This window comes from Amycolatopsis bullii (genome assembly GCF_014654205.1).
GTDB lineage: Bacteria > Actinomycetota > Actinomycetes > Mycobacteriales > Pseudonocardiaceae > Amycolatopsis > Amycolatopsis plumensis.
Genome location: NZ_BNAW01000031.1, coordinates 1 through 56,248 on the forward strand (window position 1 = coordinate 1; position 56,248 = coordinate 56,248).

Annotated in this window: 52 protein-coding genes and 1 pseudogene; 25 read left to right on the forward strand and 28 right to left on the reverse strand. The window is 71.3% G+C overall.

The window, feature by feature from the left end; genetic code table 11:
- Positions 1–65 precede the first annotated feature (65 nt).
- Positions 66–329, reverse strand: coding sequence for a hypothetical protein (locus IE317_RS28645; protein WP_191314457.1), 264 nt, complete (start codon positions 327–329; stop codon positions 66–68).
- A gap of 239 nt (positions 330–568) precedes the next feature.
- On the opposite strand from IE317_RS28645, the gene IE317_RS28650 reads away from it, so the two are divergent.
- Positions 569–2,920 (forward strand): alpha-L-fucosidase, encoded by a 2,352-nt coding sequence (locus IE317_RS28650; protein WP_191314458.1) that lies wholly within the window; start codon positions 569–571, stop codon positions 2,918–2,920.
- A 71-nt stretch (positions 2,921–2,991) separates the two neighbouring features.
- On the opposite strand, the gene IE317_RS28655 is transcribed toward IE317_RS28650, so the two are convergent.
- From IE317_RS28655 to IE317_RS28665, 3 genes are read right to left on the reverse strand one after another with little or no spacing between them, the layout of a single operon-like run.
- On the reverse strand, positions 2,992–4,176 hold the full coding sequence (locus IE317_RS28655) for a 4-hydroxybenzoate 3-monooxygenase (protein ID WP_191314459.1): 1,185 nt from the start codon (positions 4,174–4,176) through the stop codon (positions 2,992–2,994).
- Between the two features lie 33 nt (positions 4,177–4,209).
- Entirely contained in the window at positions 4,210–5,694 is a 1,485-nt protein-coding gene (locus IE317_RS28660; RefSeq protein WP_191314460.1) for an ArnT family glycosyltransferase, read from the reverse strand.
- 39 nt (positions 5,695–5,733) lie between these two features.
- Entirely contained in the window at positions 5,734–7,062 is a 1,329-nt protein-coding gene (locus IE317_RS28665) for a diaminopimelate decarboxylase (RefSeq protein WP_191314461.1), read from the reverse strand.
- 81 nt (positions 7,063–7,143) lie between these two features.
- Between IE317_RS28665 and IE317_RS28670 the strand changes: the two genes are divergently transcribed.
- Positions 7,144–8,040, forward strand: a complete 897-nt coding sequence (locus tag IE317_RS28670; protein ID WP_191314462.1) for a LysR family transcriptional regulator — start codon at positions 7,144–7,146, stop codon at positions 8,038–8,040.
- Positions 8,041–8,064: 24 nt separating this feature from the next.
- On the opposite strand, the gene IE317_RS28675 is transcribed toward IE317_RS28670, so the two are convergent.
- Together IE317_RS28675 and IE317_RS28680 are read right to left on the reverse strand one after the other, a co-directional pair.
- A complete protein-coding gene (locus tag IE317_RS28675; RefSeq protein ID WP_191314463.1) occupies positions 8,065–8,619 on the reverse strand; it encodes a hypothetical protein in 555 nt (184 codons plus the stop codon).
- 12 nt (positions 8,620–8,631) lie between these two features.
- The gene (locus IE317_RS28680; protein WP_191314464.1) at positions 8,632–9,921 is read right to left on the reverse strand and encodes an NAD(P)/FAD-dependent oxidoreductase; all 1,290 of its coding nucleotides are present in this window, start codon (positions 9,919–9,921) and stop codon (positions 8,632–8,634) included.
- A 170-nt stretch (positions 9,922–10,091) separates the two neighbouring features.
- On the opposite strand from IE317_RS28680, the gene IE317_RS28685 reads away from it, so the two are divergent.
- A complete protein-coding gene (locus tag IE317_RS28685; protein ID WP_191314465.1) occupies positions 10,092–10,460 on the forward strand; it encodes an STAS domain-containing protein in 369 nt (122 codons plus the stop codon).
- A 55-nt stretch (positions 10,461–10,515) separates the two neighbouring features.
- Here the strand turns inward: IE317_RS28685 and IE317_RS28690 are convergent, their stop codons facing one another.
- The 3 genes and pseudogenes from IE317_RS28690 to IE317_RS28700 form a co-directional block, all read right to left on the reverse strand.
- Positions 10,516–10,782, reverse strand: a complete 267-nt coding sequence (locus IE317_RS28690) for a DUF4235 domain-containing protein (RefSeq protein ID WP_191314466.1) — start codon at positions 10,780–10,782, stop codon at positions 10,516–10,518.
- Positions 10,779–11,084, reverse strand: coding sequence for a DUF3618 domain-containing protein (locus IE317_RS28695; RefSeq protein WP_191314467.1), 306 nt, complete (start codon positions 11,082–11,084; stop codon positions 10,779–10,781). Before IE317_RS28695 ends, IE317_RS28690 begins: the two co-directional genes overlap by 4 nt.
- Positions 11,081–11,703, reverse strand: a pseudogene (locus tag IE317_RS28700) (phage holin family protein). The gene IE317_RS28695 and the pseudogene IE317_RS28700 overlap by 4 nt, the downstream one beginning before the upstream one ends.
- On the opposite strand from IE317_RS28700, the gene IE317_RS28705 reads away from it, so the two are divergent.
- Both IE317_RS28705 and IE317_RS28710 read left to right on the forward strand, forming a co-directional pair.
- On the forward strand, positions 11,612–12,073 hold the full coding sequence (locus tag IE317_RS28705) for an SRPBCC family protein (RefSeq protein WP_191314468.1): 462 nt from the start codon (positions 11,612–11,614) through the stop codon (positions 12,071–12,073). The pseudogene IE317_RS28700 and the gene IE317_RS28705 overlap by 92 nt on opposite strands.
- A 162-nt stretch (positions 12,074–12,235) precedes the next feature.
- The gene (locus tag IE317_RS28710; protein ID WP_191314469.1) at positions 12,236–12,703 is read left to right on the forward strand and encodes a hypothetical protein; all 468 of its coding nucleotides are present in this window, start codon (positions 12,236–12,238) and stop codon (positions 12,701–12,703) included.
- A gap of 52 nt (positions 12,704–12,755) precedes the next feature.
- Here IE317_RS28710 and IE317_RS28715 read toward each other — a convergent pair whose 3' ends face one another.
- Both IE317_RS28715 and IE317_RS28720 read right to left on the reverse strand, forming a co-directional pair.
- Complete coding sequence (locus tag IE317_RS28715; RefSeq protein ID WP_191314470.1) at positions 12,756–13,556, reverse strand: GAF and ANTAR domain-containing protein; 801 nt, start codon at positions 13,554–13,556, stop codon at positions 12,756–12,758.
- A gap of 43 nt (positions 13,557–13,599) precedes the next feature.
- A complete protein-coding gene (locus IE317_RS28720) occupies positions 13,600–14,121 on the reverse strand; it encodes a hemerythrin domain-containing protein (RefSeq protein ID WP_191314471.1) in 522 nt (173 codons plus the stop codon).
- A 125-nt stretch (positions 14,122–14,246) separates the two neighbouring features.
- Between IE317_RS28720 and IE317_RS28725 the strand changes: the two genes are divergently transcribed.
- On the forward strand, positions 14,247–15,764 hold the full coding sequence (locus IE317_RS28725; protein WP_191314472.1) for a CYTH and CHAD domain-containing protein: 1,518 nt from the start codon (positions 14,247–14,249) through the stop codon (positions 15,762–15,764).
- 351 nt (positions 15,765–16,115) lie between these two features.
- Here the strand turns inward: IE317_RS28725 and IE317_RS28730 are convergent, their stop codons facing one another.
- The 3 genes from IE317_RS28730 to IE317_RS28740 all read right to left on the reverse strand — a co-directional run bounded on the left by IE317_RS28730 (position 16,116) and on the right by IE317_RS28740 (position 17,745).
- Entirely contained in the window at positions 16,116–16,907 is a 792-nt protein-coding gene (locus tag IE317_RS28730) for a SigB/SigF/SigG family RNA polymerase sigma factor (RefSeq protein ID WP_191314473.1), read from the reverse strand.
- The gene (locus tag IE317_RS28735) at positions 16,904–17,353 is read right to left on the reverse strand and encodes an ATP-binding protein (RefSeq protein ID WP_086844481.1); all 450 of its coding nucleotides are present in this window, start codon (positions 17,351–17,353) and stop codon (positions 16,904–16,906) included. The genes IE317_RS28730 and IE317_RS28735 overlap by 4 nt, the downstream gene beginning before the upstream one ends.
- A 62-nt stretch (positions 17,354–17,415) precedes the next feature.
- Positions 17,416–17,745 (reverse strand): plasmid stabilization protein, encoded by a 330-nt coding sequence (locus IE317_RS28740; protein ID WP_191314474.1) that lies wholly within the window; start codon positions 17,743–17,745, stop codon positions 17,416–17,418.
- 120 nt (positions 17,746–17,865) lie between these two features.
- Here IE317_RS28740 and IE317_RS28745 point away from each other — a divergent pair, with 120 nt between their 5' ends.
- Positions 17,866–18,831, forward strand: a complete 966-nt coding sequence (locus tag IE317_RS28745; protein ID WP_191314475.1) for an LLM class F420-dependent oxidoreductase — start codon at positions 17,866–17,868, stop codon at positions 18,829–18,831.
- 13 nt (positions 18,832–18,844) lie between these two features.
- On the opposite strand, the gene IE317_RS28750 is transcribed toward IE317_RS28745, so the two are convergent.
- Positions 18,845–19,210, reverse strand: coding sequence for an STAS domain-containing protein (locus tag IE317_RS28750; RefSeq protein ID WP_191314476.1), 366 nt, complete (start codon positions 19,208–19,210; stop codon positions 18,845–18,847).
- 295 nt (positions 19,211–19,505) lie between these two features.
- Here IE317_RS28750 and IE317_RS28755 point away from each other — a divergent pair, with 295 nt between their 5' ends.
- The gene (locus IE317_RS28755; RefSeq protein ID WP_191314477.1) at positions 19,506–20,237 is read left to right on the forward strand and encodes an ANTAR domain-containing response regulator; all 732 of its coding nucleotides are present in this window, start codon (positions 19,506–19,508) and stop codon (positions 20,235–20,237) included.
- A 21-nt stretch (positions 20,238–20,258) separates the two neighbouring features.
- Here the strand turns inward: IE317_RS28755 and IE317_RS28760 are convergent, their stop codons facing one another.
- Positions 20,259–20,471, reverse strand: coding sequence for a hypothetical protein (locus IE317_RS28760; protein WP_191314478.1), 213 nt, complete (start codon positions 20,469–20,471; stop codon positions 20,259–20,261).
- A gap of 168 nt (positions 20,472–20,639) precedes the next feature.
- Here IE317_RS28760 and IE317_RS28765 point away from each other — a divergent pair, with 168 nt between their 5' ends.
- The 4 genes from IE317_RS28765 to ligD (IE317_RS28780) are packed head-to-tail and all read left to right on the forward strand — an operon-like array spanning position 20,640 to position 23,603.
- Positions 20,640–20,837: a hypothetical protein gene (locus IE317_RS28765; protein ID WP_191314479.1), complete on the forward strand. Its 198-nt coding sequence runs from the start codon at positions 20,640–20,642 to the stop codon at positions 20,835–20,837.
- A gap of 17 nt (positions 20,838–20,854) precedes the next feature.
- Positions 20,855–21,802: a non-homologous end joining protein Ku gene (ku, locus tag IE317_RS28770; RefSeq protein ID WP_191314480.1), complete on the forward strand. Its 948-nt coding sequence runs from the start codon at positions 20,855–20,857 to the stop codon at positions 21,800–21,802.
- The gene (gene ligD, locus IE317_RS28775; protein WP_191314481.1) at positions 21,799–22,743 is read left to right on the forward strand and encodes a non-homologous end-joining DNA ligase; all 945 of its coding nucleotides are present in this window, start codon (positions 21,799–21,801) and stop codon (positions 22,741–22,743) included. Before ku ends, ligD (IE317_RS28775) begins: the two co-directional genes overlap by 4 nt.
- Positions 22,740–23,603 (forward strand): non-homologous end-joining DNA ligase, encoded by an 864-nt coding sequence (gene ligD, locus IE317_RS28780; RefSeq protein WP_191314482.1) that lies wholly within the window; start codon positions 22,740–22,742, stop codon positions 23,601–23,603. Before ligD (IE317_RS28775) ends, ligD (IE317_RS28780) begins: the two co-directional genes overlap by 4 nt.
- Here the strand turns inward: ligD (IE317_RS28780) and IE317_RS28785 are convergent.
- Positions 23,596–24,228: a UdgX family uracil-DNA binding protein gene (locus tag IE317_RS28785; RefSeq protein ID WP_191314483.1), complete on the reverse strand. Its 633-nt coding sequence runs from the start codon at positions 24,226–24,228 to the stop codon at positions 23,596–23,598. The two genes, ligD (IE317_RS28780) and IE317_RS28785, sit on opposite strands and share 8 nt — an antisense overlap.
- An 87-nt stretch (positions 24,229–24,315) precedes the next feature.
- Between IE317_RS28785 and IE317_RS28790 the strand changes: the two genes are divergently transcribed.
- Positions 24,316–24,732, forward strand: a complete 417-nt coding sequence (locus IE317_RS28790; protein WP_043781305.1) for a CBS domain-containing protein — start codon at positions 24,316–24,318, stop codon at positions 24,730–24,732.
- A 67-nt stretch (positions 24,733–24,799) separates the two neighbouring features.
- On the opposite strand, the gene IE317_RS28795 is transcribed toward IE317_RS28790, so the two are convergent.
- The 6 genes from IE317_RS28795 to IE317_RS28820 form a co-directional block, all read right to left on the reverse strand.
- The gene (locus IE317_RS28795; protein ID WP_191314484.1) at positions 24,800–25,108 is read right to left on the reverse strand and encodes a DUF3040 domain-containing protein; all 309 of its coding nucleotides are present in this window, start codon (positions 25,106–25,108) and stop codon (positions 24,800–24,802) included.
- A 65-nt stretch (positions 25,109–25,173) separates the two neighbouring features.
- Entirely contained in the window at positions 25,174–26,940 is a 1,767-nt protein-coding gene (locus IE317_RS28800; RefSeq protein WP_191314485.1) for an IlvD/Edd family dehydratase, read from the reverse strand.
- 150 nt (positions 26,941–27,090) lie between these two features.
- Entirely contained in the window at positions 27,091–28,503 is a 1,413-nt protein-coding gene (locus tag IE317_RS28805) for a GH1 family beta-glucosidase (RefSeq protein ID WP_191314486.1), read from the reverse strand.
- Positions 28,500–29,399 carry a carbohydrate ABC transporter permease gene (locus IE317_RS28810; RefSeq protein WP_191314487.1) on the reverse strand — a complete coding sequence of 300 codons (900 nt, stop codon included), beginning with the start codon at positions 29,397–29,399 and terminating at the stop codon, positions 28,500–28,502. The genes IE317_RS28805 and IE317_RS28810 overlap by 4 nt, the downstream gene beginning before the upstream one ends.
- Positions 29,396–30,391: a carbohydrate ABC transporter permease gene (locus tag IE317_RS28815; RefSeq protein ID WP_191314488.1), complete on the reverse strand. Its 996-nt coding sequence runs from the start codon at positions 30,389–30,391 to the stop codon at positions 29,396–29,398. Before IE317_RS28815 ends, IE317_RS28810 begins: the two co-directional genes overlap by 4 nt.
- A gap of 4 nt (positions 30,392–30,395) precedes the next feature.
- Positions 30,396–31,700 (reverse strand): ABC transporter substrate-binding protein, encoded by a 1,305-nt coding sequence (locus tag IE317_RS28820; protein WP_191314489.1) that lies wholly within the window; start codon positions 31,698–31,700, stop codon positions 30,396–30,398.
- 250 nt (positions 31,701–31,950) lie between these two features.
- On the opposite strand from IE317_RS28820, the gene IE317_RS28825 reads away from it, so the two are divergent.
- The 4 genes from IE317_RS28825 to IE317_RS28840 all read left to right on the forward strand — a co-directional run bounded on the left by IE317_RS28825 (position 31,951) and on the right by IE317_RS28840 (position 39,673).
- Positions 31,951–32,946, forward strand: a complete 996-nt coding sequence (locus IE317_RS28825; RefSeq protein WP_191314539.1) for a LacI family DNA-binding transcriptional regulator — start codon at positions 31,951–31,953, stop codon at positions 32,944–32,946.
- A gap of 412 nt (positions 32,947–33,358) precedes the next feature.
- Positions 33,359–36,277, forward strand: coding sequence for a glycoside hydrolase family 48 protein (locus tag IE317_RS28830; RefSeq protein WP_191314490.1), 2,919 nt, complete (start codon positions 33,359–33,361; stop codon positions 36,275–36,277).
- 10 nt (positions 36,278–36,287) lie between these two features.
- On the forward strand, positions 36,288–37,817 hold the full coding sequence (locus IE317_RS28835) for a cellulase family glycosylhydrolase (RefSeq protein WP_191314491.1): 1,530 nt from the start codon (positions 36,288–36,290) through the stop codon (positions 37,815–37,817).
- Between the two features lie 35 nt (positions 37,818–37,852).
- On the forward strand, positions 37,853–39,673 hold the full coding sequence (locus IE317_RS28840; RefSeq protein WP_191314492.1) for a glycoside hydrolase family 6 protein: 1,821 nt from the start codon (positions 37,853–37,855) through the stop codon (positions 39,671–39,673).
- Positions 39,674–39,878: 205 nt separating this feature from the next.
- On the opposite strand, the gene IE317_RS28845 is transcribed toward IE317_RS28840, so the two are convergent.
- Together IE317_RS28845 and IE317_RS28850 are read right to left on the reverse strand one after the other, a co-directional pair.
- Positions 39,879–40,406: a GNAT family N-acetyltransferase gene (locus IE317_RS28845; RefSeq protein WP_191314493.1), complete on the reverse strand. Its 528-nt coding sequence runs from the start codon at positions 40,404–40,406 to the stop codon at positions 39,879–39,881.
- 48 nt (positions 40,407–40,454) lie between these two features.
- Positions 40,455–41,726 (reverse strand): ABC transporter substrate-binding protein, encoded by a 1,272-nt coding sequence (locus tag IE317_RS28850; protein WP_191314494.1) that lies wholly within the window; start codon positions 41,724–41,726, stop codon positions 40,455–40,457.
- A 209-nt stretch (positions 41,727–41,935) separates the two neighbouring features.
- On the opposite strand from IE317_RS28850, the gene IE317_RS28855 reads away from it, so the two are divergent.
- Positions 41,936–42,886 carry a LacI family DNA-binding transcriptional regulator gene (locus IE317_RS28855; protein WP_191314495.1) on the forward strand — a complete coding sequence of 317 codons (951 nt, stop codon included), beginning with the start codon at positions 41,936–41,938 and terminating at the stop codon, positions 42,884–42,886.
- Positions 42,887–42,979: 93 nt separating this feature from the next.
- On the opposite strand, the gene IE317_RS28860 is transcribed toward IE317_RS28855, so the two are convergent.
- Entirely contained in the window at positions 42,980–44,101 is a 1,122-nt protein-coding gene (locus IE317_RS28860) for a lytic polysaccharide monooxygenase (protein WP_229902972.1), read from the reverse strand.
- Positions 44,102–44,269: 168 nt separating this feature from the next.
- Between IE317_RS28860 and IE317_RS28865 the strand changes: the two genes are divergently transcribed.
- The gene (locus IE317_RS28865; protein WP_191314496.1) at positions 44,270–45,463 is read left to right on the forward strand and encodes an AGE family epimerase/isomerase; all 1,194 of its coding nucleotides are present in this window, start codon (positions 44,270–44,272) and stop codon (positions 45,461–45,463) included.
- 35 nt (positions 45,464–45,498) lie between these two features.
- Entirely contained in the window at positions 45,499–46,494 is a 996-nt protein-coding gene (locus IE317_RS28870; RefSeq protein ID WP_191314497.1) for an aldo/keto reductase, read from the forward strand.
- A 68-nt stretch (positions 46,495–46,562) separates the two neighbouring features.
- On the opposite strand, the gene IE317_RS28875 is transcribed toward IE317_RS28870, so the two are convergent.
- Entirely contained in the window at positions 46,563–47,741 is a 1,179-nt protein-coding gene (locus IE317_RS28875) for a cellulose-binding domain-containing protein (protein WP_191314498.1), read from the reverse strand.
- Positions 47,742–48,276: 535 nt separating this feature from the next.
- Between IE317_RS28875 and IE317_RS28880 the strand changes: the two genes are divergently transcribed.
- From IE317_RS28880 to IE317_RS28900, 5 genes are read left to right on the forward strand one after another with little or no spacing between them, the layout of a single operon-like run.
- A complete protein-coding gene (locus tag IE317_RS28880; protein WP_229902973.1) occupies positions 48,277–49,731 on the forward strand; it encodes a hypothetical protein in 1,455 nt (484 codons plus the stop codon).
- A 32-nt stretch (positions 49,732–49,763) separates the two neighbouring features.
- A complete protein-coding gene (locus tag IE317_RS28885; protein ID WP_191314499.1) occupies positions 49,764–50,564 on the forward strand; it encodes an AfsA-related hotdog domain-containing protein in 801 nt (266 codons plus the stop codon).
- A 31-nt stretch (positions 50,565–50,595) separates the two neighbouring features.
- On the forward strand, positions 50,596–51,411 hold the full coding sequence (locus tag IE317_RS28890) for a carboxymuconolactone decarboxylase family protein (protein WP_191314500.1): 816 nt from the start codon (positions 50,596–50,598) through the stop codon (positions 51,409–51,411).
- On the forward strand, positions 51,408–52,109 hold the full coding sequence (locus IE317_RS28895) for an HAD family hydrolase (protein WP_191314501.1): 702 nt from the start codon (positions 51,408–51,410) through the stop codon (positions 52,107–52,109). Before IE317_RS28890 ends, IE317_RS28895 begins: the two co-directional genes overlap by 4 nt.
- 28 nt (positions 52,110–52,137) lie before the next feature.
- A complete protein-coding gene (locus tag IE317_RS28900) occupies positions 52,138–53,139 on the forward strand; it encodes a zinc-dependent alcohol dehydrogenase family protein (RefSeq protein ID WP_191314502.1) in 1,002 nt (333 codons plus the stop codon).
- Between the two features lie 352 nt (positions 53,140–53,491).
- Here IE317_RS28900 and IE317_RS28905 read toward each other — a convergent pair whose 3' ends face one another.
- Positions 53,492–56,230 (reverse strand): cellulose binding domain-containing protein, encoded by a 2,739-nt coding sequence (locus IE317_RS28905; RefSeq protein WP_373309136.1) that lies wholly within the window; start codon positions 56,228–56,230, stop codon positions 53,492–53,494.
- Between the last annotated feature and the right edge of the window lie 18 nt (positions 56,231–56,248).

A 56,248-nucleotide genomic window follows, 5' to 3' on the forward strand; every position in this document is an offset into this window, starting at 1 on the left:
GATCTCCCTCGTGAGTGGTAAGGCGGGTTAGAACCCGCCTTACCACTCACGAGGGCTTCGGGGGATCAGGCTGCGGCGGGGAACGTGCCCAGGGCGCGGTGGCCCGCGTCGGTCAGTTCGGCGGGTGCCCACTGGCCGGGGGCGACGAGCCGGGTGGCTCTGACCAGCCCGGCGCGGGCGAGGTCGTGGGCGGTGCTCTGGTCGCAGCACGGCAGCCCGTCCACGCGGAGGTCGGGTTCGCAGCTGCAGCGGAGCTCGGCGCGCCCGTCGGCGATCGCCTTGAGCATGGCGATCGCGCGGCGGCTCAGCGCGTTCGGGTCGGTGGACATCGGTCTGGCCTTTCGTGCGGCGGGGTTTCCGGCGGCGAGGGCTGCAGCTCGTCACCCAGGGATACGCGGCGAACACGAGCCCGGTTCACCACGATCACGCCGGTTGGCCCCTTGACACGGCGATAGGTCACCAAGCAGGCTCATTCATCGGATGAATCAGTTCTGCCAGCGACAGGTGCGTCTTCTGTGGGCGAGCTTTGTCGAAAATCCGCCATAGTCATCCGATCCCTGGAGGTTCAGTGTCGACCTTCCCCCGCCGTCAAGCCCTCGGCATCGCGTTGGGAGGTGCCGTCGCGCTCGGTGTGGCCGGCCACACCCCGGCGGGCGCCGCCGGCCCCGTCGACGCCGCCCCCGACCGCCCGGATACCCCGATCGTCCCGCCCCCGCCGCCCGTCCCGGTCGCCCTCGACCCCTGGTTCACCAACGATGGCATCGACAGCGCCTCGGCCACCGGCGGCGACTTCGACGGCTCCGGTTACACGTTCCCGGCCGAGCACGTTCCCGCCGGGCAGACCGTCACCGCCGGCGGTGTCCCGTTCCAGCTCGGGTCCGCGGCCGCCGGCGCGAAGAACAACATCGCCGCCACCGGGCAGCGGATCGACCTGCCGAAGGGCCGCTACTTCGTCGCCTACTTCCTGGTCGCGGCCAGCTACGGCGCGGCGGGCGGCCCGGCGACCGTGCACTACGCCGACGGCAGCACGAGCACCGGTTCCCTCTCCGGCCCCGACTGGTACACCGGCAGCGGGGCACTCGTCTCGCCGTTCCGCTACGCACCCGGCGGGGTCGTCGACGACAACCCGGTTTCGCTGGCCACCGGCCAGGTCTGGATCGACCCGGCGCGCGAAGCCGTCGCGCTGACCCTGCCGACCACGGCGAACCCGGCCCCGAACGTCTCCAGCCTGCACGTCTTCGCCCTCACCCTCCAGCCGGTCGCCGTGGGCCGCTCGGCGCTGGTCCTGGACGGCCGCTCGACGGCCAACCTGCTGGCCGACGGCGGCCCGCAGGCCGCCGAAGCGACCATCGTCAACGCCGGGACCGTCTGGCTCGGCGCGGGTGACCGGGTCAGCGTCACCGTCGACGTCCCCGGCGGCCGGACCACCGTGCCCGCGGCCATCCGCGCGCTGGCGCCGGGGGAGCAGGCGACGGTCCGGCTCGGCCTCGCCCCGAACGCGTCCGTGCCGCCCGGAACCACCACGAACGGCCAGATCCGCGTCACCGCCGGCCGCGGCACCCTCGCCACCCGGCAGGTGCCGATCACCCTCGGGATCCCGGACTTCCGGCCGACCGACGCGTCGCTCTCGACGCACCGCGCGCCCTACTGGTTCGACGACGCCAAGTTCGGCATCTTCATCCACTGGGGTGTGTACGCCGTGCCTGCGTGGGCGCCGGTGGGGCAGCAGTACGCGGAGTGGTACTGGCAGAACCAGCAGGACCCGAACGGCGCGACCTACGCCTACCACCGGCAGAAGTACGGCGAGAACTTCGCCTACGACGACTTCATCCCGCTGTTCACCGCGGCGAGGTTCGACCCGCGCAGCTGGCTGAACCTGATCGCGGACGCGGGCGCGGAATACTACGTCCTGACGTCCAAGCACCACGACGGCTTCGCGTTGTGGGACACCGAAGTCAGCGACCGCAACTCGGTCAAGCTCGGGCCGAAGCGCAACATCGTCGCCGAGCTGTTCGCGGCGTCGCGGAAGTACACCCCGCAGCTGCGCAACGGCCTGTACTTCTCGCTGCCGGAATGGTTCAACCCGGACAACCCGTGGATGGGCCACGCGCCGCGCAACCCCTACACCGGCGCTCCGCTGCCCTACACCGGCTACACCGCGGGCAAGGACTTCGTCCGCGACTACCAGGCACCGCAAGTGCTGGAGCTGGTCTCGGAGTTCGACCCCGACGTCCTGTGGTTCGACATCGGCGGCGTCAACGACACGCGGAGCACGATCACCGAGTACTTCAACCGCGCGAAGAACCGCAAGCGCCCCAAGGACGTCACCTACAACGACCGCGGCGGCATCCCGGACCACGACTTCACGACGCCGGAGTACACGACGTACCCGAACACCGTCGTGGCGAAGTGGGAGGCCAGCCGCGGCCTCGACCCGTTCTCCTACGGCTACAACCGCGCGACGCCCGACGAGAAGTACATGACCGCGGAGGAGGTCGTCCGGACGCTCGTCGACATCGTCGCCAAGAACGGCAACTTCCTGCTCGACATCGGCCCGGACTTCGACGGCACGATCCCGGACGTCATGCAGAAGCACCTGCGCGACGCGGGCGCGTGGCTGAAGGTCAACGGCGAAGCCATCTACGGCACCACGTACTGGTCGCGGATGGCCCAGCTCGGCGACCTGCGGTTCACGGTCAAGCAGAACGAGGCGTTCTACGTGCACTCGCTGACCGCACCGGGCACCCGCGTGGTGGTGGACGCGCCGGTGCCGATCCGCGCCGGCGACCGGGTGACGCTGCTCGGGTACCGCGGCTCGCTGCACTGGACGGTGGAGAACGGCTCGCTGGTGATCGACGTCCCGGCCGCGGCCCGGCGGGCGGGCCGTTACACCTGGGTGTTCAAGATCGCCTGGAGCTGACCGGCGGCCCATCCGGGCGGCCAGCTCCCCGGCCGGCGCGTCGGCGTTCTTCTTGACCGTCTCAGCCGGGCTCAGAAGTCGGCGTTCTTGCCGATGTACAGCTCCGCGAACGCCGCCGCGGCCGCGGGCGAACCGAGCAGGCGGCGCATCCGGGCTTCGGCGATGCGCGCCGCGAACGGGTTCTCGCCCGCGGCCGCGGTGTGGTGGAAGATGTCCGACAGCCACAGCGAAAACTCCTGGTACTGCCACACCAGCGGCAGGCACGCCGCGGAGTAGCCGGCCAGCGGCGCCGGGTCGCCCGCGTAGTGCGCCTGGACCGCGTCGGTCAGCAGGAACGCGTCGTGCAGGGCGAGGTTCATGCCCTTCGCCGCGATCGGGGCGACCAGGTGCGCCGACTCGCCCGCGAGGTGCAGCCGGCCGTGTGACATCGGCTCGACGACGTAGTTGTGCATGTCGAGGATCCGCTTCTCGAACAGCCTGCCTTCGATGATCTCGCCGCCGGGCACGGTGAGGCGCGCGTGCAGTTCCCGCCACACGCGCTCGTCGGACCAGTCCGCCTCGGTCTCGCCCGGCGCGGTCTGCAGGTAGAACCGCGTCACCTTGCGCGTGCGCGCCATGTGCGCGGCGAACCCGCGCGGGTGGATGCCGAACAGCACGCCGTCGGCCGACGGCGGTGCCTCCGCGAGCAGGGCCAGCCAGCCGATTCCGTAGTCGTGGTGGGCTTTCACCGTCGATTCCGCCGGCAGGTACCCCTGGCAGACACCGCGGGCGCCGTCGCAGCCGGCGACGAAGTCGCAGTCGATCCGGTGGTCCTCGCCGTCGGCACGGAACGTGACGGCGGGGGAGTCCGACGTGAGGTCGTGGAGTTCGACGTCCGAGACCTCGAAGACCGCTTCGCCGCCGGACCCGGTGTACTGGCCGATCAGATCGGTCACCAGAAGTTGTTGCGGGTAGACGAAATGCCGCTGCCCGGTGACGTCGCCGTAGCGGAAGACGTGCCGCCGCCCGGCGAACCGGAACTCGAACTTCTCGTGCTGCGGTGCCTTCGCGACGAGCTGTTCGCCGAGGCCCCGCCGTTCGAGCCCGCGGACCGCCCACTCCTCGATGAACCCGGCCCGCGGCCGTTGTTCGATGAACGCCCGGCTCTGCGCCTCCAGCAGCACGCACTCGATCCCCGCGCGCCGCAGGAGGTTCGCCACCGTGAGTCCGGCCGGGCCCGCCCCCACCACGGCCACCGCCGTGCGCCTCGCCACCATGGGCCCGAGGGTAGCGCGAACCGGACGAACCGCTCAGTAGTAACGCCGCAGCTGGGGCCAGGCTTCGGACCACGGCCGGGTCAGTGAGCACAGCGAGAGCACGACGCCGTTCTCGTCGTTGTCGACGCCTTCGGCGTTGTGGTGCTTGGCGACCGCGCGGCACCCGGTGATCAGCCGGGCCGCGGGCGAGCCCGGCCGGATCCGCCCGACGAGCAGCACCGGGCCGACCAGCCGGTCCGGCGGCGGACCCCAGTCCGCGTACGACATGTGCGGCGAGTACGGCTGCGGCAGCCCGAGCTCGGGACCGTACCGCTCGATGGCCCCCGCTTCGCCGTAGTTGCCGGCGAGGATCACCGCGGTGTCCCGTTCGCTGTCCGGGATCCGCTGCCACGCGCCCGCGACGGTGCCGGCGAAGCCCGGCCAGCCGACCTGCTCGCCCGGCTCCTTGTTCATCGCCAGCAGCGGGCCGTTCAGCGCCGTCGCCGGCACGACCGGCAGTCCGACGAGGACGGACACCGCCACGCACCCCGCGGCGGCCGTGCTGGTGAGTGCCCGCCGGACCGTCCCGCCCCGGCCCAGCCACCGGAGCGCCGGCTCCGCGCCCAGCGCCACCAGCGGCAGCAGCAGCGGCACCGAGTAGTACGGCTTCCCGCCGACGACCAAGAGCTCGACGCAGACGACCGGATACGCCACGGCCAGCGCGCGGGCCCAGCGCAGGCCGGGGTCGCGCCACGGCCGCACCAGCCCGGCGATCCACACCGGCACCAGGACCGGCGAGAGGAGGAGCAGCTGCATCGGCACGAACAGGAGGCGGTTCTCCGCGCCGTCGTCCTCGCTGATCCCGCCGGCCACGGTGAGCATCGGCCAGCCGTGCGCCGCCTGCCAGAGCACCACCGGAGCGGCCAGGACGGCGGCGATCCCGACGCCGGCCGCGAGCCACCAGGTCCGCAGCACCCGGCGCGGCCCGGCCACGGCCACGCCGATGCCGAGCCCGGACAACAGGAGCAGGACGAGCCACTTGTTCGCCAGGCCGAGCCCGGCGGCGGCGCCGACGGCGAGCCACCAGCGGCCGTCGCCGGTGCGCAGCAACCGCAGGCCGAAGAGCGCGATCAGCGACCACAGCAGCACGTCCGCGGAGTTGGTCGCCAGCATGTGCGAGACGACCAGGACGTAGGACGACAACGCGGTCGCGAGCGCGGTGAACAGCTGGACACCGCGGCCGCCGCCGAACTCGCGGGCGATCAGCGCGACGACCACGACCGTCGCCATGCCGAGCAGGGCCGCGACCACCCGCAGTCCGCTCGGGGTCTCACCGAACACCGCCGTCGACGCGCGGGCGAGCCACGGCGTGATCGGCGGGTTGTCGACGTACCCCCAGTCCGGCCGTCGGCCCGCGGCGACGAAGTACAGCTCGTCGCGGTGGAAGCCGTAGCGGCCGGACAGCGCCGTCAGTACGACGGCTTGCCCGGCAACGACAATCCCGACCGGTAGCGCGGCGAACCGCGGTGGCGCCCCCATGACGATCTCCCCTCGGCTGCCGGGATCGTACGCGGTCGATCAGGCCGCCGGGAGCGCTCCGAGAAATTCGCCGCCCGCGTCGGCGACCAGTTCGGCCAGGGTCTGGGCGCGGCGCAGCGGGACGAACTCGACGTCACCGCGCGGGGACACAATGAATCCGTGCACCGCCGGGCGCGGCAGCGTGTTGTACGCGTAGTGCGCGCCGAAGTAGTACGCGCCGGTGTCGTGCGCGACGACGAGGTCGCCCGGGTCCAGCAGCGGCAGCGGCCGTTCGCGGGCGAGGAGGTCGCCGGCGAAACACAGGGGACCGGCGATGTCCTGCGGCACCTCGGGTCCGGTCTTCGGCGCGCCGGTGGCGTCGAACGCGCCGATCCGCAGCGGCCAGTGGTCCGGCTGGAGCACCGTGCGCGCCGCCACCTGGCCGCCCGCGTGCGTCACGGCGATGGGCCGCCCGCCCGCGACCTTCGTGTACTCCACCGTGCTGACGAGGAAGCCGCTCTTGGCCAGCAGGGACCGGCCGAACTCGGTGACGAGCGCGTAGCGCCCTTCGGCCAAGGCGGGGACGCGGGACAGCAGCGGCGCGACGTAGCCTGCGAAGCCGGGCCCGGGCTCGTCGGAGGTGAAGTCCACTGGCAGCCCGCCGCCGATATCGAGGCTGGTCACCTGCCGGTACCCGGCTTCGGCGTTGATCTCCTCGGCGAGTTCGTGCACCGCGGCGACCCCGTCGGCCATCAGCTCCGGCGGGCAGCCCTGCGAGCCGACGTGGACGTGCAGCCGGGTCAGCCACGGCCGTCGCGCGAAGGCTTCGCGCAGCAGGGCGCGGTTTCCGTTGTCACGCAACGGGATGCCGAACTTCGACGCCGCCGTGGCGGTGCTCGTGTCACCGATCCGGCCGGCCCCGACCTGCGGGTTGATCCGCAGGCCCAGCACCGACCGCGGCGGTGTCCCGCCGATCAGCGCGTCGAGCCGGGCGAGCTCCTGGAAGTTGTCGGCGTTGACCGCGGTGCCTTCGGCCAGGGCGTGCGCGAGCTCCGCGGTCGTCTTGGCGGGGGAGTCGAGCACCAGCCGCGGGCCGCGCAGGCCGGCGGCTTCCGCGACCGCCGTCTCACCCGGGCTCGCGACCTCGGCGTCGATCCCGAGGTCGCCGAGGAACCGCAGGAGCGGTGCCAGGCCGCACGCCTTGGCGGCGACCGTGTGCTGGACGCGCCCGAGCGGGGCGAACGCCTTCGTCAGGTCTTCCACGGCCTCGCGGACGGTGGCGAGGTCGACGAACCCGGCCATCGGGGCGGCGAGCCCCCGGTCCGCCGCGGCGGCCAGTGCGAGCAGCTTGCGGTCGGTGCGGGTCAGGGGCGCGCTGGTCGTGGTCACGGATCCAGGACAACAGCGGGCCGGGCGGCGAGTCCAAGACTTCGTCCCGATGAGGTGATAGGAACGCCCTATAATCGCTGGGTGGACCTGCGCCGATGGCACTACTTCGCCGTGCTCGCCGAGGAGATGCACTTCACCAAGGCGGCCGCCCGGCTGTTCGTGTCCCAGCCGTCGCTGAGCCAGCAGATCCGCGCTTTCGAGGCGGACCTGGGTGTCGCGCTGCTCGACCGCACGGGCCCGCGCTTCGCGCTGACCGAGGCCGGCCGCGTGGCCGCTGTCGAGGCGCGTGACCTGCTCGACCGGCTGGACCGGGCCCGCGGCGCGATCACCGCGGCCGGCCGGGGCGACGCCGGTCGCCTGCGGATCGCCTACACGCGGTCGGCGCCGGGCCCACTGGCCGGCGACCTGGTCGCGGCCTACCGCGAGCGGTACCCGGACGTCGAACTCGCCCTCGAGACGGGCTGGACGAGCCTGAACCTGGCCCGGCTGGCGGCGGGCGAGATCGACGTCGGCTTCGTGCGGCCCCCGGTCACCGCCCCGGACGTCGAGGTCGCCGTGGTCGGGTCGGAGGAGGTCCTGCTCGTGGTGCCGTCGGGCCACGCGCTCGCGCGGCGCCGGGGCCGGGTGCGGCGGGCCGCCATCGCGGCCGAGCCGGTGGTGTTCTGGCCGCGCGAGAACGGCCCCGGCCAGTACGACGCGATCAGCGGCCAGGTCTGGCCGGGCGGGCTGCCGCCGATCGTCCGCGAGGAACCGGAGGACGAGCAGCTGATGCGCGCGGTGGCCGAAGGCGCGGGTCTCGCGGCGGTCCCGGAACACCGGGCCCGCGCCCTGCGGCGCCGCGGCGTGGTGCTGCGCAGGCTCGAAGACCCGCCCCCGAGGATCGACCTGGGCCTGGCCTGGCGGGCCGGCTCGGCATCCCCGGTGGTGCGGGCCTTCGTGGACCTCGCCGCCCGGCGGAGCAGGTCTGCGGGAGGGTGAGCGCGTCGGCGTCTTCGTCGCGGGCTAGTCCAGGCCGAGGGCCGAGCGCACCGCGGTGACCACGTCCGGGTGGCCGAGCGGCAGCGGCGGCGGCACCCGGTCGTCCGGGTTCTCGCTGCTCGAGGCCACGACCCGCACCTCCGTGCCCGCCTCGCGCAGCTTGGCCACCACGTCGTCGTGCTCGGCCAGCCAGGCGTCGTTGGCCGCCGAGGCGTCGCCGGAGGCGAGGAACGCGTCCGAGGCCGGGTCGACCAGCAGCAGGTGCTTCGCCGCGCCCGGATGGCGCTCGACCAGCTGCAGTGCCTCCGCCACGAACGGACCGCTCGCCACCACGGCGATCTCCGGATCGCCGGGACCGGCGTCGCCGACGAGGTCGTCGGCTTCGGTCAGGGCACCGCCGGCGGGCACCCGGCACCAGAACACGGCGCGTTTCTCCGTCAGCGGCCGCCAGGTCGCCGGCAGCTCGTCGTGCTTGGCGGCGCCCGCCGGGTCCAGGACGATCACCTTGGGACCAGACGGATCCCCGGCGGTCACCACGGACGGGCCTTCGGAGCGGACGGGGTCGGGTTCGGCGGACATGCGCAGTTCCTTTCAGCGACGGGGGAGTTCCGGGCTGTCCGTGTCGAGCGGCACGGCGCCGGAGCGGACGAGTCCCAATTGGACGGTCTGGCGGCCGGTCAGCGCCTCCAGGACCCAGTCGGCGGCCGTGCGCACGCGGTTGCCCGGCATCGCCATCAGGTGGTAGCCGCGCGTGACCGCCTTGGCCGGCCGCCCGGACAGCGGGATGTGGAGCGGGTTCGCCGCGGCGGCACCGGCCCCGAGGTCGACGACGAAGCCGAGGTCGTGGTGCCGGTAGGTGCCGCGGCGGCCGTACCCGAGCGACGCGGCCACGTTGCGTCCGGCGAGCCTGCCCTGCCGCTCGGCGTGCTGGGCGGTCATCGCGGTGTACTGGCCGGGGCGGGTGAGGTCGGGCACCGCGGCCGCGTCGCCGCAGGCGAACACGTCGTCGCGGCCCGGCACGTTCAGCTGCTCGGTGACCACGAGCCTGCCCTTGGCCGTCTCGAGCCCGAGGCCGGCCACCAGCGGGTCCGGCCGCACGCCGACGCACCACACGAGGGTGCGGGTCGGCACGGCGTCGCCGTTCGTCAGCGTGACGCCCTTGGCGTCGGCGTGGTCGACCGAGGTCTTCATCAGCACTTCGACGCCCCGGGCACGCAGCACCTCGTCGGCCGTCCGGCCGAGCCGCCCGTCGAGCTCCGGCAGCACCCGCTCGGCGACGTCGAGCAGCAGCCAGCGGATCTTCTGCCCGGCCAGCTCGGGGTGGCGCGCGGCGAGCGCCGCGGTGAACGCGGGCCCCTGCGCGGCGACCTCGGTCCCGGTGTAGCCGGCGCCGACCACCACGAACGTGCAGCGGGCGTCGCGTTCGGCCGGGTCGTCGGCCGCGGCGGCCAGTTCGATCTGCCGCGTGATGTGGTCGCGCAGGTAGAGCGCTTCCGGCACGCCGCGGAACCCGTGGGCGTATTCCGGGACGCCGGGAATCGGCAACAGCTTGTTGACGCTGCCCGCGGCCAGCACCAGCCGGTCGTACCCGATCCGGTGCTCGTTGTCCTCGGGGTCGGTGTAGGTGACGTGGCGGGAATCGAAGTCCACCCCGGTCGCCACACCGAGAACCAGGCGCACTCCGCGCAGCGTTTCCGGGAGGGAAACCGCGACCCGCCGCGGGTCCAGGATCCCGGCCGCCACTTCGGGCAGCAACGGCAGGTAGAGGAAGTAATCCGTGGGGTTCAGCACGACGACTTCGACGTCTTCCCCGGCTTCCTTCCGCAGGCTTTTCGCCGCGTGGTATCCGGCGAAACCACCGCCGACGATCACGACACGCATGGATCTCCTTCCGGGGTGCCGATATCCGTCCCGAACGGATTACCCGAGGTGGGAGCGGGGAAACCCGCGGGGTTGACCTCTCGGCACAGGGGCGTACGGTCAGGGGTGTTGGCTGTTGTTCAGACACGTGCTCCGGTCAGCGCCCCCGCACCGCTGAGAAAGGGAGCGCCATGTACGACTGTTTCCGCACGATCTACGAACCGTCCGGCCTCACCGTCACCACGACCGAACGACCGGGCGGGATCACCGTGCTCACCCTGGTCGGCGACATCGACGCCGCCACGGTCGGCACCTTCGACGAAGCCCTCGCCACCGGCGGGCGGCTGGTCGTCGACCTGACCCGGGTCGCCTTCCTGAGCTGCGCCGGAGTCCGGTCGCTGCTGCGGGCGAACGCCCGCACCGAGCTCGTCGTCGTGCTCGGCGGCCACGCGGTCACCCGTTCGCTGGAAGCCACCGGTGCCGACGTGGTGCTGAAGATCCACCCCGGTGTCGGGCCCGCGCTCGTCGGCCTGGCCGCCGAGCCGGGCCGGGAGGCGTGACCGCGTCGCAGCCACCCCTCCCGCCGTCCACAGTGGACCACCACACCGGGTGCGGTCAGTCGTCGCCCGGCCAGTCGCCGGTCGCCTTGCGGTAACCGACGGCGCCGGCGCGTTCGGTGGCGGCCTTGACGGCACCGAAGATCGCCCCCTGCACCGCCGCCGCGATGACCACCTGACGCCAGGTGTAGTCGCGGTCGGTGGCGTCGGGGGCGTCGTCCTCGCCCGCCACGCGGCTCCAGACCTGCTTGAACACCTGACCGGCCAGGATGCCGCCCAGGGCACCCACCACCCAGCTCAGCGGCTTGTAGAGCGTCTTGTTCACGAGTTCCTCCGGCGCAGGATCAGTCGGATCAGGATCAGCAGGCCCAGCACGCCGGCGAAGACCGGCACCGGGTTGGCCCGGACGGCGTCGGCGCCCTGGCGGAACTTGACCGCGGTCGGCTCGTTCGTCACGTCGGCGACCTTCGCGGTCGCCTGGTCGAGTTTCTCGTCGACGTTCTCCTTGACCCTGGCCTTCACGTCGAGCTTCTGCCCGAGCGCGGCCAGGGTTTCGGTGAGCTCTTCCCGGGTGGCGTCCCGGTCGAGCCGCGCCTCCTCGGCGTTCTTCGGGAAGTCCCCGCTCATGACCGCACTCCCTGCTTCACGGTGTCCACGTCTTCGCGGACGCCGCTGATCGCCTCTTCGGGCACCGGCGGCACCCCCTGCGTCACTTCCTTCTTGCCGACCACCGCCGCGATCCCGGCGACGACGAACAGCGCGACCGCGACGATCACCGCGGCCAGCCAGCCGGGCACGCCAGCGCGAGCGCCAGCACCGCGGCCGCGACCAGCGTGCCGGCGCCGAGGAACGCGAACAGCCCCGCCGCGCCGAACAACCCGGCGCCGAGGCCCATCTTCTTGCCCTTGCGCTGCAGTTCGAAGACCGCGAGCCGCATCTCGTCACGGACGAGCCGCTTCACCTCGTCGGTCAGGTCCGTCACCAGCTCGCCGACCGAACGGTCGGAAGCCGGTTTCTTGTTCACCTCTTCGATCACCGAACACCTCCTTGCCTGGCCGCCGTGTACCCGCCGCGGGTGGCGGTCAATCGCGCCGGGTTTGACGGCCACTGCACCGGGTAGCCGATTTGCACCGACCATCGACGAGGAGGAGTGCATGAGCACGATCACCGAAATCGTGGACGTGGAAGTCCCCGTTTCGACCGCGTACAACCAGTGGACGCAGTTCGAGGAATTCCCGAAGTTCATGGAAGGCGTCGAAGAAATCCGCCAGGTGGACGCCACCCACACCCACTGGGTGACGCGGTTCGGTGGCGTGACGCGCGAATTCGACGCGACGATCACCGAGCAGCACCCCGACGAGCGGGTCGCCTGGACCTCGGACTCCGGGCCGGACCACGCCGGGGTCATCACCTTCCACCGGCTGGACGACACGCGCACCCGGGTGACCGCGCAGATGGACATCGACCCGGAGGGCTTCGCCGAGAACGTCGCCGACAAGCTCGGCGTGCTCGACCGCCGGGTGAAGGGCGACCTCAAGCGGTTCAAGGAGTTCATCGAGCAGCGCGGCCGGGAGACCGGCGGCTGGCGCGGTGACGTGGACCGCCCGGGGCGGTAACCCACGCGTCACCCGTACGGGATGAGTGGTCGCGGCGGGGCGGGGAACACCCGCCCCGCCGCGTTTTCGCGTCCGGGCACCTCCACCGCGTGACGGGGGCGTTTCCCTGCGCGACCTGCCGGGTATCCCCCCGGCAAGGTCCCCCAGGAAGGAGCGTCCGGCATGACCACGAACGCGTACCTGTCGTTCCTCGCGATCGGCGTTGCGCTGGTCCTGATAGACGGGCAGATCATCTACCGCAGCGGCCGCCGTTACCTGGAGAACTCCTACGGCGATCCGGCGGCGGGCGCCTCGATGACCCGCCTGGTCACGGTGCTGTTCCACCTCGCGACGCTGGGGGTGCTGGCGCTCATCTCGACCATCGACATGGGCGACAGCGACCTGCCCGGCGTGGTCGGGCGGATCGGCGTCCTGCTGCTGATCCTCGCCCTGGCCCACGCGATCACCCTCGGTGTGCTGGCCCGCATCCGCGGTGAGCAGGAGGTCGAGGCGGTCGTGCAGCGCGGTCCCCGGCCGCGGGTGGAGGCGGAGCAGCAGGGCACCACGGTCACCCCGGTACCGGGTCAGGACGGCCGGTACCCGGCCGCCAGCCCGTCGCTGGAGAACCGGTCCCCGTACACGGCCCCGTAACGGCAGCACACCGGGAGCGCCACTTTCACGGGAAAGTGGCGCTCCCGGCGTGTCAGGCCTCGGAAGCCGGCAGATCCACCTCGGTGTGCCGGGAGGCGAGCGTCCGGGCCAGATCGGCGAGCTTGACGTTGAGGTCCTGGGACGCGCGGCGCAGCACGTCGAAGGCCTCCTCGGCGCTGATGCCGCGGCGCTGCATCAGGATGCCTTTCGCCTGGCCGATGACGTCGCGGCTGTCCACCGCCCGGCGCAGGTGCGCCGACTCCAGCTGGGCCGCGGCCACGGCCTGGGTCTGGGCCAGCGCCAGAGACGCGTGCGTCGCCAGCAGCAACGCGACGTCGACCGCGTGTGCGTCGAACGCGCCCGGCGTGCGCGAGTAGATGTTCAGCGCGCCGGACAGCCGGGGCGGCCGCGCGTCCGGGAGCAGGGCGGAGGCCAGCACCGAGTGGTAGCCGTGGCGAGCGGCGGCCGGTCCGAACACCGGCCAGCGCGGGTCCCGCTTCAGGTCCTGCGACCAGCCGACGGCCGGGCCGTCGGGGCGGGCCGATTCCACGCAGGGACCTTCGCCGTGGTCGTACTGCACCTGGTCGAGCCGTTCGGCGACCGGGTCGGTTTCGACCGGGGTGTGGAAGGTGCCGTCGGCGTCGCGCAGCGTGACGCTGACCAGATCGGCGTCCGGCACGAGCGCGGCCGCCGCGCCGACGACGAGCTTGAGCACCCCGCCTGCGGTCGGCGACACGTCGAGCAGGGTCCGCGTGAGCTCGGCGAACTGCCGCGACAGCGGGCCCGGCGCCGGCGCACCGTCCTGCCCGAACCAGGCCCGGTCCCGGGCCCACTCCTCTTCGCCGACGCTCATGGTGCTCGCTGTCCTTCCGGATCGGGATGGCCGAAAAGCCCATTCAACCCGATACCGAGGCGCCCAGGGCGGCACGGGCCCGGTCGACGAAGCCCGGTCCCGGCCACAGCTGGTCGGCCTGCGGCACCCGGTCGGCGAGGTCGGGGTGCGGCAGCGTCGCCGCCGCCTCCCGGGCTTCGAGGACCTCTCTGCCCAGTTCGGCCTGCTCCTCGGCCGAGCGGCTGCGCCGGATCTCGCGCAGGGCCGCGGGTCCCTCCTCGCGGACGTGCCGCCGGACGGCGCGGATCAGGCCGCCCAGCAGGCGCTCGAACCGCGTCTCCTGCGGTCCCGCACCCTCGAGCTGCCGCATCAGGCCGTCCGCTTCGGCGAGGTCGCCGTCGCCGTCGAGGTAGGGCTCTTCGGCGACGGAGTGCCGGACCAGCGCCGCGATGAGGTGATCGGCGAGGTCCTTGCGGTTCTCCGGGCTGCCCTGGCCGAGCTCGAGCTCGGTGCAGAGCCGGTCGAGTTCGCGGTGGTCGCCGGTGAGGACGGTCGTCAGGTCGGTTGCGGGCTGGTTGCCGTTCATGCACTCTCCTGGTCCGGGTTCGCGTTCGCAGAAGGGGATACCCGCTGGCCCGGCGCCGAATCCCGTGTCGGCCGCGCGCCGGCGGGGTATCCATCAGGACGAACCGGACCCAGGGAGGACGAACCATGGCAGCGCCGTCCGCGGTGACCGAGCGCGAACGCAAGTACGAGATCGTCGCGGGCAGCGGCGTGCCCCGCCTGGTCGGCGTCGGCGGCGTCGAAACCCAGGACGACCCGGTGGAGCACGTCCTGGACGCGTCGTACTACGACACCGAGACGTTCCGCCTGGCCCGCAGCGGCATCACGCTGCGGCGGCGCGTCGGCGGCCCGGACGCCGGCTGGCACCTGAAGCTCCCGGTGTCGGCCGACGAACGGCAGGAACTGCAGCTGCCGCTGGCCGGCGACCCGCACAAGGTGCCCGGCAGGCTCCGGCGCCTGGTGCGGGCGTACACGCTGGGGGAGAAGCTGGTGCCGATCGCGCACCTGCGCACCGACCGCTTCGCCCACCGGCTCGCGGGCCCGGACGGCCGCACCATCGCGATCCTCACCGACGACCACGTGACCGGCGAAGCGGGCGGCGCGACCGCCCGGCTCGACGAGTGGCGGGAGCTGGAACTCGAGCTGGACCCCGCGGCCGAGCCGGGACTGCTCGAGGAGTTCGACCGCGCGCTGACCGACGCCGGCGCGTCTCCGTCGCCGTGGCCGTCCAAACTGCGCCGCCTCATCGGCGACCGCGTCCCGGCCCCGCCCCGGCTCGGCAAGAAGCCGTCCGCGGGCGACGTCGTGCTGACGGCCCTGCACGAGCACTACGGCCGGTTGCGCCGGGCGGACGTCGGCGTGCGGTTGGATGCCGATGATGCGGTGCACCAGATGCGTGTCGCGATCCGGAAGCTGCGGAGCACGCTGCGCACTTTCGGGTCGGTGGTCGACAAGAAGGCGACGGGGTCGCTCGTGGGCGAGCTCCAGTGGCTCGGCCGTCAGCTGTCGCCGTTTCGGGACACCGAGGTCGCCGAGGAGCGCCTCGGGGAGCAGCTCGACGACTTGCCTTCGGAACTGGTGTTCGGGCCGTTGCGGCAGTTCCTCACCCGGCACTTCGCGCGTGAGGCCGAGGAAGGGCGGACTCGGGCGCTGGCCGCGTTGACCGGGAAGCGGTACCTGGAGCTGGTGCGCGCGCTGGACCGCTTGCTCGAGGAACCGCCGCTGACCGCTGCGGGGCGGAAGTCCGCGAAGGCCGGTCTGCGGAAGCCGCTGCGGAAGGCGGCCAAGAAGCTGGCTCGTGCTGAGGCGGCTTCGCGGGGGCTCAGTGGGGAGGACCTGGGGACGGCTTTGCACGATGTCCGGAAGAAGGCGAAGCGGGCTCGGTATGCCGCTGATGCCGTGAAGCCGGTGTACGGGAAGAAGCTGCGGACGTGGCGGAAGAATGTGAAAGCGGTTCAGGTGACGCTGGGGGAGCATCAGGACACCGTTGTGGGGCGGGATGTTCTGCGGCAGCTTGCCATCTCCGGGCATGGTGAGGGGCAGAACACCTTCACCTTCGGGTTGCTTTATGGGCGGGATGGTGAGCGGGCTGGGAAGCTGCGGGAGAGGTTCGGGCGGGAGTGGCGGGTGCTGCGGAAGGGGGATCGGCCCGGGTGGCTGAGGTGAGGTTTGAGCCCCTGCCGGGCTCAGCCCTGCCGGGGTGAGTCCGCCGGGCCGGTTCTGTGGGTTTGAGGCCGCCGGTTTGAGCGCTGCCGGAATTAGTTCTGCCGGATTTCCCCCGCCGGCCGAACGCCGGATTGTTCAGCGGCCGCCAGGCCGTGTCAAGGCGGGAAAGCGTGCCTTGACACGACCTGGCGGCCGCTGAGGCGGCTGCGTATCGGGTCGGCAGGGGAGGTGTGGCCGCAAGCGGGCTGGGCTCTGGCCGGGGCGGGCGCAGTGTCGCGAATGAGTCATGGGGGACCTCGGCGTCCCGAACGAATCATTCGCGACCTCAAAGCCGCGGCGAGCGAACCGGGCTCAGACCTCGCCGGTGAGTTTGCCGCGCAGCTGCTCCAGGGTCTGCGACAGCAGCCTGGACACGTGCATCTGGGAAATGCCCACGCGGTCGGCGATCTGGGTCTGGGTCAAGCCGCCGAAGAAGCGCATTACCAGGATTGCCCGCTCGCGCTTGGGGAGTTCCTGCAGCAGTGGCTGGAGGGCCTCGTGGTTCTCCACCATGGCCATCTCGTGGTCCGGCTCCCCCATGGTGTCCGCCAGGGACAGTGCCTCGGCGTCGTCGTGGACCGGCTTGTCCACCGAGAGTGCCTGGTACGCATTGCCCGCCAGAAGACCTTCGCGCACCTCCTCGACGTCGAGGTTCAGGTGCTCCGCCAGCTCGGTCGGGGTCGGGGCGCGGCCGAGGCGCTGGGAGAGCACCGCCGACCCCTGGCTCAGGGACAGGTGCAGCTCCTTGAGCCGGCGGGGGACGCGGACCGACCAGCCCGTGTCGCGGAAGTGGCGGCGGACCTCGCCCATGATGGTCGGCACCGCGAAGGACAGGAAGTCGTGGCCCCGGGTGGGGTCGAACCGGTCGACCGCGTTGATCAGGCCGATCCGCGCCACCTGGACCAGGTCCTCGCGGGGCTCGCCGCGGCCGGAGAAGCGGGTGGCGATGTGCTCGGCCAGGGGGAGCAGCTCGGTGACGAGTTTGCTCCGGACGACCTCCCGCCGCGGGTCGCCGGCGTCGAGGGTGCCCAGCTCCTCGAACAGCGGCTCGCAGTGGGCATATTCGTCCGGGCGGTGGAGGAGGGTTTTCCGTTCGGCGCTCACGCGCTCGTTCCCGGGTTGAGCACCAGTTCGATCGTGACGATGCCCGCACCCCCACCGGGCAGCGCATCGCAGTGGGCCGTCACCGACCGGCTGAGGGTGGTCAGGACGTGCCAGCCGAACGTGCGGTCGCTCGGCGGCCGGGGGTCACTCGACCGGGTCGAAACGATGACGTGCAGGCCGTCGGGGGCCAGGCGGAAGCGGCACTGCAGCTGCGAGCCGAGCTCGGCCAGCTGGACCAGCTGCGCGCACGCCTCGTCGACCGCCATCTTGGCGTCGGCGATGGCGTCCAGACCGAAGTCCGCGCGCGAGACCACGCCGTGCGTGAGCATCCGGACCAGCGGGATCTGCTCCGCCATCGCGGGGAGCCGCAGCTCGACGAGTTCGTCGAGCAGCTCGTCGACGGTCGGCTTGCCGCCGAACGAGCTGTCGCTTCGAGTTTCTTCCATGCGGGAGGTACTACCCATCCGGTGTAATGCTGACACTTCGTGATCAGGGATTTCGGGTAAGGTCACCGGCCCAGCGCCCGTTCGAGTTCCTTCTTGGTCATCTTGGAGCGGCCATCGATGTTCTTCTTCTTCGCTTCGTTGTAGAGCTGGTCCTTCGTGGGGCCGCCCGGGCCCTTCCGGTTGCCGGACCGCTCACCACCGCGCTGCTGCGGCGACTTGTCCTTCAGCGACGTCTTGCTGGCCTGCCGGGACTCACCCGATTGGGCGCGGTTCTTGTTCACCGTCCGGGCCGCGATCTCCTTGGCCCGCTTCGTGCTCGCACCGCGGTCCTCGGCCGAGTCCTTGATGTGCTCGTACTGGCGTTCGCGCTTGCCGCTCCACGACTGAGGCATGCCCGCTCCCTTCGTCTCGCGGGGTGGGTACCCGCTTGATCGCCGGGTAAACGTCCCGATCGTAGCGGTTACCAGCCGCGGAGCAGGGGTACGCGGAGAGCCGATCGAGAGGAGGGACCGATGCGGATCGGCTACACCCTGATGACCGAGCAGGCAGGCCCGGACGACCTGGTCCGGTTCGCCGCCGGTGCGGAACGGGCCGGCTTCGACTTCGAGGTCATGAGCGACCACTACTCGCCCTGGCTGGACGAACAGGGGCACGCGCCCTACGCCTGGGCCGTGCTGGGCGCGGTCACCCAGGTGACCGAGCGCGCCGAGCTGATGACCTACGTGACCTGCCCGACCATGCGTTACCACCCGGCCGTGGTGGCGCAGAAGGCGGCGACCGTGCAGATGCTCTCCGGCGGCCGGTTCACCCTCGGCCTCGGTGCGGGCGAAAACCTCAACGAGCACGTCATCGGCCGCGGCTGGCCGCCGGCCAACGTCCGGCACGAAATGCTCGCCGAGGCCGTGGACATCATCGGCAGCCTGTTCGGCGGCGGCTACGTCGACTACGAGGGCAAGCACTTCCGCGTCGACTCGGCGAAGCTGTGGGACCTGCCCGAGAAGCGGACGCCGATCGGGGTCGCGGTGTCCGGTTCGCAGTCGGTCCGGCGGTTCGCCCCGGTGGCGGACGTGATGATCGCGGTCGAGCCGAAGGTGGAGCTGTCCCAGGAGTGGGACGCGACGAAGCTGGGTGGCGCGCCGAGCCGCAAGGTCGGGCAGCTGCCCGTCTCGTGGGGCACCGACCGTGACGCCGCGGTGAAGCGCGCGCACGAGCAGTTCCGCTGGTTCGCCGGCGGCTGGAAGGTCAACGCCGAACTCCCGGGGCCCGCCGGGTTCGCCGGTGCGACGCAGTTCGTCCGCGAGGAAGACGTCGCCGGCTCGATCCCCTGCGGCCCGGACGTCGAACCGATCGCCGAGGCGGTGCAGGAGTTCGAGAAGGCGGGCTTCACCGACGTGGCGCTGGTCCAGATCGGCGGTGACCAGCAGGACGGCTTCCTCGACTTCGCCGAAAAGGAACTGCTCCCCGCCCTCCGGGGTTAGGGGGCACGCCGGGTCAGGCCGGCGCGGGGGCGGGCCGCTGGTCGGCCAGCGCCAGGCGCCGGTCGGCCCCGGTCACCTGCAGAGCCCGGCGGACCATCGGGTTCGTCCCGGTGACCACCAGCAGCTCGGTGCCCGCCTGGCCGGCCTGCAGCGCCGCGTGCAGCAGCACCCGGACGCCCGCCACGCCGAGGAAGTCCACTTCGGACAGGTCGACGACCAGCCGTTCCGGCGTCGCCCACAGGCGGTCGGAAAGCAGCGTGGCCAGATCGCCCGCCGTCGCGCTGTCGAGGTCGCCGCGCGCGGTCACCAGGACCGCGTGCGGGGCGGGCCACGCCGTGCGCAGCCGGAGGCCGGGATGCCGGGGCCGTGGGATGTTCATGCCGGTTCGCCACCGTTCGTGGGTGCGGCGCGGCCGCAGCGCCGCGCTCTGGGGGTCGAAGCGGCTGCTGGTTGAACCGTGCTACCGAGCCTAACCCTGCGCCCACGGCCCGCAACCGTCGTTGCTCCGAACGGGGGTGCGCCGCGCCGCGGCGGTGACCGCTCGTGCCCGGCCTGATCGGGATGCAGTAATCTCGCGCTGGACCCGTTAAAGCGCTAGCGGCCCACTAGTGGCGCGTGCCCGGGTCCCCCCTGGTTGAGAGCGCCCTGTTCGAAGAAGGAGGGGCGTCACCAGGATGACGGGCGGCCATGAGCAGCTCACCGCGCGGCTGGACGAAGTCACGCTCGCGATGGAGTCGCTGACCGCGATGCTGGACAGCGAGCTCGACCTCGGCCAGATGCTCCAGGCGGTGTGCGATCACGTCGTGCAGGTGGTGCCGGGGGCCGACATGGCCAGCATCACGCTGGTGCGCGACGGGGTCCCGGAGACGGTGGCCAGCACCGACCAGCGGGCGGTGAACTTCGACCGCGAGCAGTACCGGATCGGGGACGGGCCCTGCCTGCGCGCCGCCGAGACGGGCCAGCCGGTTCGCGTGGGCGTCGGCGCGGTCGGCGACCTGTGGCCGCAGTTCGTCACGTCGGCCGAGCAGCTGGGCGTGGCCAGTTTCCTCGCCGCACCGCTGACGGTGGACGAGGACATGTCGGGGGCGGTGAACCTCTTCGGGTTCGGCGAGCACGGGTTCAGCGAGCTGGGCACCAAGATCCTCGAGCTGTACACGGCGACCGTGGTCTTCGGCCTGCGCAGCGCGCGGCGCTACTTCGCGGCCCGTGAACTGGTCGACCAGCTCAACCGTGCGCTGGAGACCCGCGCGGTGATCGACCAGGCCAAGGGGATCCTGATGGCCGCCCACCGGATCACGGCGGAGGAAGCCTTCCAGCGCCTGGTGAAACGTTCACAGGACGGCAACCGGAAGCTCCACGAGGTGGCGGCGGAGTTCGTGGCGGCGGTGGCGACGACCACAGCCTGACCCACCCCGCCCCGGCGTGAGCTAACCGGCCGGGACCTCGTCCGGCGGTGCCCCGGACTCGACCGGCGCCGGGTCCGGGCGCTGCTTGCCGCGCTGGCACGTCGTGCAGACCAGGGTGCGGCCCAGCACCGTGCCGTCGTCGGCGACGACCTGGGCCACGTGCATCGTCGGGAAGCCGCAGACCTCGCAGGGCAGTGAGCCGTCTTCGCGGCTGATGCGGATCTGGGTGCCCATGCGGCCTCCTGCTGTGACGTGGGTCTCACCACCTTGCCCGTGTCCGGGGCCAGGACCGGCCGAATTCACTCGTTCGGCCTAGTCGTCGCGGATCTTCGGTGACGTCCGTGTCGCCTGCGGTGATCCTGGGTAATCCGCCCGCGCACGGGATTGCCGGAGGGAGCGAACATGCGAGACAAGCGCAACGATCTGCGGCCGGTGGCGGACCTCCTCGTCGACGGCGCCGACTCGCCGGAGCTGGAACGCACGCGCCGCAGGGCCGCACTGGCCGTGGCCGCGCGGGCCAAGGACCCCGAGGACTGCGCGCGGCTGCTGGACATGCTGGGGCTGCACCGGAGCGGTCAGCGCAGCAGCGACGTCGCCTGAGACCGGGGGAGGACGACATGGCCCGACCGGTGTGGAGCGGCGCACTGAGCCTGGGGCTGGTCACCGTGCCGGTGGAGCTGTACCCGGCGGTGGCGGACCACACGATCCACTTCCACCAGTTCGAACGCGGGACGTCGGACCGGATCCGCAACCGGCGGGTCAACGAGCGGACCGGCGAAGAGGTCACCCAGGACGAGATCGTCAAGGGCTACGACCTCGGCGGCGGCGATCACGTGCTGGTCGAACCCGACGAGCTGGACGAGATCGCGCCCGAGCGGTCGCGCCGGATCGACATCGAGCAGTTCGTCGAGCTCGACGAGATCGACCCGTGGTTCTTCGACAAGACGTACTGGCTCAAACCGGCGAAGGAGGATTTCGCCAAGGCGTACGGCCTGCTGCTGCAGGCGATGGACCGCAGCGAGAAAGCCGGTGTCGCGAAATTCGTGCTGCGCGGCAAGGAATACCTCGCCGCGATTCGCGCCGGCGAGGACGTCATGGTGCTCAACACGCTGCACTTCGTCGCCGACCTGCGGAAGCCCAAGGACGTCATGGGCAAGCTGCCGGACCTGCCGAAGCCGCGGCCCAAGGAGCTGGACATGGCCCTCGCGCTGGTCGACGAGATGACCGCGCCGTGGAAGCCCGAGGAGTACCGCGACGAGTACTCGAAGCGCGTCGAAGAGCTGATCAAGGCGAAGGAAGCCGGCAAGGAGATCGCCCACGAAGAGGAGCCGGAGCCTTCGGCCGACGTCGTGGACCTGTTCGAGGCGCTGTCGCGGAGTGTGAAGAACCGCAAGGGCGGTGGCGGCGAGGAACCGAAGAAGAAAGCGGCGAAGAAGAAGGCGGCCAAGCCGGCGCTGTCCGAGCTGTCGAAGTCCGATTTGGACAAGCTGGCCCGCGAACAGGGCGTGAAGGGCCGGTCGAAGATGACGCGCGCCGAACTCGAGAAGGCCCTGAAGGCGTCGTGACCGGGCCCGGCTGGCGCGAACCGACCCTGGCCACGCTCACCGACCGCCGGTTCTCCGACGAGGACTGGATCTTCGAGCGCAAGCTGGACGGCGTCCGCGCGATCTGCGTGCGCGACGGCGGCACGCCGACGCTCTATTCGCGCAACCACAAGGTGATGGACAACGCCTACCCGGAGCTCGTCGAGGCCCTCGCGGATCAGGGAGGGCCTCGGTTCGTCGCGGACGGCGAGATCGTCGCCTTCGACGGCGCGAACACCAGTTTCGCCGCGCTGCAGCCCCGGATCCACATCAGCGACCCCGCGCGGGCCCGGGCGACCGGCGTGCGCGTCTACTACTACCTGTTCGACCTGCTGTACTTCGGCGACCAGGACACGACCGGACTGCCCTTGCGGCAGCGGAAGGCGCTGCTGCGGGACGCGTTCGACTTCGCGGACCCGCTCCGGCTGTCGTCGCACCGCAACACCGAGGGCGAGAAGTTCTTCGAAGAAGCGTGCCGCCGCGGCTGGGAAGGCGTCATCGCCAAGCGGGCGGACGCGCCGTACCACCACGGGCGGTCACCCGACTGGCTGAAGTTCAAGTGCGCGCAGGGACAAGAGCTCGTCATCGGCGGCTTCACCGATCCGCAGGGCGCCCGCCACGGCTTCGGCGCGCTCCTGCTCGGCTACCACGAAGACGGCGCCCTCAAGTACGCCGGCAAGGTCGGCACCGGGTTCGACGAGCGGCTGCTGACGTCGCTGCACGCGCAGTTGCGGGAGCGGGAGACGACCCGCTCGCCGTTCGCCGGGCCGGTCAAGGAACCCGGCGCCCACTGGGTGCGCCCCGAGCTGGTGGCGCAGATCGGCTTCTCCGAGTGGACGCGGGACGGGCGGCTGCGGCACCCGCGGTTCGCCGGGCTGCGCGAGGACAAGAAGGCCGCCGACGTCGTACGGGAGCGCGCGTGAAGACTTCCCACCCGGACAAGGTGTTCTACCCCGAAGACGGGCTGACCAAGGGGGACGTCGTCGAGTACTACCGCGCCGTCGCCGACGTCATGCTGCCGCACCTGCGCGGCCGCCCGCTGACGCTGCGGCGCTTTCCCGACGGCATCGGGAAGCCGGGCTGGTTCCAGAAGCACCCGGGGGAGCACTTCCCGGACTCGATCCGCGTCGAGCGCGTTCCCCGGCGCGGCGGCGGCACCGACGAATACGTCGTGTGCGAGGACGCCGGGACGCTGGAGTACCTGGCGAACCAGGGGACGGTGGAGTTCCACGTCTGGTTGTCCACGGTCGCCGCGCCGGAGCGGCCGGACCGGCTGGTGCTGGACCTCGACCCGCCGGAGGGCACCCCGGTGGCCGAGCTGCGTGCGGTCGCGCGGCGCATCCGCGACCACTACGAGCGGGTGGGGCTGACGGCGTTCGTCCAGGCCACCGGCGGCCGCGGGTTCCACGTCCTCGCGCCGCTGGACGCGAAGTCGGACACGGAAGTGGTGCTGGAGCTCTCGCGTGCCCTCGCCGACCGGGTCGCCGCCGACGACCCGGATCGCCTGACCACCGCCCAGCGCAAGGAAAAGCGCGGCGACCGGATCTTCCTGGACGCCAACCGCAACGCCTACGCCCAGACGTTCGTGGCCCCGTACTCGCTGCGTGCCCGCCCGGGTGCGGCGGCCGCGACCCCGCTGGACTGGCGCGAGCTGGGCAAGGCGGACCCGGACGGCTGGGCGCTGGGCAAGGAGAAGCAGCGGCTGGCCCGCAAAGAGGATCCTTGGCGCGAGCTGGACGAGCACGCGGGCTCGGCCGAAGCGGCGCTGAAGCAGCTCACTTGAGGAGCTTGCCCGCGGCTTTCAGGTCGGCGACGAAGCCCGCGTAGGCGTCGTCCCGGTCGGGAGCCCGCAGCACCGCCGAGGGGTGGACCGTCGCCACGGCCGACGGCACCAGCTCCGCCAGGTCCGCCGGCGGTTCCAGGGGCTCGCCCCGGTGGGCGGTCAACCGGAACTTCGGGCCCAGCAACGACTGGGCGGCCGTCGCGCCCAGCAGCAGCACGAGTTCGGGGCGCACCGCGCGCAGTTCCGCCAGCAGCCACGGGCGGCACGCGACCACTTCGGTGCGGCCCGGTTTCTGGTGGATCCGGCGCTTCCCGCGTTCGTCGCGCTTGAACTTGAAGTGCTTGACCGCGTTGGTGACGTACAGGGCCTGCCGGTCGAAGCCGGCTTCCTCGAAGGCGCGGTCCAGCAGCTTCCCGGCGGGGCCCACGAACGGCTCGCCCGCGAGGTCCTCCTTGTCGCCCGGCTGCTCGCCGACGACGAGCACCTTCGCCCCGGCCGAACCTTCGCCGAAGACCGTCTGCGTGGCGTCCTGGTACAGGTGGCACCCCTGGCAGCCGGACGCCGCCGACCGCAACCGGGTGAGGTCGGTGGTGTCCGGCGGCTCGGCACCGCGGGAATCCGGCATGCCCGCAGAAATTCCCCGGACGGGAGAGGGGTAAACGCGGCCGGCCCGGGTAGCCGGAACGACACCGCCAGGAGAAAGGAGTCCAGGATGACCACCGCACGCGACATCATGACGTCGGACGCGACCTGCGCCCGGGAGTCCGACACCGTGCACGACGCCGCGGTCACGATGGCGCAGAAGGGCGTCGGCGCCCTGCCGATCTGCGGCGAGGACAACCGGCTGAAGGGCATGATCACCGACCGCGACATCGTGGTGAAGGTGCTGGCCGAGGGCAAGGACCCGCGCGCGGTCCACGTCGGTGAGCTCGCCCAGGGCGAGGTCGTCACGATCGGCGCGGACGACGACGCCCAGGAGATCCTGCGCACGATGTCCGAGCACCGCGTCCGCCGGCTGCCGGTGATCGACGGGCACGACCTGGTCGGGATCGTCGCCCAGGCCGACGTGGCCAGGGCACTGTCGAACCCGAGTGCCGGCGAGCTGGTCGAGGCGCTGTCCTACGACTGAGCGGCGCTTCGACGCAGAACGGCCGCCCCCGGCGCGAGTTCCGGGGGCGGCCGTTTTTGTCGGTTCGTCAGGGCGTGCCGGTCGCCGGCGTCGCACCGTCCTCAGTGGATTCGCGGACCGACTCGGCGCGGGCGATGTGCCAGGCCACCAAGGCGCCCGCGCTCACCGTGCCCCAGAGCACGAGCGCGGCGTCGCGGGCGAACAGGCCGACGAGCAGCATCACCACCGCGGTGACGTCGCTGAGTACCAGCAACAGGTTCCAGCGCCTGGGCGAACGCAGCCTGGGGCCGCTGAAGGCGGCGGCGAACGCGGGATCACTCGCGCGCAGTTCGGCCTCGATTTCGCGCAGGGCGTGCCGTTCTCGATCCGGGAGCATGGGGGCCTCCTCGCCTCGGCTATCGAGCGGGGTACCCGTTTTCCCCGCTTCCGAAGCGGGAAACCTCAGTGGTTGTCACGGGGGATTCCCTTCGTCGCCGCGATGCGCTGGTAGGCCACGGCCGGCCGCAGCACCATGCCGTCACACAACTGGTCGACCATCGACCGCTGGATCTCCTGCCACGGCGTCTGCGACTCCGGTACCGGGTAGCCGCCCGCCTCGGCCAGTTCCCGGTGGCGCCGCGCGAGTTCGTCGTCGGGGATCAGCACGTCCGCGGTGCCGGCGCCGAGGTCGATCCGGACCCGGTCGCCGGTCCGCAGCACGGCGAGACCGCCGCCCGCCGCGGCTTCGGGGGAGGCGTTGAGGATCGACGGCGAGCCGGAGGTGCCCGACTGGCGGCCGTCGCCGAGGCAGGGCAGCTCGTGCACACCCCGCTTGATCAGGTCGGCGGGCGGGCGCATGTTGACCACCTCCGCCGAGCCGGGGTAGCCGAGCGGGCCGGTGCCGCGCATGACCAGCAGCGAGTGCTCGTCGACGCCGAGGTCCTCCTCGTCGATGCGCGCGTGGTAGTCCTCGGGGCCGTCGAACACGACCGCGGTGCCTTCGTAGACGCCCCCGGCCAGGTACCGCCGCCGGAACTCCGGCGAGATCACGCTGGACTTCATGATCGCCGCGTCGAAGAGGTTGCCCTTCAGCACCAGGAACCCGGCATCGGGCAGGAGGGCGGTGTCGAAGGTCCGGATGACGTCCCGGTCGCCGGCCTCGGCGTCGCGGCAGTTGTCGCCCAGGGTACGGCCGTTGACGGTGGGCGCGTCCTCGTGGATCAGCCCGTGCCGCATCAGCTCGTGCACCACGGCCGGGACGCCGCCCGCGCGGTGGAACTCCTCGCCGAGGTACTTGCCCGCGGGCTGCAGGTCGACCAGCAGCGGGACGCCGTGGCCGAGCCGCTGCCAGTCGTCGAGGGGCAGGTCGACGCCGATGTGCCGGGCGATCGCCCCGAGGTGGATGGGCGCGTTGGTGGACCCGCCGATCGCGGAGCTCACGACGATGGCGTTCTCGAACGCTTCGCGCGTCAGGATGTCCGAAGGCTTGAGGTCCTCGCGGACCATCTCGACGATCCGCAGCCCGGTCCGGTAGGCCATCCGCGCCCGGTCGCGGTGCGGGGCCGGGATGGCCGCGCAGCCGGGCAGGCTCATCCCCAGGGTTTCGGCGAGCGCGTTCATCGTGGACGCCGTGCCCATCGTGTTGCAGTGCCCCGGCGACGGCGCGGACGACGCGACGAGCTCCATGAACCCGGCGTCGTCGATCTCCCCGGCGGCGAGCAGCTCCCGCGCCTTCCAGATGATCGTGCCGGACCCGGTGCGCTCGCCGTTGAACCAGCCGTTGAGCATCGGGCCGCCGGAGAGCACGATGGCCGGGATGTCGACGGTCGCGGCGGCCATCAGGCACGCCGGGGTGGTCTTGTCGCAGCCGGTGGTGAGCACGACGCCGTCGATCGGGTAGCCGTAGAGGGTCTCCACCAGGCCGAGGTAGGCGAGGTTGCGGTCCAGCGCGGCGGTGGGGCGTTTGCCGGTTTCCTGGATGGGGTGGACCGGGAACTCGATCGCGACCCCGCCCGCCTCGCGGATGCCTTCGCGCGTCCGGTCGGCCAGCTGCAGGTGGTGACGGTTGCAGGGGGTCAGGTCGGAGCCGGTCTGCGCGATCCCGATGATCGGCTTGCCGGACTGCAGCTCCTCCCGGGTCAGGCCCCAGTTCTGGTAGCGCTCGAGGTAGAGCGCGGTCATACCGGGGTCGGCGGGGTTGTTGAACCAAGCTTCGCTGCGCAGTCCCATACCGGCCAGTCTGGCAACGGCGGTTCCGGAATGCACCCCCTCCGGAGGATGCAGTGAATGACTCATTCCTGGCCTCCGACGCCAGGAATGAGTCATTCACTGCAGGAGTTCGTGGCGGGCACCCGCGCCGGTGCCCGCCACGCACCCCCCTCAGCCGAGGCCGTTGAGGCCGATCACCCGGGAGTACCAGTGGGCGCTCTGCTTCGGCGTCCGCCGCTGCGTGGTGTAGTCGACGTGGACCAGGCCGAACCGCTTCGCGTACCCCTCGGCCCACTCGAAGTTGTCCAGCAGCGACCAGTAGAAGTACCCGCGCAGGTCGACGCCGGCCTGGATGGCGTCGTGCGCCGCCCGCAGGTGCGAGTCGAGGAACGCGACGCGGTCGGTGTCGACGATGTCACCGCCGTCGGAGACGACGTCGGGGTAGGACGCGCCGTTCTCCGTGATGTACAGCGGCACCGGCCGGTAACCGCGGTGCACCTGCAGCAGGGACTCGGTCAGCCCGGCCGGCTGGACCTCCCAGCCCGAGTCGGTGCGGGGGGCCGCCGGGTCCGGGACGAAGTGCACGTCGGCGGCGCCGACCCACTCCGGGCCCGCCGGCTCGCTGCCCGGCACCGGACGGCCCGCGACGCGGTAGTCGCGGTAGTAGTTCACGCCCAGCCAGTCGACGTGCGCGGCGATGACCGCGGCGTCGTCGTCGCGCACGACGGAGCCCAGGCCGAACGGCTCGAGGTCGGCGACCAGGTCGTCCGGGTAGCCGCCGCTCAGCACCGGGTCGAGGAACAGCCGGTTCTGCAGGCCGTCGATGCGCCGGGCCGCGGCGACGTCGGCGACGTTGGCCGGGTCGTGCGGGGCGACCGGGTACAGGTTCAGCGTGATGCCGGCCGCGGTACCCGGGGCGTGCCGCCGGATGATGTCCATCGCCAGGCCGTGTCCCAGCAGCAGGTGGTGCGTGGCCGCGACGGCCGCCGGGTGGTCGGTGCGGCCGGGCGCGTGGATGCCGCCCGCGTACCCGAGCATCGCCGCGCACCACGGCTCGTTGAGCGTCGACCAGCTGGCGACGCGGTCACCGAGCCGCTCCAGCACCGTCTCGGTGTACTCGGCGAACCGGTAGGCGGTGTCCCGGTTGGTCCAGCCGCCCTTCTCCTCCAGCGCCTGCGGCAGGTCCCAGTGGTACAGCGTGGCCCACGGCTGGATCCCGGACTCGAGCAGGCAGTCGACCAGCCGGTCGTAGAAGGCGAGCCCGGCGGCGTTCGCCTCGCCGCCGTCCGGCCGCACCCGCGGCCAGGCCAGCGAGAAGCGGTACGCACCGAGGTTGAGCCGGCGCATCAGCCCGACGTCTTCGGAGTACCGGCGGTAGTGGTCGGCCGCCGGCTCGCCGTTGTCGCCGCCCCGGACCGCACCCGGGCGGCGGGCGAAGACGTCCCAGACCGAGTCGGTGCGCCCGTCGGCCGTCGTGGCTCCTTCGACCTGGAACGCCGCGGTCGCGGCGCCCCAGACGAAGCCAGGCGGGAACATCAACGCGGTCTCCGCCCGAACGCTGTCGGGATGTACGGACATGTTCACCCTTTCACGGCACCTTGCATGATCCCGGCCACGATCTGGCGGCCGAGGAGGACGAAGACGATGAGGATGGGAATGGTGGCCAAGGTCGTGCCGGCCAGGACGAGCGAATAATCGATGTAGTAGCCGCTCTGCAGCTTCTCCAGGGCCACCTGGACGGTGGGGTTGCCGGCGTCCAGCACGACGAGCGGCCACAGGAAGTCGTTCCACGACATCATGAACGTGAACATCGCGAGGATCGCCGCGGCCGGGCGCACGGCGGGCATGCAGACGTTCCAGAAGATCCGGATCATGCTGCAGCCGTCGACGCGCGCGGCCTCGACGAGCTCGTACGGCAGCGCGTCGAGCGTGTACTGCCGCATCCAGAACACCCCGAACGCGGTGACCAGGTTGGGCACGATCACCGCCGCCAGGCTCCCCGTCCAGCCCAGTTCGGACATCGCGATGAACAGCGGGATGATGCCGAGCTGGGTGGGCACCGCGAGGGTCACGACGATGAACACGAACGCCTTGTTGCGCCCCCGGAAGCGCAGTTTCGCGAAGGCGAACCCGGCCAGCGAGGAGAACAGCACGGTCGTCAGCGTCACCGTGCCGGACACGATGACGCTGTTGGCCAGCGCCTTCCAGAACGGCACGGTGTCGAACACCCGCGCGGCGTTGGCGAAGAAGTTGCCGCCGGGCACGAACGGCGGGATGCGCTCGGTGAGCATCCCGTTGTCGCGGCTGGCCACCAGGAACGACCAATAGAACGGGAACAGCGAACCGAGCACGAAGATCGCCAGCACGACGTAGGTCGCCTTGCGGGGCCTGCCGAGCGTGGCGACCTTCTGCCGGAGGCCCGGCTTCCTCGTGTCACCGCCGAGGTCACGGCCTTGGACATCACTCTGGAGTGTGGTCATTTCTTCTTCACCTTCACCGCCGGGGTGCTGGCGATCCGGCTGGTGATGAAGAAGTTCGCCAGCGCGATGAGCACGATGATCAGGAACAGCACCCAGGCGATCGCCGAGGCGTAGCCGAGGTCGGCGTTCTGGAACGCCGTCTGGTAGAGGTACAGCGTCACGGTCTGGAACTGGTTGGTCGAACCGCCGTTGTTCGACCCCGGCATGGCGTCGAACAGCTTCGGCTCGGTGAAGATCTGCAGGCCGCCGATCGTCGAGGTGATGGTGATGAAGATCAGCGTCGGCCGCAGCAGCGGCAGGGTGACGTTCCAGAAGCGGCGCCACGTTCCGGCGCCGTCGATCAGCGCCGCCTCGTGCAGTTCCTTCGGGATGGCCTGCATGGCCGCCAGCACGATCAGGGCGTTGTACCCGGTCCAGCGCCAGTTCACCATGATCGCGATCGCGATGTGGCTGGCGAACCGGTTGGCCTGCCATTCGATCGGGTCCAGTCCGAAGGTCTGCAGCACGCCGTTGATCAGCCCGTACTTCGAGCCGAACAGGTTGGCGAAGATGATGCCGATGGCGACGAGACTGGCCGCGTACGGGAGCAGGATGCCCACGCGCCAGCCGGTCGCGCCGCGCAACCGGGCGCTGAGCAGCGCCGCCAGCAGGATCGCGATGATCAGCTGCGGGATGCTGGAGAGCAGGAAGATGCTGATCGTGTTGACCAGCGCGTTCCAGAACTGCGTGTCGGCGAACAGCTCGGTGTAGTTGCCGAAGCCGAGGAAGTCGGGTTGGTCGGTCCCGGCCTCCCACTTGAACATCGAGACGTACGCGGTGTAGAGCAGCGGGAACAGGCCGACGATCCCGAACACGACGAAGAAGGGGGCGATGTAGAGGTACGGCGAGACCTTGACGTCCCACCGGCTCAACCGGTGACGGAAGGTGGGCCGGGGAGACACCCGCTCCCCGGCCTTACTCCCTTCTGGCGCGACCTTGTCGATGACGGTCATCGGTTCAGCGCGTGATCTTCTTCGCGGCTTCGACCATCTGGTTCCACGCGTCCGCCGCCGGCTTGCCCTGCTCGACCGCCTGCAGGGCCGGGCTGGACGCGTTTTCCTGGATCTGGCCGTCACCGGGGCCCTTGTACTGCGGCTTCTGGACCTTCTTGGCCTGCTCGGCGAACAGCTGGCCGACCTTCGTGTCGCCGAAGTAGTCGTTGGTGTAGTTCAGCAGCGCCGGGTCCGAGAGCGCCTTGACCTGGCTGGGGAAGGTGCCCTTGGCCTGGAACGCCTTGATCTGCTGCTCGGGCGCGGTCAGCCAGGCCGCGAGTTCGGCGGCCTCCTTCGGGTGCTTCGACTGCGTCGGGACGGTCAGGTACGAGCCACCCCAGTTGCCGCCGCCGCCGGGGAACGCCGCGGTGACCGCCCACTTGCCCGCGTTCTCCGGGCCGGCGTGCTCCTTGATCACGCCGAGCATCCAGGCCGGGCACACCTTCGTGGCGAACGCGCTCTGCTTGAAGCTGGCTTCCCACTCGGGGCTGAACGCCGTGAGCTTGGCCGACTCGCCCTTGGCGACCGCGTCGGTGACCTTGGTCCAGGCGTCCTTGAGGCCCTGGTTGCTCTCGACGGCGAGCTTGTCGTCCTTGTTGATGTAGCCCTCGGGGAGCTGGTTGACCATCGCGTTGAAGTTCTGCGAGGCCGAGTCGAACCAGGCCTTGCCGTTGCTCTTCTTCACGAAGTCCGCGCCGGTCGCGAAGTAGCTGTCCCAGGTGGCGAACAGCGGCTTGACCGCTTCGGGGTCGTCCGGCAGGCCGGCGGCCTTGAACATGTCCTTGCGGTAGCACATGGCGAGCGGGCCGATGTCGGTGCCGTAGCCGATGAGCTTGCCGTCCTTGGTCTTGGCGGCTTCGTACTTCCAGCTCAGCCAGCGGTCCGGGGAGGCGTCGGCCGGGCCGATCTTGCTCAGGTCGTTGAACTTGGAGCCCTTGTCGAGGAAGTCCGACAGGTGGCCCTCTTCGAGGGCCGTCACGTCGGCGAGACCGGAACCCGCGGCCAGCTTGGTGACGAGTTCCTCGTGGTAGGGGCCGCCCTGGCCGGTCTTGCGGTGGGTGATCTTGATGTTGGGGTGCAGCCGCTCGTACTCCGGGATGAGGCCCTCGTAGCCGAACTCGGTGAACGTCGCCAGCGTCAGCTCGACCTTCTCGTTCGGGTTCGCGGCCGCCGGCGTGTTCGTGTCACCGCCCCCGCTGCAGGCCGAGGCGCCGAGCGCCGTCATCGTGATGCCCAGTGCCAGGACCAGGCCGTTCCGGATCGTTCTCACGTGTCCAACCACCTTGTTGACGGGAATGAGCGCTCTCACTGCTGGGAGCCGATCTGGGAGCGCTCCCAGGTGTGGGAGAGTCTGCTGGGGCCCCTTACCGGTGTCAAGAGGTCGTAACCGGAGCGTTTCCTGCGAGGAGCGCTCCCGGACGCGCGAGCGTGTGAACGTTAAGCTGAGGCGGTCAGAGTTGCAGAGGGTGAGCGAGGGCGGTGCCGTGGGGCCTCGAGCAGGGGATGAAGAACGGCCGACACTGGAGGACGTCGCGGCGTTCGCCGGTGTGTCGCGGTCGACGGCGTCACGGGCGTTGAACGACGACGCGTACGTCAGCGCGGCGGCGCGCGAGAAGGTCCTGGCCGCGGCCCGTGACCTGGGCTATTCCCCGAACCAGGCGGCGCGATCGCTGGTCACGCGCCGCACCGGGGCGATCGCGGTGGTGCTGTCGGAGCCGGAGTCCCGGCTGCTCGACGACCCCTACCGCGCCGCCGTCATGCGGGCGGGCTACCGGGAGCTCGCCGACGTCGGCCGCCAGATGGTGCTGATCTTCAGCGACATCCGCGAGGACCTGAGCCGCACGGTCCGGTTCCTCGAGGGCGGCCACGTCGACGGCGCGCTGGTGTTCGCCCCGCACCGGGCCGACCCGCTGCCGAAGGCGCTGCGGCTGCTGCGCATCCCGGTGGTGTTCGGCGGCCAGGCGGCCGGCATCCGCCGCGGCGTCCACGTCGTCGACTTCGACAACGAGGGCGGCGCCCGGCTGGCGGTCGAGCACCTGGTCGCCTCCGGCAGGCGGCGGATCGCCACGATCGCCGGCCCCCAGGACCAGAGCGCCCCGATCGACCGCCTCGCCGGCTGGCGCAAGACCCTCCTCGACGCCGGGCTCGACCCCGCCGACCTGGCCGAAGAGGGCGATTTCACCCTTTCGGGCGGCGCGAACGCGATGTCGTCGCTGCTGGCCCGGCACCCGGACCTCGACGCGGTGTTCGTCGCCAGCGACATGATGGCGGTGGGCGCGCTGCGCACCCTCGGCGGCGCGGGCCGCCGCGTCCCGGACGACGTCGCGGTGGTCAGCTTCGACGACAACGTGACACTGGCCCCGGCCATGGACCCGCCGCTGACGTCGGTCCACCAGGACCCGCGCGAGCAGGTCCACGCCATGGTCGAGACCCTGATGCGGCTGCTCGACGACCAGAACCTGAAGCCGCGCCAGCACATCCTCCCCGTCTCCCTGGCGGTTCGCGCCTCCAGCTGACCCACCGTGTCCGGCCGAACCCGCGTGTCGTCCATCCGGACACGCGGGTCGTCCGGCTGGGCGCGTGCCGGTTTCTCCGGCCGCGCTCAACTCCGCGTGTGCTGGACCGGTCGGCGTTCCCCGGTAGGTGGGAGCTTCCCGGCGCAGGTGTACACGTTCGGCGCTAAATAACGTTTCACGAAACGGTGCGTCACCATCTGACTGGGCCGAAAGAGTGAGCTGCCCACCATCGGGGGCGGCTGTTCAGGAGCGTTCAGTGCGCCGCCGCTCGCCGGACGCGCAGAAGTGACGTTCCGGGGCCCGGTGTCCTTCTGACTCGATTCTTTACATCCAGGTTTCCGGCTGGCTACCGTCTGCGCCTGGAAGCGCTCCCAGATCGCTGGCTCCCTACGGACAAAGGAGTTCCGCAGCCATGCGTTCCTCTCCTCGAAAGCGCGCCCGTGCGCTGGCACTGGCCTCGGCCGTGCTGGCGGTCACGGGTGCGGTGGTCGCCCCACCACCGGCGCTCGGCGCCGACATCGCCTGTTCCGTCACCTACACCACCAACGACTGGGACACCGGGTTCACCGCGAACGTCTCGCTGCGCAACGACGGAGCTCCGTTCGACAGCTGGAAGGTCGGCTGGACGTTCCTCGACGGCCAGAAGGTCCAGCAGGGCTGGAGCGCCACGTTCGCCCAGTCGGGCGCCGCGGTCACCGCGACGAACATGTCCTACAACGGCCACCTCGACACCGGCGCCAGCACGTCGTTCGGGTTCAACGGCACGAAGGGCTCGGCCAACCGGCCGCCGACGGACTTCTCCGTGAACGGCACCGCGTGCACCGGCGCCAACAAGGCGCCGACGGTCACCTTGACCTCGCCGAGTTCGACCGGCACCTATTACGCCCCGGCGACGATCCCGCTGGCCGCCACGGCCGCCGACAGCGACGGCACGGTGAGCAAGGTCGAGTTCTATGCCGGTGACACGCTGCTGGCCACCGACACCGCCGCCCCGTTCGAAGGCAACTGGGGCAACGTCCCGGCCGGGACGTATTCGATCAGCGCCAAGGCGTACGACAACAAGGGCGCCAGCACGACCTCCAGCCCGGTCAGCGTGAAGGTCCTGTCCGGGCCGACGATCGTCGCCGCCCCGGCGACCGCGCAGGTCAAGCAGGGCGGGACGACGACGTTCGCGGTCTCCCTCGCCGGTGCCCCGTCCGCGCCGGTGACCGTCGCGGTCGCGCGGACGACGGGCAGCACGGACCTGACGGCCGCTCCGGCGAGCCTGACGTTCACATCGGCGAACTGGAACGTGCCGCAGAACGTCACGGTCACCAGCGCCGACAACGGGGGAGCGCTGGGCAGTGCGACCTTCACCGCGAGCAGCTCCGGCTACACCGCGGCGACGGTGACGGTGAACGAGATCTCGTCGTCCACTTCGGACTACCAGCTCGCGTTCCTGACGCAGTACAACAAGATCAAGGACCCGAACAACGGGTACTTCCGCAAGTTCGGCAACATCCTGGTGCCGTACCACTCGATCGAGACGCTGATCGTCGAGGCCCCGGACCACGGGCACGAGACGACGTCGGAGGCGTTCAGCTACTACCTGTGGCTGGAAGCGTCCTACGGCCGGGTCACCGGCGACTGGGCCCCGTTCAACCAGGCCTGGACCTCGATCGAGACCTACGCCATCCCGTCGGCGGCGGACCAGCCGGGCAACTCCGGCTACAACGCCAGCAAGCCGGCGACGTACGCGGCGGAGTACCCGAGCCCGAAGTCGTACCCGTCGCCGCTGCAGTCGAACGTCCCGGTCGGGTCCGACCCGATCGCGGCCGAGCTGAAGGCGGCCTACGGTTCGCCGGACGTCTACGGCATGCACTGGCTGCTCGACGTGGACAACATCTACGGCTTCGGGCACTGCGAGGACGGCACGAACACCGCGCCGGCGTTCATCAACACCTTCCAGCGCGGCTCGCAGGAATCGGTCTGGGAGACGGTCACGCAGCCCAGCTGTGACGTGCTGAAGTTCGGTGGCAAGAACGGGTACCTCGACCTGTTCACCGGCGACTCCTCCTACGCCAAGCAGTGGAAGTACACCGACGCGCCCGACGCGGACGCCCGCGTGGTCCAGGTGGCCTTCCAGGCCGAGAAGTGGGCGCAGGCGCAGGGCAAGAGCGCCGACGTCGCGGCCGTGCTGAAGAAGGCGTCGAAGATGGGCGACTACCTGCGGTACTCGCTGTTCGACAAGTACTTCAAGAAGATCGGCAACTGCGTGGGCCCGGCGAGCTGCCCGGCCGGGACCGGCAAGGACAGCGAGCACTACCTCATCTCGTGGTACTACGCCTGGGGCGGTTCGATGGACTCGTCCAGCGCCTGGGCGTGGCGCATCGGCGACGGTGCGGCGCACCAGGGTTACCAGAACCCTCTGGCCGCGTACGCGTTGTCGGCCGATCCGGGCCTGAAGGTCACTTCGGCGACCGGGGCGACCGACTGGGCGACCAGCCTCAGCCGGCAGATGGAGTTCCTGCAGTGGCTGCAGTCGTCCGAAGGCGGTCTCGCCGGCGGTGCGACCAACAGCTGGGACGGCCAGTACGGCACCCCGCCCGCGGGCACGCCGACGTTCTACGGGATGTACTACGACTGGCAGCCGGTCTGGCACGACCCGCCGAGCAACCAGTGGTTCGGCTTCCAGACCTGGGGCATGGAGCGGATCGCCGAGTACTACCAGGCGACCGGTGACGCCCGGGCGAAGAAGATCCTCGACAAGTGGGTGCCCTGGGCGATCGCGAACACCACGGTCGGCGCGGGCGGGAGCTTCCAGATCCCGTCCGACCTGACCTGGAGCGGCGCACCGGACACGTGGAACGCCACCAGCCCCGGGTCGAACACCGGCCTGCACGTCGCGGTGAAGAACTACAGCCAGGACGTCGGGGTCGCGGCCTCGCTCGTCAAGACGCTGCTCTACTACGCGTCCGGGTCGAGCAACGCCCAGGCCAAGACGGTCGGGGAGCAGCTGCTGAACGCCCTGTCGGCCAACACCGACGCCAAGGGCATCGCGGTGCCGGAGACCCGGACGGATTACGACCGGTTCGACGACAAGTACAACGCCACGACCGACCAGGGGCTGTACGTGCCCTCGGGCTGGACGGGCACCATGCCGAACGGCGACGCGATCAACTCCAGCTCCACGTTCCTGTCGATCCGGTCGTTCTACAAGAGCGACCCGCAGTGGCCGAAGGTCCAGGCCTACCTGGACGGCGGGGCTGCGCCGACGTTCACCTACCACCGGTTCTGGGCGCAGTCGGAGATCGCCACGGCGTTCGCCGCGCACGTCGCCCTGTTCGGCTGAGAGGCACTTGATGAAGCGACTGCTCTCGCTGGTGGTCGCCGCACTGGTCGGGGGCGCCGTTCTCACGGCGTCCCCGGCCACCGCGGCCCCGGAGACCACGGCGGCGGCCGGCACCGGCACCGGGTTCTGGCACGCTGCCGGATCCCAGCTGGTCGACGCGACCGGCGCGCCGGTCCGGATGACCGGGATCAACTGGTTCGGTGCCGAGACGGCCAATTACTCGCCGCATGGGCTGTGGAGCCGCAACTACAAGGACATGCTCGACCAGATGGCCGGGCTCGGGTACAACACGCTGCGGCTGCCGTACTCGAACCAGCTGTTCGACGCCGGGTCCAAGCCGGTCGGCATCGACCAGGTGCAGAACCCGGACCTGCAGGGCCTGTCCGGCCTGCAGGTGCTCGACAAGATCGTCGCCTACGCCGGGGTCAAGGGCATGCGCGTGCTCCTGGACCGGCACCGGCCGGACTCCGGCGCGCAGTCCCCGCTCTGGTACACCGGCGCGTACTCCGAAAGCCGCTGGATCTCCGACTGGACGATGCTGGCCCAGCACTACAAGGGCAACCCGACGGTGATCGGCGCCGACCTGCACAACGAACCGCACTCGATCCAGGGCGGCGGGGGAGCGTGCTGGGGCTGCGGCGACACCGCGACCGACTGGCGGCTGGCCGCCGAACGGGCCGGCAACGCCGTGCTCGCGGCGAACCCGGACTGGCTGATCGTCGTCGAAGGCGTCGACTGCGTCAGCGGCACCGGCGACCCGGAGTGCGGCTGGTGGGGCGGCAACCTCTCCGGGGCGAAGCAGTTCCCGGTGCGACTGTCCGAACCGGACAAGCTGGTGTACTCCGCGCACGAGTACGCGACTTCGGTCTTCGCCCAGAAATGGTTTTCCGACCCGGCGTTCCCGGCGAACCTGCCCGCGCTGTGGGACCACTTCTTCGGCTACCTGCACAAGCAGAACATCGCGCCGGTGCTGCTCGGTGAGTTCGGCTCCACGCTCGCCGACCCGCGCGACAAGGTCTGGCTGCAGGAACTGATGAAGTACGCCGGCACGGGCCCGTCCGGGATGAGCTTCACCTACTGGTCGTGGAACCCGAACTCGGGCGACACCGGCGGCATCCTCAACGACGACTGGACGACGGTCAACCAGGCCAAGCAGGCGATCCTGCAGCCGTACCTGATCCCTCCGGTGGGCTCGGGCGGCGGCACGACCGACCCGCCGCCCGCGGCGAGCTGCGCGGTCACCTACCACGTCGACAACACCTGGCAGGGTGGCTTCACCGCCACCGTGACGCTGAAGAACACCGGCAGCCCGGCGCTGAAGAACTGGGCGCTCGGCTGGACCGTGCCGTCCGGGACGCAGATCACCGGCGGCTGGAACGCGACCGTCACACAGACCGGGCAGCAGGCGAGCGCCAAGGCGCCCGCCTGGGCGCCCGACCTCGCCGGCGGGGCCTCGGTGTCGATCGGCATCCAGGCCACCGGCGGCTCGACCGGCGCACCGAGCGGCTTCGCCGTCGGCGCGACCGCCTGCACCACCTGACCCACCCCACCGAAAAACACTAAGGAGCGCACTCGATGAGGAGTGAATTCTGGTCCGCGAAGAGGAAGTCACGGTTCGCCGTGGCGTCCTCGGTGACGGCGGCGGCGATGACCGCCGGATTACTGGTGGCCGGGGGCAGTCCGGCGGGCGCCGCCACCGGCTGCAAGGTCACCTACACGGTCAACCAGTGGGACACCGGCTTCACCGCGAACGTCGCCGTGACCAACCTCGGCGACGCCGTCTCGTCCTGGAACGTCGAATGGGACTTCGCCGGCAACCAGCAGGTGCAGCAGGGCTGGAGCGCCACGTTCAGCCAGAGCGGCAAGCACGTGAGCGCGAAGAACCCGTCGTGGGGCGGCAACCTGGGCGCGAACGCGACGGCCAGCTTCGGCTTCAACGGCTCGTACTCGGGCACCAACGACATCCCGACGTCGTTCTCGCTCAACGGGGCCCACTGCGACGGCACGTCCCCGACCACGACGCCGACGACACCCAGCACCACGACGACGACCCCGACGACGACCCCCACGACCACGACGACCACCCCGACGACGGTGACCACGACGCCGCAGCCGGGAACCCACGTGGACAACCCGTACGTGGGGTCGAAGGGGTACGTGAACCCGGACTGGTCGAGCGAGGTCAGCGCGGCGGCCGCGGCCAAGGGCGGCACGCTCGGCGCGCAGATGGCCAAGGTGGCCAACACCTCGACCGCGGTCTGGCTGGACCGGATCGCCGCGATCGCCGGCACGGCGGACTCGCGGGGCCTGCGCGGGCACCTCGACGCGGCGCTGGCGCAGCAGAGCGGCGGCACCCCGGTGACCATCCAGATCGTCGTCTACGACCTGCCCAACCGCGACTGTGCGGCGCTGGCGTCCAACGGTGAGCTGAAGGCCGCCCAGAACGGCCTGGCCCGGTACAAGAGCGAGTACATCGACCCGATCGCGTCGATCCTGTCCGACGCGAAGTACGCGCCGCTGCGGATCGTGGCGATCGTGGAGCCGGACTCGCTGCCGAACCTGATCACGAACACCTCGATGGCGGCGTGTGCGGAAGCCCAGTCCACCGGGGTCTACACGCAGGGCATCCAGTACGCGCTGAACAAGCTGCACGCGATCTCCAACGTCTACAACTACCTGGACATCGCGCACTCGGCGTGGCTGGGCTGGGACAGCAACTTCGGCCCGTTCGTCAACCTGGTCAAGCAGACGCTGCAGGGCACCACGGCCGGCGTGAACAGCATCGACGGCTTCATCAGCTCCACCGCCAACTACACGCCGCTGACCGAGCCGAACCTGCCCGACCCGAACCTCACCGTCGGCGGGCAGCAGCTGAAGTCGGCGACGTTCTACCAGTGGAACCCGTACTTCGCGGAGGTTCCGTTCGCCACCGCGATGTACAACGCCTTCGTGGCGGCGGGCCTGCCCAGCAGCATCGGCATGCTGGTGGACACCTCCCGCAACGGCTGGGGCGGCGCGGCCCGGCCCAGCGGGGCCTCCGGGTCCACGGTGGACGCCTACGTGAACTCGGGCCGGATCGACCGGCGGCTGCACCGCGGCAACTGGTGCAACCAGAGCGGTGCCGGTCTCGGCGTGCGGCCCACGGCGGCACCCGCGGCGCACTTCGACGCCTACGTCTGGGTCAAGCCGCCGGGTGAGTCCGACGGCGCGAGCCAGCAGATCCCGAACGACGAGGGCAAGGGCGCGGACCCGATGTGCGACCCGACCTTCCACGGGACGCAGCAGGCCAACGGCGGCAACCTGACCGGTGCCCTGCCGAACGCCCCGCTGTCCGGCAAGTGGTTCGAGGCCCAGTTCGAGGAACTGGTCCAGAACGCCTACCCGCCGGTGCAGTAGCCAGACCCCGGGCCGGGCGGTGCCGCGCAGCCGCCGCCCGGCCCGGCCTCCACCACGGCGGCAGCGGCCTGTCCCGCCGGGCCGCTCGCCGCGGTCCCGCCCGCGCCGCCTGACCGGCCGGGCGGGACAGCGAGATCCGGCCCCGGTGCTCGCAGCGGCCTCCTGCGGCGCCGGGCCGGATCCCGCGGCTCGTCTCTTCGGCGGCTCAGCCGAGGTCCTTGCGGAAACTCAGCCGGTCCAGTCCCGGCCCGTCGTAGTCGGGCTGGACCGGCACCCCCTCGAACTCCTTCGGCCCTGGTTCGGTGACGAACCCCATCCGGGTGTGGAACGCGTGCGAACCCTTGTTCTCCGGCGAAGTGATCGCCCGGACCACCGAGCGCCCGTGCGCGGCGCTGTAGGCGAAGAAGCGCTCGTACAGCGCCGCGCCCAGGCCGCGACCGCGCTCGGCGGGCTCGACCCCGACGAAGTGGATGTAGCTCTCGGCCGGCCTCGACGGCGAGAGGAACCCGATCAGGAACGCGACGATCCGCCCGTCCGCCGTCACCAGGAAGCTGCTGGCCGTGAAGTGCTGGAACATCAGCTTCGGCAGCAGCAGCGCCCGTTGGCGCGAGCCCGCTTCGCCGCCGAGACCACCCCACCAGCGGTCGAGGACCGCCAGCACGGGCAGGTGGTCGTCGGGGCCGGGGTGCCGGATCGTGTGGTGCCGCCAGGGCTCGGGCAGGGGGGAGACCATGGCCCCCACCCTGCCCGGTCCGGCAGGCCCCGGCGAGCGGGTTTCCGGTCAGGGGACGAGCTTGTGCACCCCGATCAGCACCTGCTGCCAGACGGCGGCGGGATCGGCGCCCTGCTCGACCGCCTTGAGCGACGGCGCGATCACCGTCTCCTGGATCTTGCCGTCGCCCGGCCCCTTGTACTGCGGTTTCCCGACCTTGCGGGCCTGCGCGACGAACACCTGGCCGCTCAGCGCCCCGCCGAAGTAGCCGTTCATCTCGCTGAGCAGGTCCGGGGAGGTGAAGGCGTCGACCTGGCTCGGGAAGTTCCCGCTGACCCGGAACGCGTGCAGCTGCTGCTCCGGCGCGGTCAGCCAGGCGGCGAGCGCGGCGGCCTCCTTCTGGTGCGGGCTCGAGGCCGGCACGGTGAGGAAGGACCCGCCCCAGTTGCCGCCGCCGTCCGGGAAGGCGTCGGTGAGCGCCCACTTGCCCGCGTTGCCGACGCCGGCCTGCTGCTCGATGACGCCGAGCATCCACGACGGACAGACCTTCGTCGCGAAGGCGCCGGTGCGCAGGCCGTTGTTGCCGTCGTCCTGGAAGGCGGTCAGCCCGGCCGACTGCCCCTGCTTCACCGCGGCGGTGACCTGGTTCCAGGCGTCCCTCAGCGCCGTGTTCGTCTCCAGCGTCGAGTGGTTTTCGCGGTCGAGGTAGCCGACCGGGAGCTGGTTCACCTTGGCGTTGAAGACCTGCGCCGCGGAGTCGAACCACGGCTTGCCGTGCGAGCGCTTGACGTACTTCTCGCCGGCCTGGAAGAAGCTGTCCCAGGTCGCGAACATCGTCTTGACCGAGCCCGGGTCGGTCGGCAGCCCGGCCGCTTCGAGCAGGTCCTTGCGGTAGCACATGGCCAGCGGGCCGATGTCCGTGCCGTAGCCGACGAGCTTGCCGTCCTTGCTGCGGCCCGCCTCGTACTTCCACTCCAGCCACCGGCCGGGTTTCACGTCGGGCGGCCCGATCCTGGCCAGGTCGGCGAACTTGTCCGCGTGGGCGAGCACGTCGGCGAGGTGGCCTTCCTCGACGGCCTGGACGTCGGCGAGCTCCTGGCCCTTCTGCAGCTTGTCCAGCAGGTCCTGGTGGTACGGTCCACCCTGCTCGGTCCGGACCTGGCGGATGGTGAGCCCGGGGTGGGTGAACTGGTAGCCGGGGATCAGGTCGTCGTAGCCGAACTCGCCGAACGTCGCCACGGTGAGCGTGATCCGCTCCGGCGTGCCCGGCCCGCACCCGCCGGTCAGGATGAGCAGGACGACGGCGGCGGCGAAGGCCAGCTGTCTTCGGATCTGCTTCATGCGCGCGCACTCCCCGTTCGCGGCACGCTCCCGGCCCCCATTGGCTGGGAGCGCTCCCGGGGGGAGTCTCGTTTCCCGATGCGGCGGGTGTCAAGGGACGCGACGGCGGGTGTCCGCGCGGACACGGACCGCGGGGTCCGTGTCCGGCGTCTTGGCTGGTGGTGCCGTCGTTTGTGGTGCTCGGACTCGTGGTGCGAAGAGAGGGTGCGATGAAGCGTCCGACGATCACCGACATCGCGAAGGAGGCCGGCGTCTCCAAGGGCGCGGTGTCCTACGCCCTCAACGGCCGCCCCGGCGTCTCGGAGGCCACCCGGCGGCGGATCACCGAGATCGCCCGGGAGCTCGGGTGGGCGCCGAGCAGTACCGCGCGGGCGCTGTCCGGCGGCCGGACCGGGGCGCTCGGCCTGGTGCTCGACCGGTCCCTGGAGGCGTTCGTCCCGGCCCTGCTCGACGGCTTCGAGGGCGAGCTGCTGCTGCAGGCCGCGCCCGGCCGCGACGCGGCGCTGGTCATCTACCGCCGGTGGCGAGCGGAGCGGAAGGTCGACGGCGTGCTGCTGACCGAGCCGGGCTGCGCGGCCGAACTGGTGCGGATCGGCCTGCCGGCGGTGGCGCTCGGCGGCCCGGGCGGGATGCCGGGTGTCCCGTCGGTGCTGGTCGACGACGTCACCGGCGCCGCCGAGGCGCTGGCCTACCTCGCCGCACTGGGGCACCGGCACGTGGTCCGCATCGCGGGTGCGGCGGCGTTCGCCGACCCCGCGGCGCGGGGCCGGGCGTTCACCACCGCGGCGACCGGGATCCCGCACCCGGGCACGGTCCGCCCCGAACCCTCGGCCGACGCGGTCCGCCGGGTGCTGTCCACCCGTCCCCGGCCCACGGCGCTGCTGTGCGACACCGACGACCTGGCGGTGGCCGCGCTCGCCGCCGCGCGGGAGCTCGGCCTCGCGGTGCCGAAGGACCTTTCGGTGGTGTCGTGGGACGACACCCCGCTCTGCCGGCTGGTCCGCCCGGCGCTCACGGCCATCCGGCGCCCGCTGGCCGAACTCGGCTCGCTGGCGGCCGGGGTCCTGCAGGACCTGCTGGCGGGGGAGCAGGTCGGTGACGTGTACACGTCCCGGCCGCGGTTGATCACGCGGGGCAGCACGGGCCCGGCGAACGCGTGAGGGCCGCTCTCGCCGGGTGGCTGCGAACGCACGAGGGCCGCTTCGGGGAACACTCCCCGAAGCGGCCCTCCCGGACTGTCCACTCAGGATGTTTCAGGTGCCCTGGCACGTCGGTGACGGGGGCACGCTTCCTCCTGTCGTGTTGACGACCATGCCGAAGCCGGCCGTGCCGTCGGCCGCGATGCCGCCGTTCCAGTCGGCGTTGCGGACCGTGACCGCCGAGCCGGACTGGCTGAGCGTGCCGTTCCACACGCTGGCGATCGTCTGGCCCGCGGGCGGTGTCCAGCTCACCTGCCAGCTCCGGTACGCCGTCGTGCCGTGGTTCATCACCGTCACGGTGGCCTGGTAGCCGCCGCTCCAGGTGTTGGTGATCTCGACCATCGCCATGCACGAACCCGGCGGCATCGGCGTCGTCGTGGTCGTCGGCGTGGTGGGGGTGGTCGGCGTGGTGGGCGTCGTCGGGGTGGTCGGCGTGGTCGGGGTCGTGGGCGTGGTCGTCGTGCCCGTTCCCGGGTCCTTCACGCCCGTGACCTCGCCGTGCCCGCCGTCGAAGGTGACATCCGAGCAGCCGTAGAACGTTTCCGCGCTGTCCGAGCGCTTCCACACCGAGTAGATGATGTGCCGGCCGGACTTGTTCGACGGCAGTGCGCCGCTCCACTTGTACTGGCCTTCCACCGTGCCCACCTGGCCGGTCACCGGCGGGTGGTCCACCGTCAGGAACGGCTGGTCCTCCAGGGAGTCCCAGGTGAGCGGCTGGTTCGGGTTCCAGCCGTCCTTCGTCACGTACGTGTAGAACCAGCCCGGGTGGGCGGCCCACGCGTTGTACGAGAAATCGAACTGGGCGCCGGCGGTGAGGTGGGTCAGCGGCCAGTTGCCGACCCCGTCGAACCCGGCGTAGTTCGGGTTCCCGCCGGAGCACAGCTTCCCGTCGGGGATGAACCCGCGCGTGCGCCCGGCGCCGTCGGACCGCAGCACGCCGAACCAGTTGTACAGCGAGTTGGCGCCGCTGACCCCCACCGCGGCCGCGCAGGCCGGGTTCTGCGGTTTGATTTCGCCGGTCGAACTGAGCCCGTCCTGCCAGCACAGGAAGGTCCGGCTGCCCGGTTTCATCATGGCGCCGTGCGCCTCGGCCGTGCCGGTGGTCAGCAGGACGGCGGTCAGGCTCGCCAGCAGCACGGTGACGGCGGCGAGAATGGTACTTCGTCTCCTGGTCACGTCAGTCCCTTCATTGGGTTGCGTGCGTCGAAGACTGGGAGCGCTTCCAAGGTCAGGATACGCGGTGGGGGTCACTTCCGGAACAGCCCGCGATGGCCGGGGCGGGGGCCTTGGCCTACGTTTTGCGGGGGCCGCCGAACGCCGGCGGGCCGTGGAGAAAGGCAGAGAGTGGACAGTCCGTCTTCGGTTTCCGCCTGGGTGCGCGCCGAACCCGCCCGGCTGCTCGGTTTCGCCCGCGGCGCGGCGCACCCGGACGGCGGGTTCGCCTGGCTCGACGACACCGGGCGGCCGGTGCTCGACCGGCCCGTCGAGACCTGGATCACCTGCCGGATGACGCACGTCTTCGCGCTCGCCTCCCTGCAGGGCGCGGACACCGGTGAGCTGGTCGCCCACGGCGTCGCGGCGCTGACCGGCCCGCTGCGGGACGCGGAGCACGGCGGCTGGTACGCCTCGACGGCCCTGGCGGAAAAGCGGGCCTACGAGCACGCGTTCGTCGTGCTGGCGGCCGCGAGCGCGGCCGCGGCCGGCGCCGACGGAGCGCGGCCGCTGCTGGCCGAAGCCCTGGAAACCGTCGAACGCCGGTTCTGGGAACCGGACGCCGGGCTGGTTGCCGACGTCTGGGACCGCGGCTGGACGCGCCTGGAGGACTACCGCGGCGCCAACGCCAACATGCACACCGTGGAGGCCCTCCTGGCCGCCGCCGACGTCACCGGCGACGCGGTGTGGACGGCGCGCGCACTGTCCATTGTGGAGCGTCTGATCCACGGTGAAGCCCGCGCGCACGGCTGGCTGCTGCCGGAGCACTACGACCCGGACTGGCGCGTGCGGCTCGAGTTCAACCGCGGCGAACCGGCCCACCCGTTCCGCCCGTTCGGCGCGACCATCGGGCACCTCTTCGAATGGGCGCGGCTGGCCGTCCACCTCGGACGGGCGCTCGGGGACACCGCACCGGCGTGGCTGGTGCCCGACGCGGCCGCGCTGTTCGAGGCCGCCGTCCGGTACGGCTGGGCCGTCGACGGCAGGCCGGGGTTCGTCTACACGACCGACTTCGCCGGGACGCCGGTGGTGCGCACCCGGCTGCACTGGGTGGTGACCGAGGCGATGGCCGCGGCGTGGACGCTGCACCAGGAGACCGGCGACCCGGCGTACCTGGCCCGGTTCGAGGAGTGGTGCGGGCACGCCGAAACCTGCTTCGTCGACCGCGAACGCGGGTCGTGGCACCACGAACTCGACCCGGACAACCGGCCCGCCACGACGGTGTGGGCGGGCAAACCGGACGTCTACCACGCCTACCAGGCGACGCTGCTGCCCGAGCTGCCGCCCGCGGCGTCGTTCGCCGGCGCGCTCCTCGCGCGCGGATAAACTGCACTCGCCGTCCTCTTTCGACAAGGAGCACCATGTCGCCTTACGTCGCGGCCGAAGACCGGTACGCGGAGATGCCGTACCGGCGGGCCGGGCGCAGCGGGCTGAAGCTGCCCGCGGTGTCGCTCGGCCTCTGGCACAACTTCGGGGACGACAAGCCCCTCGACGTCCAGCGGGCAGTGCTGCGCCGGGCGTTCGACCTCGGGGTGACGCACTTCGACCTGGCCAACAACTACGGCCCGCCGCCCGGCTCGGCCGAGGCGAACTTCGGGCGCCACTTCGCCGCCGACTTCCGTCCCCACCGCGACGAGATCCTCGTGTCGTCCAAGGCGGGTTACCTGATGTGGGACGGCCCGTACGGCGAGTGGGGCTCCCGCAAGAACCTCCTGGCGAGCCTCGACCAGAGCCTGGCCCGCACCGGGCTGGACCACTTCGACATCTTCTACTCGCACCGCCCGGACCCGGACACGCCGATCGAGGAGACGATGGGCGCGCTCGACACCGCCGTCCGCTCCGGGAAGGCGCTGTACGCGGGCATCTCGAACTACTCGCCCGAGCAGACCGAAGCCGCGCTCGCCGCGTCGAAGGAGCTGGGGACGCCGCTGCTGATCCACCAGCCGCGGTACTCGATGCTGGACCGCTGGGTCGAGGACGGCCTGCTGGACACCCTCGATGAGCACGGCGTCGGCTCGATCGCGTACTCGCCGCTGAGCCAGGGCCTGCTGACCGACCGCTACCTCGACGGCATCCCGGCCGATTCCCGCGCGGCGGGCGCCAGCCCGTTCCTCACCAGCGACCGGCTGACCGAGGACACCCTGGCGACCATCCGCGCGCTGAACGAGGTCGCCGAGGGCCGCGGGCAGACGCTGGCCCAGCTGGCCATCGCCTGGGTGCTGCGCCGCGGCCGGGTCACCTCCGCGCTGATCGGCGCCAGCAGTGTCGCCCAGCTGGAGAACACCGTCGCGGCCACCGCGAACCTCGAGTTCACCGACGAGGAACTGGCCGGGATCGAGCGGATCCTCGGCCGCTAGCGCCCTGCCGCGGCTGTCGTGAGTGGTAAGGGCGGGTCAGAACCCGCCTTACCACTCACGACCGGCGGTCAGCAGCCGATGCGGGTGGTCCCGACGGCCACGTCGTCGTACCACAGCGTGTCGGCGTCGCCGGCGTAGCTTTCCCAGCCGAGCCGCAGGTCGGTCACCGCCGGGCGCCAGGTCTTGGCGAGCCACTGCTGGTCGATATCCGGGGTCGGGACGCCGTCGACGACGAGCCCGGGCACCTCGGCGGAGTTCAGCCAGGTCCGGAGCCGGCCCGCGGCGCCGTCGACCTCGAACTCGAAGCAGGACCAGGTGCCCGTCGCCAGCGGGACGCTCTGGGCCACCCCCGCCGGGCTCTGCGCGGGCAGGGTCGCGTCGTCGGACTCGCGGTTCCACTGCAGGGCCTGGTTCTGCCCGCCGGCGCGCAGGTCGCGGCCGCCGTCGGCGGTGTCGCGCATGGCCATGAAGGCGACGTGCCCGGTGGGCAGCGGCGTGGTGTGGCGGACCCAGAACCGGCCGAAGAGGTGGTTCGAGCCGACGCCGGTGAGGCTCGTGCCCAGGAACGCGTGGTTGCAGTAGCCACCCTGGCCGGTGACCTTGATCGAACGGCTGCCCGAGTGCGCGACCGAGCTGTCGACGGCGACGGTCCCGGTGCCGGTGCAGTTGGCCGCCCCGACCGTCCAGCGGCCGCCCGGGGTGCTGCCGGTCTGCTGCTCGAAGTCGTCGCAGATGGCGGCGCTCGTGCACCCGGCGGGCGGCGGGCCGGAGGTCGTGGTGGTCGGGGTCGTGCTGGTGGGGGTCGTGCTGGTGGGCGTGGTGGGCGTGGTCGAGGTCGGGGGAGCGGGGTCGCCGCACGAGACGCCGTTGAGCGCGAAGTCCGTGGGGGTGTCGTTCGTTCCGCTGTAGGTGCCCTGGAGGCCGAACGAAACCGAGCCGCCGGCGGGCAGCGCGCCGTTGTAGGACAGGCTCTGCGCGGTGACCGCGGTCCCGGTCTGGCGGACGGTGGCGTTCCAGGCGGACGTCACGGACTGGTTGCCGGCGTAGTGCCAGGTGAGCGTCCAGGACGAGGCCGTGGTGGCGCCGTTGGTCACCGTGATGTCGGCGGTGTACCCGCTCTGCCACTGGTTGACGCGGTAGGCGACCGAGCACGCGGGGGCGGCGGCGGCCGGACCGGCCACGACCACCGCGGTGGTGCCCGCCGCGGCGAGGCAGAGCGCGGCCAGTGCGCCGGCGAACCTGTTCATGGGGGTGGCTCCTCCTCCGGACGCGGACAGGGGCGCCGTGGCCTGCACCACGACGCCCCTGGGTGGTGGCCGCGTTCTGGCGAGGCGACCTGGCATGGGAGCGCTTCCAGCCGCCGGAAAGGTAACCCCGGCGTGTCGCGCTTGTAAAGAGCGACCCGGACGCGGGCCCATCCGGTGGTCCGTTTTCCGCAGCCGGTGCGGCGGGGAACTCGACTGAACACTCCTGAACGGCGGAAGCCGTTGGGGTGCAGGACTTGTCCCGGTCGCACTGTGCCACCGGGACGCGGGCCCGGACGCCGCCGTTGGGGTGGATTCCGGAAATCTGCCGCAAGATCACAAAACCGGTCTCCGAGCGCCAAAAGTGGGAGCGCTCTCAGAACAACGCGCAAGGCCCGGTGACCGGAAAACCTTGTTGCGTCCTCAACTTCTCGGAAAACACACGGTTCCCGCCCTGATCACGAGCTGGGCTGCCCCGGTCACGCTGCGGTACTGTCGTCGGTGGCGCACCCGTACTCCGGAAATCGTTGGATGAACGATGAGTCGACAGGCCAAACCAGGGAGCAAGCCCTACCGCGCGCAACTGCGGGAGCGGCTGACCGCCCTGGGCTTCCCCGAGGAGGAGATCCCGGCCCAGGTGGCGAAGAACCTGATCGTCGAATGCCGGATCCCGCCGCGCACCGCGTGGCGGCTGGCGTCCGAGCTCTCGCTCGACGTCGCAGCGCACCAGTACAACGCCGTCACCGGCGACCCCCGCGCGGGCATGCGCGGCACGCGGATCTGGGAGTACGAGCAGTGGCCGGACCGCGGCGTCCGGCCCACCGTCGCCGCGCTGCGGGTGCTGGCGCGGGTCTACGGCACCGGCTGGAAGTGCCTGCTGGGGCTGCGTGATCTCGAACAGCTGCCGGCCAAGGACCTCGCCGAGTACCACGCCGACACCGAGCCCTCGGTCTGGGCGGCGGCCGAGCCCGAGGTCGCGCCGGCCCGCACCGCCGTCCGCGGCGAAGCCCGGGCGGAGGAGGAGATCGGCGCCGGCGCCCTCGACGACGCCGTCCTGCTCACGAAGACCAACGTGGACGACGTCCAGCTCGACGACCTGTGGTCGGACCTCGACTTCCTCGGCGGCGCCTACACCCGCACCGCGCCCTCCTCGATCCTCGACCAGCTCGCCGTGATCGCGGACCGGACCGCTTCGCTGCTGAAGGGCCGTCAGCGGCCGAAGCAGACCCAGGACCTCCTGCTCATCGGGGCGAAGTCGAGCGCGATGATGGCCTGGATCGCCGGTGACCTGGGCCGGTACCGTCGCTCCCGCGAACTCAACTCGGCCGCCTGGCTCTACACCCAGTACGCCGACGACCTGCTCGCCCGGCGCTGGGTGCGCACGTCACAGGCCCGGGTGGCGTTCTGGGCCGGCAACGGCATCGAGTCCGCCAAGCTCGCCGCCGACGGGCTCAACTACCACGCGGGCGGGCGCCTCACGGACGCCCCGCTCATCCTCGCCGAGGCGCGCGGCTGGTCGTCGGTGCAGGCCGAGCGGCAGGTGCTGGACGCGATCGCCCGCTGGACGGCCATCGAGGACCCGGACCTGGGGGCCGGCGGGGAGGACAGCTTCTTCAACATCACGAAGGACCGGCGGCACTACATGGCGGGCAACTCGCTGCTTTCGGTCGGGCAGGCCTCGGCCGCGCTGCGCGAGTTCGGCACCGCCCGCGAGGCCTTCGAAAAGCTGTCACTGGAGAACCGCTGGGACGCCATGGATCCGATGATCCGGATCGACACCGGCCGCGCGCACCTGCGGCTCGACGACCTCGAAGGCGCCGCCGCCCAGGTCGAACCGCTGCTGGACGCGGGCGTGGGCCGGCAGCCGGACATGGTGCGCGCCATGCTGAAGCTGCTGGCCAGCGAGTTGTCCGGACCACGCTGGCGCTCGGCCACGACGGCCCGCAACCTCGCCGAAGCACTCCTGGACGCCCACGCTTCGGCGCGGCCGTGACGCCGGACCCGGCCCGGACGGAGGCGCCCGAGGTGGCATCGCACGATGTCTCGTGCCCGCGAACCCCGGAGGAGGCCTGGGCGCTCGACGGGCACACCCGGCGGGACGTGGTCGTGGTCGCCGACCGCTTCGCGCAGTTCGCCCGCGAAGACCGGGTGTTCACGCTGTCGGGCCTGCTGGCCCTGCTGGGCTCCGGCGGTCTCGTGGCGCCGGGCTGCCACTGGATCGTCCACTTCGGCCAGGGCATCGACGCGGCCGACGCCGACCTGCTCGAAACCGCGTGCGAGAAGACCGAAGGGTCCGTGCGCCTCGCGGACCCGGCCGCGTTCCGGCAGCCGTCCGAACCGCCCGCCGTCGTCCACAAGAGCCGGCCGGAGAACGTCCTGCTCGCCGGCGTGCACAGCCCGGCACCGGCGCACTGCCGGGCCGAGCTGCGGATCCACCGCGACAACGAGCTGATCCTCGACCACCACACCGGCGAGCACGTGCAGGGCATCGTGATCATCGAGGCGATGCGGCAGATCTGCATCGCGCAGTTCGAGACCGCGATCCGCTCCGGCCTCCCGCCGGCGGCGTACGCCGGGGTGTGGCAGCGGATCGACCTGTCCTTCGAGGACTTCCTGTTCCCGCTCCCGGCCACGGTCGAGTCGCTCATCGTCGAGTCCGACCTCGGCCGCGAGACCAACCTCAAGTTCCGCGCCACGACGTCGGTGCGCCAGCAGGGGCGCACTGTGGCCACCGCCGTCATCGAGTACTCGATGATCGCGCAGGGGCGCGTCGACACCCTCGAACGCCGCAAGGCCGACCAGGCCACCCGGGCCTACCTCGGCTGAAAGCCCACTCCGGAAGGGAAACCACGCCACGATGTCCGACCTGCAGCCGCAGGACCGCTCCGCGTCCTTCGCCCAGGGCCTGAAACTCATCCAGCAGCTCGGCGGGACCGACCGGCCGGCCGTGCTGGACCTGTTCGAGAGCATCGGGGAGGCCGAGTTCGGCGAGCAGTGCGTCGGGTTCATCTACGGCGACGTCTACCACCGGCCCGGCCTGCCGCTGCCGGAGCGGCAGCTGGTCACCGTCGCCGCGCTCACCGCCCTCGGGTACGCGGGTTCGCAGCTGCAGTTCCACGCCAAGGCCGCGCTGAACGTCGGCTGCACCCGCCGCCAGCTGGTCGAGGCCGTGATCCACGTCAGTTCCTTCGCCGGGTTCCCGGCCACGCTCAACGCGCTGACGGCGCTCAAGGCCGCCTTCGACGGCCTGCCCGGCGAGGAGCCGGCACCGTCCGAAGAGGCCGCCGAAGTGCCGTGGGCGGGCATCGAGGACCGCTACGAGCGCGGCCTGGCGGCGATGAAGGCGGTCGACGGCGAGGCGGGGGAGAAGGTCGCCGAGGGACTGCGGGACATCGCCCCCGACCTGGCGACCTACATCGTCGAATTCACCTTCGGCGAGATCTACTCCCGGCCGCACCTGAGCCTGCGCCACCGCGAGATCGTCACGATCGCCGCGTGCGTCGCGCTGGGTACCGCGCTGCCGCAGCTGAAGGTGCACATCCACGGGCTGCTCAACGTCGGCGGCACCCGGCAGGAGATCGTGGAGACCGTGCTGCACCTGGCGTTCTACTGCGGTTTCCCGGCCGCGCTCAACGCCATCGCGGCGGCGCGGGAAGTGTTCGCGCAGCGGTGAGCGGCTTCGAAAAACTGCGGGTGGTCGCACTCGACTGCGACGGCGTGCTCATCGACGACACCTACCTGGCCATGATCGCCCGGTTCGTCACCGAGCACGGCGGGGTCTACGACGCGGCGGCCGAGCGGGACGTCATCGGGCTGCGCGACATCGTCGTCGCCGAGAAGGTCACCCGGCTCTGCGGTCTGGACCAGCCGGCGGAGCAGACGCTGAAGCAGCTGTGGGCCGCGCGGCAGGACTACCTGGCCGAGCACCCGATCCGGGTCGCCGAAGGCGCGCGGGACTGCCTGGAGGCGCTGGCGAAGCTGCCCGTGCGGCTGGTCTGCTACGGCGGCCGGACCCGCGAGCACACCTTCGACCGGTACCTGGGCGACTTCGTGGACCTGCTCGATCCCGACGTGCCCTACGTGAGCATCAACGAGCACCGCCCGGGCGTCGGCCACATCACGCGGACCGTGCTCGGCGCCGGGTTCGACGAGATCGTGTTCGTCGACGACGTCAGCCGCGTGGCCGAGGACGCCCGCGCGCACGGCGCCGGGTTCGTCGGGTTCCCGGCGAGCCCCGCCCACGCGCGCCAGCGGGAGTTCATGGCCTCCCTCGGCGTCCGCCACTTCGCCACGTCGCTCGCCGAACTCACCCCCGAACTTCTGGCGACCGTCGACGGCGAGCTCGCGGCTTCGACACACTGGCCGCGTTGAGGAGTGCCCCCGACCCCTTGGAGCCGCTGTGAAGTTCTTCTCCCTGCCCCGTCCCGGCGCCGGGCTCGTCCTGGGTGAGCGTGACGTGCCCGAACCCGGTCCCGGGCAGGTCCTGGTCCGGCTGCGCGGGTGGGCGGTCAACGCCCGCGACCTGATGATCGTCAAGGGCTTCTACCCGAAGCCGGTGAAGCCGGACGTGATCCCGCTGTCCGACGGCGCCGGCGAAGTCGTCGCGGTGGGGGAGGGGGTGCGGGCCTGGACCGCGGGCGACCGGGTGGCGGCGACGTACTTCCCGGACTGGCTGTCCGGGCCCGGCACGCCGGAGAAGACCGCCGACGACCTGGGCGGCACGCTCGACGGCGTGCTCGCCGAGTACGCCGTCTTCGCCGAGGACGCCCTGGTCGCGGTGCCCGCGCACCTCGACTACGCCGAGGCCGCCACGCTGCCCAGCGCCGGCGTGACGGCGTGGCGGGCGGTCGTCGAGGAAGGCGGGCTGACCCCGGGGCAGAGCGTGCTCACCCTCGGCAGCGGTGGCCTGTCCACGTTCGCCCTGCAGTTCGCCGCGCTCGGCGGCGCCCACGTCGTCTCGACGTCGAGCTCGGACGAGAAGCTCGAGCGGCTGCGCGCGCTCGGCGCCGCCGAAACGCTCAACCACGCGACCACCCCGGAGTGGGGGCCCGCCGTGGCCGGCCTGACCGGCGGCGGCGTCGACCACGTCGTCGACGTGGGCGGCGGCGGCACGATCGGCCAGTCGATGCTCGCCGCGCGGTACGGCGGCCACGTCAGCGTCGCCGGCGTCCTGACCCACGAAGGCGGCGCCGACCCGATCCTGGTGCTGGTCAAGCAGCTGACCCTGCGCGGCCTCACCAACGCCTCCCGCGAGACGTTCCAGGCGATGAACACCGCGATCGAGCGGACCGGCCTCAAGCCGGTGATCGACCGCCGGTTCGGCTTCGACGAGGTGGCCGAGGCGCTCAAGCACCTGGAGTCCCGGACCCACATCGGGAAGATCGTGCTGGAGAGCGCCTGACCCGCCGCTGTCCGCCGGGTAAGTTTTGCCGGCCCGGGTGGGTATTTTCCGCGGCCCGAGGGCGCGTTTCCGCAGCTCAGCGGGGTTGTGGACGGGCGAAAAAGTCCCCTTTGGGCAGGAATGGCGGTCGCTGTCGGCACCAGGAAGAGTGGAGCTCACCGGGGACGTCGCCCGAGCAGGCTGCGGCTGCTCGGGCGGTGGCCTCGCACCTGGGGGCGCGGGGAGGAGGTTTCAACCGCCTGGGGGTGGGTTGAAACCTCCTCCCCGCCTATGCGTTCTGCCGCCGCTCTCGTGAGTGGTAAAGCGGGTTCTAACCCGCCTTACCACTCACGACCAGCCGCGGCAGACCGGTTTACGTGCTCGTGCAGGGTTTGCCGTTGAGCGAGATCGCGCCCGGCCGGGAGTTCACCATCCCCGAACTCCCGGTGAAGCCGAACTCCGCGCTCCCGCCCGCCGGGATGGTCTTGTTCCAGCCCGCGTCCAGCGCCGTCACCGCCGCGCCGGTCTGGGTGACCTGCGCGTTCCACGCCTGCGTCACCCGCTGGCCGTCGGCGTAGGTCCACGTCACCGTCCAGCCCGTCACCGCCGCCGTGCCGGTGTTGCCCAGCTTCACCGAGGCCTGGAAGCCGCCCTGCCACTGGTTGGTGATCGTGTAGGCCGCGGTACAGGACCCGGACGGCACCGGGGTCGTGGTGGTCGTCGGAGTCGTGGTCGTGGTGGGGGTGGTCGTGGTGGTCGGGGTGGTGCTCGTCGGCGGCGGCGTGGTGCCGCCGGATTCGCCGATGATCACGCCCCGGCCGTTCGTGCCCACATACACCCGGCCGTACACCCGCGGGTCCCCGGTCAGCGCCGCCCCGATGTTCCCGTACTGGTGCTGGTCGTCGTTGATCCGCGTCCAGGAAGCCCCGGCGTCGTCCGAGCGGAAGATCCCGCGCACGCCGCCGATCTCGGCGATCGCGTACAACGCCGCATACGTCCGGCCGGGTGCGGCCTTGCCGAACCCGATGTTGTCGGCTTCGGCGACGTTCGCCAGCTTCGTGAAGGACGCTCCGGAGTCGGTGGAGTGCCACAGGCCGTACGCCGTGCCGGAGCCGCCGGCCAGCCAGATGTCCCCGGCCACGCCCGGCATCGCCTTGAAGTGTGCCGAGCCGGTGGACGGCAGGCCGGTGGCCGCGGTCGCGGTGAACGTCGCGCCGCCGTCGGTGCTGAGGTAGAACCTGCCCGCCGCGAACCCGTAGAACCGCTTCGGGTCGACCCGGTCGGACTCGACCACCGCGCCGGCCGGGATGCCCGCCGACGCCGTCCACGACGAGCCGAAGCCGACGGAGTAGCTGACGTTCGCGCCGTCCGGGCTCCAGACGAACCGGCTGCCGTCGGCGGCCGCGGCCACCGTGCCGCCGCTGGCGTTCCCGCCCGGTTCGGCGCCCTGGAACCAGTTCTTCCCGCCGTCGGTGGAGAAGGCGATCCGGTTGTCGTTCGGCCGCGCGGACCGGTCGAGGGTACCCACCCGCACGATCGTGGCCGGGGTCAGCTCGGCGTAGTCGAGGCTGGTGGTCGTGGTGAACACCGGCTGCGTGTACATGGTGGCCGGGACGGCGTCGAGGCTGTCGTGCCGGAACCCGCCGATGTCCCCGAGGCCGGACAGCAGCGGAGCGCCCGACGGCGGGCTGATCAGGTCCAGCACCGCGGTCTCCTCGAGGCCGCCGACGACCGGCTTGATCGTGATCTTCCCGCCGCTGTCCCACTTCGTGAGGTCGGACGTGCCGTAGATGGTCGCCCCGGTGCCGTAGAGCAGGTGGTTCGAGTCGAAGGGGTCGATCTCCACCGACTCGGTCATCCAGCCGAGCTTCGGCGAGGGCACCGGGGGAGCGGCCTGGACGCCGAAGGTCAGCCACGGCACCGCGGAGATGTCCTGGGTGTAGCGCAGGGACCGGTCGGGGTAGCTCGAGAAGTCCCAGATCCGCGTCCAGGTGGCGCCGCCGTCGGTGCTGCGGAAGAAGATCACGTCCGGCCACCAGGACACCTGCGTGGCGACCATCAGCGTGTTCGGGTGCTGCCGGTCGATGGTCAGCCCGCTGTAGCCGAAGTAGTCGTCACTGCTGTCGGAGGGGATCGGGCTGATCCGCGTCCAGGTGCCGGTCTTCGTGGCGTACTTCCAGACGTCGCCCTTCGCGCCGTCGTAGGGCCCGCCGGTGTCGCTGGTCGCGAGGTAGAGGTAGCCGCCGACCGGGTCGAGGACGCCCTTGTGCGCCAGGTACCCGGTGGGCTGGCCGGCCACCCGCGCCCACGTCGTGCCGCCGTCGGTGCTGCGGTAGACGGTGTTCTGCTTGTCCGCGACGCCGACGTAGATCGTCTGCGTGGTGCTGCCGCGGGTCCCGGTCGTCGGGTCGAACGTCACCCAGGTGACGCCCTGGTTGTCGCTGGAGTAGCCGGTCGTGTCGTTCGGATCGGCCACGTAGTTCCCGGCGTTCGGGAAGCTGGTCACCTTCGCCCAGGTGACGCCCGAGTCCGTGCTGCGCCAGAGACCGTTGCCGCTCGGCGCGCCGAGGTAGAGGACGCTGTTGCGGTTCGGGTCGATCGCGAGCCGCTCGCCCATACCGCGGCCGGGCATGTTGCCGCCGAGCTTGAACGGCAGCGCGGCCGCCTGCCAGGTGGCACCGCGGTCGGCCGACCGGAGGATCGCGCCGGTGTTCGGGTCCCAGCTGTTGGTGTACATCCCGGCCGCGACGTAGACGCGGTTCGGGTCGACCGGATCCGTGGCCAGGCTGACGACACCGTTGTGGCCCCAGTCGGTCCAGCCGACCGAGTCCAGCAGCGGGAGCCAGCGGCCGGTGGCGGCGTTCCACCGGTACGCGCCGCCGATGTCGGTGCGGGCGTAGACCAGCCCGGGTTCGGTCTGGTTGAAGACGATGCCGGGGACGAACCCGCCGCCGGCGATCTCCGCGTTGCGCCAGGTGGTGGCCGCGGGGGCGGCCGGGGACGCCGGCGCGCCGGCGACGACCGCGACGGCGGCCGGCAGCAGGACGGCGAGCGCGCTCGCCACCAGTCGTCTCAGTGAACGGGAACGTGGGCTTCGCACGGCGTTGTGCACGTCTGCCTCCACAACTCT

Bases quoted from the DNA above. Each gene is read 5' to 3' on its own strand.
- IE317_RS28645 (WP_191314457.1), bottom strand. From the start codon at position 329: ATGTCCACCGACCCGAACGCGCTGAGCCGCCGCGCGATCGCCATGCTC.
- IE317_RS28655 (WP_191314459.1), bottom strand. From the start codon at position 4,176: ATGGTGGCGAGGCGCACGGCGGTGGCCGTGGTGGGGGCGGGCCCGGCC.
- IE317_RS28660 (WP_191314460.1), bottom strand. From the start codon at position 5,694: ATGGGGGCGCCACCGCGGTTCGCCGCGCTACCGGTCGGGATTGTCGTT.
- IE317_RS28675 (WP_191314463.1), bottom strand. From the start codon at position 8,619: ATGTCCGCCGAACCCGACCCCGTCCGCTCCGAAGGCCCGTCCGTGGTG.
- IE317_RS28680 (WP_191314464.1), bottom strand. From the start codon at position 9,921: ATGCGTGTCGTGATCGTCGGCGGTGGTTTCGCCGGATACCACGCGGCG.
- IE317_RS28685 (WP_191314465.1), top strand. From the start codon at position 10,092: ATGTACGACTGTTTCCGCACGATCTACGAACCGTCCGGCCTCACCGTC.
- IE317_RS28695 (WP_191314467.1), bottom strand. From the start codon at position 11,084: ATGAGCGGGGACTTCCCGAAGAACGCCGAGGAGGCGCGGCTCGACCGG.
- IE317_RS28705 (WP_191314468.1), top strand. From the start codon at position 11,612: ATGAGCACGATCACCGAAATCGTGGACGTGGAAGTCCCCGTTTCGACC.
- IE317_RS28710 (WP_191314469.1), top strand. From the start codon at position 12,236: ATGACCACGAACGCGTACCTGTCGTTCCTCGCGATCGGCGTTGCGCTG.
- IE317_RS28715 (WP_191314470.1), bottom strand. From the start codon at position 13,556: ATGAGCGTCGGCGAAGAGGAGTGGGCCCGGGACCGGGCCTGGTTCGGG.
- IE317_RS28720 (WP_191314471.1), bottom strand. From the start codon at position 14,121: ATGAACGGCAACCAGCCCGCAACCGACCTGACGACCGTCCTCACCGGC.
- IE317_RS28725 (WP_191314472.1), top strand. From the start codon at position 14,247: ATGGCAGCGCCGTCCGCGGTGACCGAGCGCGAACGCAAGTACGAGATC.
- IE317_RS28735 (WP_086844481.1), bottom strand. From the start codon at position 17,353: ATGGAAGAAACTCGAAGCGACAGCTCGTTCGGCGGCAAGCCGACCGTC.
- IE317_RS28740 (WP_191314474.1), bottom strand. From the start codon at position 17,745: ATGCCTCAGTCGTGGAGCGGCAAGCGCGAACGCCAGTACGAGCACATC.
- IE317_RS28745 (WP_191314475.1), top strand. From the start codon at position 17,866: ATGCGGATCGGCTACACCCTGATGACCGAGCAGGCAGGCCCGGACGAC.
- IE317_RS28750 (WP_191314476.1), bottom strand. From the start codon at position 19,210: ATGAACATCCCACGGCCCCGGCATCCCGGCCTCCGGCTGCGCACGGCG.
- IE317_RS28755 (WP_191314477.1), top strand. From the start codon at position 19,506: ATGACGGGCGGCCATGAGCAGCTCACCGCGCGGCTGGACGAAGTCACG.
- IE317_RS28760 (WP_191314478.1), bottom strand. From the start codon at position 20,471: ATGGGCACCCAGATCCGCATCAGCCGCGAAGACGGCTCACTGCCCTGC.
- IE317_RS28765 (WP_191314479.1), top strand. From the start codon at position 20,640: ATGCGAGACAAGCGCAACGATCTGCGGCCGGTGGCGGACCTCCTCGTC.
- ku (WP_191314480.1), top strand. From the start codon at position 20,855: ATGGCCCGACCGGTGTGGAGCGGCGCACTGAGCCTGGGGCTGGTCACC.
- IE317_RS28785 (WP_191314483.1), bottom strand. From the start codon at position 24,228: ATGCCGGATTCCCGCGGTGCCGAGCCGCCGGACACCACCGACCTCACC.
- IE317_RS28790 (WP_043781305.1), top strand. From the start codon at position 24,316: ATGACCACCGCACGCGACATCATGACGTCGGACGCGACCTGCGCCCGG.
- IE317_RS28795 (WP_191314484.1), bottom strand. From the start codon at position 25,108: ATGCTCCCGGATCGAGAACGGCACGCCCTGCGCGAAATCGAGGCCGAA.
- IE317_RS28800 (WP_191314485.1), bottom strand. From the start codon at position 26,940: ATGGGACTGCGCAGCGAAGCTTGGTTCAACAACCCCGCCGACCCCGGT.
- IE317_RS28810 (WP_191314487.1), bottom strand. From the start codon at position 29,399: ATGACCACACTCCAGAGTGATGTCCAAGGCCGTGACCTCGGCGGTGAC.
- IE317_RS28815 (WP_191314488.1), bottom strand. From the start codon at position 30,391: ATGACCGTCATCGACAAGGTCGCGCCAGAAGGGAGTAAGGCCGGGGAG.
- IE317_RS28830 (WP_191314490.1), top strand. From the start codon at position 33,359: ATGCGTTCCTCTCCTCGAAAGCGCGCCCGTGCGCTGGCACTGGCCTCG.
- IE317_RS28835 (WP_191314491.1), top strand. From the start codon at position 36,288: ATGAAGCGACTGCTCTCGCTGGTGGTCGCCGCACTGGTCGGGGGCGCC.
- IE317_RS28840 (WP_191314492.1), top strand. From the start codon at position 37,853: ATGAGGAGTGAATTCTGGTCCGCGAAGAGGAAGTCACGGTTCGCCGTG.
- IE317_RS28845 (WP_191314493.1), bottom strand. From the start codon at position 40,406: ATGGTCTCCCCCCTGCCCGAGCCCTGGCGGCACCACACGATCCGGCAC.
- IE317_RS28850 (WP_191314494.1), bottom strand. From the start codon at position 41,726: ATGAAGCAGATCCGAAGACAGCTGGCCTTCGCCGCCGCCGTCGTCCTG.
- IE317_RS28855 (WP_191314495.1), top strand. From the start codon at position 41,936: ATGAAGCGTCCGACGATCACCGACATCGCGAAGGAGGCCGGCGTCTCC.
- IE317_RS28870 (WP_191314497.1), top strand. From the start codon at position 45,499: ATGTCGCCTTACGTCGCGGCCGAAGACCGGTACGCGGAGATGCCGTAC.
- IE317_RS28875 (WP_191314498.1), bottom strand. From the start codon at position 47,741: ATGAACAGGTTCGCCGGCGCACTGGCCGCGCTCTGCCTCGCCGCGGCG.
- IE317_RS28880 (WP_229902973.1), top strand. From the start codon at position 48,277: ATGAGTCGACAGGCCAAACCAGGGAGCAAGCCCTACCGCGCGCAACTG.
- IE317_RS28890 (WP_191314500.1), top strand. From the start codon at position 50,596: ATGTCCGACCTGCAGCCGCAGGACCGCTCCGCGTCCTTCGCCCAGGGC.